This window comes from Pandoraea sp. 64-18, from assembly GCF_001899225.1.
GTDB lineage: Bacteria > Pseudomonadota > Gammaproteobacteria > Burkholderiales > Burkholderiaceae > Pandoraea > Pandoraea cepalis.
Genome location: NZ_MKVU01000012.1, coordinates 230,687 through 288,357, shown reverse-complemented (window position 1 = coordinate 288,357; position 57,671 = coordinate 230,687). Strand labels below are relative to the sequence as shown.

General features: G+C 64.0%; 49 protein-coding genes, 1 pseudogene and 1 riboswitch (2 of these 51 running past the window's edge). Of the genes and pseudogenes, 20 read left to right on the top strand and 30 right to left on the bottom strand.

Annotated features, from left to right (window positions below):
* On the bottom strand, nt 1–680 hold the 5' portion of the coding sequence (locus BGP02_RS09805) for a voltage-gated chloride channel family protein (protein ID WP_286798412.1). 658 nt of this gene lie to the left of the window's left edge; the window shows 680 of its 1,338 coding nt (coding positions 1–680); the start codon lies at nt 678–680; its stop codon lies off the left edge, out of view.
* Nucleotides 681–786: 106 nt separating this feature from the next.
* A riboswitch (Fluoride riboswitch) is annotated at nt 787–865 on the bottom strand.
* Between the two features lie 155 nt (nt 866–1,020).
* On the opposite strand from BGP02_RS09805, the gene BGP02_RS09800 reads away from it, so the two are divergent.
* Complete coding sequence (locus tag BGP02_RS09800; protein ID WP_017235725.1) at nt 1,021–2,187, top strand: hypothetical protein; 1,167 nt, start codon at nt 1,021–1,023, stop codon at nt 2,185–2,187.
* Nucleotides 2,188–2,237: 50 nt separating this feature from the next.
* On the opposite strand, the pseudogene BGP02_RS09795 reads toward BGP02_RS09800, so the two are convergent.
* The 3 genes and pseudogenes from BGP02_RS09795 to BGP02_RS09785 all read right to left on the bottom strand — a co-directional run.
* Nucleotides 2,238–3,395, bottom strand: a pseudogene (locus tag BGP02_RS09795) (cysteine desulfurase family protein); the annotation flags it as partial.
* A 115-nt stretch (nt 3,396–3,510) separates the two neighbouring features.
* A complete protein-coding gene (locus tag BGP02_RS09790) occupies nt 3,511–4,953 on the bottom strand; it encodes a sensor histidine kinase (protein WP_017235727.1) in 1,443 nt (480 codons plus the stop codon).
* Between the two features lie 24 nt (nt 4,954–4,977).
* Nucleotides 4,978–5,667, bottom strand: a complete 690-nt coding sequence (locus tag BGP02_RS09785) for a response regulator (RefSeq protein ID WP_017235728.1) — start codon at nt 5,665–5,667, stop codon at nt 4,978–4,980.
* A 170-nt stretch (nt 5,668–5,837) separates the two neighbouring features.
* On the opposite strand from BGP02_RS09785, the gene BGP02_RS09780 reads away from it, so the two are divergent.
* The 4 genes from BGP02_RS09780 (at nt 5,838) to BGP02_RS09765 (ending at nt 11,086) form a co-directional block, all read left to right on the top strand.
* Nucleotides 5,838–6,914 (top strand): ABC transporter substrate-binding protein, encoded by a 1,077-nt coding sequence (locus BGP02_RS09780; RefSeq protein ID WP_369751624.1) that lies wholly within the window; start codon nt 5,838–5,840, stop codon nt 6,912–6,914.
* A 169-nt stretch (nt 6,915–7,083) separates the two neighbouring features.
* Nucleotides 7,084–8,847, top strand: coding sequence for an ABC transporter permease (locus BGP02_RS09775; protein ID WP_286798410.1), 1,764 nt, complete (start codon nt 7,084–7,086; stop codon nt 8,845–8,847).
* Nucleotides 8,840–9,910 carry an ABC transporter ATP-binding protein gene (locus BGP02_RS09770; protein WP_017235731.1) on the top strand — a complete coding sequence of 357 codons (1,071 nt, stop codon included), beginning with the start codon at nt 8,840–8,842 and terminating at the stop codon, nt 9,908–9,910. The genes BGP02_RS09775 and BGP02_RS09770 overlap by 8 nt, the downstream gene beginning before the upstream one ends.
* 99 nt (nt 9,911–10,009) lie before the next feature.
* Entirely contained in the window at nt 10,010–11,086 is a 1,077-nt protein-coding gene (locus tag BGP02_RS09765) for a porin (RefSeq protein WP_017235732.1), read from the top strand.
* Nucleotides 11,087–11,175: 89 nt separating this feature from the next.
* Here the strand turns inward: BGP02_RS09765 and BGP02_RS09760 are convergent, their stop codons facing one another.
* From BGP02_RS09760 to BGP02_RS09750, 3 genes are all read right to left on the bottom strand, one after another.
* Nucleotides 11,176–12,273 carry a saccharopine dehydrogenase family protein gene (locus tag BGP02_RS09760; protein WP_286798408.1) on the bottom strand — a complete coding sequence of 366 codons (1,098 nt, stop codon included), beginning with the start codon at nt 12,271–12,273 and terminating at the stop codon, nt 11,176–11,178.
* A 312-nt stretch (nt 12,274–12,585) separates the two neighbouring features.
* Nucleotides 12,586–13,704: a nickel/cobalt efflux protein RcnA gene (locus tag BGP02_RS09755; protein WP_017235735.1), complete on the bottom strand. Its 1,119-nt coding sequence runs from the start codon at nt 13,702–13,704 to the stop codon at nt 12,586–12,588.
* Nucleotides 13,705–13,825: 121 nt separating this feature from the next.
* The gene (locus BGP02_RS09750) at nt 13,826–15,856 is read right to left on the bottom strand and encodes an aconitase family protein (protein ID WP_286798406.1); all 2,031 of its coding nucleotides are present in this window, start codon (nt 15,854–15,856) and stop codon (nt 13,826–13,828) included.
* A 310-nt stretch (nt 15,857–16,166) separates the two neighbouring features.
* Here BGP02_RS09750 and BGP02_RS09745 point away from each other — a divergent pair, with 310 nt between their 5' ends.
* Both BGP02_RS09745 and BGP02_RS09740 read left to right on the top strand, forming a co-directional pair.
* Nucleotides 16,167–17,153, top strand: coding sequence for an SLAC1 anion channel family protein (locus tag BGP02_RS09745; RefSeq protein WP_083902414.1), 987 nt, complete (start codon nt 16,167–16,169; stop codon nt 17,151–17,153).
* A gap of 81 nt (nt 17,154–17,234) precedes the next feature.
* Nucleotides 17,235–17,561, top strand: a complete 327-nt coding sequence (locus BGP02_RS09740; protein ID WP_017235738.1) for a DMT family transporter — start codon at nt 17,235–17,237, stop codon at nt 17,559–17,561.
* A gap of 79 nt (nt 17,562–17,640) precedes the next feature.
* Here BGP02_RS09740 and BGP02_RS09735 read toward each other — a convergent pair whose 3' ends face one another.
* From BGP02_RS09735 to BGP02_RS09710, 6 genes are all read right to left on the bottom strand, one after another.
* Nucleotides 17,641–18,600 (bottom strand): GlxA family transcriptional regulator, encoded by a 960-nt coding sequence (locus BGP02_RS09735; protein ID WP_286798405.1) that lies wholly within the window; start codon nt 18,598–18,600, stop codon nt 17,641–17,643.
* A 213-nt stretch (nt 18,601–18,813) separates the two neighbouring features.
* Complete coding sequence (glmS, locus tag BGP02_RS09730; RefSeq protein ID WP_150562137.1) at nt 18,814–20,643, bottom strand: glutamine--fructose-6-phosphate transaminase (isomerizing); 1,830 nt, start codon at nt 20,641–20,643, stop codon at nt 18,814–18,816.
* A 118-nt stretch (nt 20,644–20,761) separates the two neighbouring features.
* The gene (gene glmU, locus BGP02_RS09725) at nt 20,762–22,123 is read right to left on the bottom strand and encodes a bifunctional UDP-N-acetylglucosamine diphosphorylase/glucosamine-1-phosphate N-acetyltransferase GlmU (protein WP_017235741.1); all 1,362 of its coding nucleotides are present in this window, start codon (nt 22,121–22,123) and stop codon (nt 20,762–20,764) included.
* A gap of 111 nt (nt 22,124–22,234) precedes the next feature.
* Nucleotides 22,235–23,179: a tRNA 2-thiocytidine(32) synthetase TtcA gene (gene ttcA / locus BGP02_RS09720; RefSeq protein ID WP_051060353.1), complete on the bottom strand. Its 945-nt coding sequence runs from the start codon at nt 23,177–23,179 to the stop codon at nt 22,235–22,237.
* Between the two features lie 13 nt (nt 23,180–23,192).
* Complete coding sequence (locus BGP02_RS09715; RefSeq protein ID WP_026132324.1) at nt 23,193–23,588, bottom strand: dihydroneopterin aldolase; 396 nt, start codon at nt 23,586–23,588, stop codon at nt 23,193–23,195.
* Nucleotides 23,589–23,608: 20 nt separating this feature from the next.
* Complete coding sequence (locus BGP02_RS09710) at nt 23,609–24,460, bottom strand: SDR family oxidoreductase (protein ID WP_017235744.1); 852 nt, start codon at nt 24,458–24,460, stop codon at nt 23,609–23,611.
* A 258-nt stretch (nt 24,461–24,718) separates the two neighbouring features.
* Here BGP02_RS09710 and BGP02_RS09705 point away from each other — a divergent pair, with 258 nt between their 5' ends.
* The 3 genes from BGP02_RS09705 (at nt 24,719) to BGP02_RS09695 (ending at nt 27,343) form a co-directional block, all read left to right on the top strand.
* Nucleotides 24,719–25,933 (top strand): class I SAM-dependent methyltransferase, encoded by a 1,215-nt coding sequence (locus BGP02_RS09705; protein ID WP_017235746.1) that lies wholly within the window; start codon nt 24,719–24,721, stop codon nt 25,931–25,933.
* A 28-nt stretch (nt 25,934–25,961) separates the two neighbouring features.
* The gene (locus BGP02_RS09700) at nt 25,962–26,156 is read left to right on the top strand and encodes a DUF2905 domain-containing protein (protein WP_017235747.1); all 195 of its coding nucleotides are present in this window, start codon (nt 25,962–25,964) and stop codon (nt 26,154–26,156) included.
* Nucleotides 26,157–26,449: 293 nt separating this feature from the next.
* Nucleotides 26,450–27,343, top strand: a complete 894-nt coding sequence (locus BGP02_RS09695) for a glutamate/aspartate ABC transporter substrate-binding protein (protein WP_026131969.1) — start codon at nt 26,450–26,452, stop codon at nt 27,341–27,343.
* 59 nt (nt 27,344–27,402) lie between these two features.
* Here the strand turns inward: BGP02_RS09695 and BGP02_RS09690 are convergent, their stop codons facing one another.
* The 4 genes from BGP02_RS09690 to BGP02_RS09675 all read right to left on the bottom strand — a co-directional run bounded on the left by BGP02_RS09690 (nt 27,403) and on the right by BGP02_RS09675 (nt 32,367).
* A complete protein-coding gene (locus BGP02_RS09690; protein ID WP_286798404.1) occupies nt 27,403–28,653 on the bottom strand; it encodes a multifunctional CCA addition/repair protein in 1,251 nt (416 codons plus the stop codon).
* Nucleotides 28,650–29,294 (bottom strand): glutathione S-transferase family protein, encoded by a 645-nt coding sequence (locus BGP02_RS09685; protein ID WP_286798403.1) that lies wholly within the window; start codon nt 29,292–29,294, stop codon nt 28,650–28,652. The genes BGP02_RS09690 and BGP02_RS09685 overlap by 4 nt, the downstream gene beginning before the upstream one ends.
* A 64-nt stretch (nt 29,295–29,358) precedes the next feature.
* Nucleotides 29,359–30,309, bottom strand: coding sequence for a complex I NDUFA9 subunit family protein (locus BGP02_RS09680; RefSeq protein ID WP_017234045.1), 951 nt, complete (start codon nt 30,307–30,309; stop codon nt 29,359–29,361).
* Between the two features lie 51 nt (nt 30,310–30,360).
* A complete protein-coding gene (locus BGP02_RS09675; protein WP_017234044.1) occupies nt 30,361–32,367 on the bottom strand; it encodes a lytic transglycosylase domain-containing protein in 2,007 nt (668 codons plus the stop codon).
* Between the two features lie 111 nt (nt 32,368–32,478).
* Between BGP02_RS09675 and BGP02_RS09670 the strand changes: the two genes are divergently transcribed.
* The 4 genes from BGP02_RS09670 to pxpA are packed head-to-tail and all read left to right on the top strand — an operon-like array spanning nt 32,479 to nt 35,509.
* Entirely contained in the window at nt 32,479–33,063 is a 585-nt protein-coding gene (locus BGP02_RS09670) for a 5-formyltetrahydrofolate cyclo-ligase (protein WP_261939369.1), read from the top strand.
* Nucleotides 33,060–33,713, top strand: coding sequence for a 5-oxoprolinase subunit PxpB (pxpB, locus tag BGP02_RS09665; protein WP_017234042.1), 654 nt, complete (start codon nt 33,060–33,062; stop codon nt 33,711–33,713). The genes BGP02_RS09670 and pxpB overlap by 4 nt, the downstream gene beginning before the upstream one ends.
* Nucleotides 33,710–34,720: a 5-oxoprolinase subunit C family protein gene (locus BGP02_RS09660; RefSeq protein ID WP_017234041.1), complete on the top strand. Its 1,011-nt coding sequence runs from the start codon at nt 33,710–33,712 to the stop codon at nt 34,718–34,720. The genes pxpB and BGP02_RS09660 overlap by 4 nt, the downstream gene beginning before the upstream one ends.
* A gap of 42 nt (nt 34,721–34,762) precedes the next feature.
* Nucleotides 34,763–35,509, top strand: coding sequence for a 5-oxoprolinase subunit PxpA (gene pxpA, locus BGP02_RS09655; protein ID WP_017234040.1), 747 nt, complete (start codon nt 34,763–34,765; stop codon nt 35,507–35,509).
* Nucleotides 35,510–35,662: 153 nt separating this feature from the next.
* On the opposite strand, the gene BGP02_RS09650 is transcribed toward pxpA, so the two are convergent.
* Both BGP02_RS09650 and aptA read right to left on the bottom strand, forming a co-directional pair.
* Nucleotides 35,663–37,189, bottom strand: coding sequence for a CoA-acylating methylmalonate-semialdehyde dehydrogenase (locus BGP02_RS09650; protein ID WP_286798402.1), 1,527 nt, complete (start codon nt 37,187–37,189; stop codon nt 35,663–35,665).
* Nucleotides 37,190–37,311: 122 nt separating this feature from the next.
* Nucleotides 37,312–38,640, bottom strand: a complete 1,329-nt coding sequence (aptA, locus tag BGP02_RS09645; protein WP_017234038.1) for an omega-aminotransferase AptA — start codon at nt 38,638–38,640, stop codon at nt 37,312–37,314.
* A gap of 188 nt (nt 38,641–38,828) precedes the next feature.
* On the opposite strand from aptA, the gene BGP02_RS09640 reads away from it, so the two are divergent.
* Entirely contained in the window at nt 38,829–40,277 is a 1,449-nt protein-coding gene (locus BGP02_RS09640; RefSeq protein ID WP_286798401.1) for an aminotransferase-like domain-containing protein, read from the top strand.
* A gap of 96 nt (nt 40,278–40,373) precedes the next feature.
* Here the strand turns inward: BGP02_RS09640 and BGP02_RS09635 are convergent, their stop codons facing one another.
* The 11 genes from BGP02_RS09635 to BGP02_RS09585 all read right to left on the bottom strand — a co-directional run bounded on the left by BGP02_RS09635 (nt 40,374) and on the right by BGP02_RS09585 (nt 51,881).
* On the bottom strand, nt 40,374–41,393 hold the full coding sequence (locus tag BGP02_RS09635) for an ABC transporter substrate-binding protein (RefSeq protein ID WP_286798400.1): 1,020 nt from the start codon (nt 41,391–41,393) through the stop codon (nt 40,374–40,376).
* A 73-nt stretch (nt 41,394–41,466) separates the two neighbouring features.
* Nucleotides 41,467–42,843, bottom strand: a complete 1,377-nt coding sequence (locus BGP02_RS09630; RefSeq protein WP_261939374.1) for a sensor histidine kinase — start codon at nt 42,841–42,843, stop codon at nt 41,467–41,469.
* Nucleotides 42,840–43,517, bottom strand: coding sequence for a response regulator (locus tag BGP02_RS09625; RefSeq protein WP_130024602.1), 678 nt, complete (start codon nt 43,515–43,517; stop codon nt 42,840–42,842). The genes BGP02_RS09630 and BGP02_RS09625 overlap by 4 nt, the downstream gene beginning before the upstream one ends.
* Nucleotides 43,518–43,932: 415 nt before the next feature.
* Nucleotides 43,933–44,943, bottom strand: coding sequence for an ABC transporter substrate-binding protein (locus BGP02_RS09620; protein WP_286798497.1), 1,011 nt, complete (start codon nt 44,941–44,943; stop codon nt 43,933–43,935).
* A 124-nt stretch (nt 44,944–45,067) separates the two neighbouring features.
* Nucleotides 45,068–45,901 carry an ABC transporter permease gene (locus BGP02_RS09615; RefSeq protein WP_268567158.1) on the bottom strand — a complete coding sequence of 278 codons (834 nt, stop codon included), beginning with the start codon at nt 45,899–45,901 and terminating at the stop codon, nt 45,068–45,070.
* A gap of 53 nt (nt 45,902–45,954) precedes the next feature.
* Nucleotides 45,955–46,797, bottom strand: coding sequence for an ABC transporter ATP-binding protein (locus BGP02_RS09610; RefSeq protein ID WP_150562123.1), 843 nt, complete (start codon nt 46,795–46,797; stop codon nt 45,955–45,957).
* A 368-nt stretch (nt 46,798–47,165) separates the two neighbouring features.
* A complete protein-coding gene (locus BGP02_RS09605; RefSeq protein ID WP_261939377.1) occupies nt 47,166–48,527 on the bottom strand; it encodes a DcaP family trimeric outer membrane transporter in 1,362 nt (453 codons plus the stop codon).
* A gap of 299 nt (nt 48,528–48,826) precedes the next feature.
* Nucleotides 48,827–49,249, bottom strand: coding sequence for a hypothetical protein (locus BGP02_RS09600; RefSeq protein WP_261939378.1), 423 nt, complete (start codon nt 49,247–49,249; stop codon nt 48,827–48,829).
* Between the two features lie 51 nt (nt 49,250–49,300).
* Entirely contained in the window at nt 49,301–50,287 is a 987-nt protein-coding gene (locus tag BGP02_RS09595; RefSeq protein WP_017234036.1) for a GlxA family transcriptional regulator, read from the bottom strand.
* Between the two features lie 21 nt (nt 50,288–50,308).
* Entirely contained in the window at nt 50,309–51,514 is a 1,206-nt protein-coding gene (locus BGP02_RS09590) for an MFS transporter (RefSeq protein ID WP_157211469.1), read from the bottom strand.
* Between the two features lie 166 nt (nt 51,515–51,680).
* On the bottom strand, nt 51,681–51,881 hold the full coding sequence (locus BGP02_RS09585; protein WP_017234034.1) for a hypothetical protein: 201 nt from the start codon (nt 51,879–51,881) through the stop codon (nt 51,681–51,683).
* Between the two features lie 255 nt (nt 51,882–52,136).
* Here BGP02_RS09585 and urtA point away from each other — a divergent pair, with 255 nt between their 5' ends.
* The 5 genes from urtA to urtE form a co-directional block, all read left to right on the top strand.
* Nucleotides 52,137–53,333: an urea ABC transporter substrate-binding protein gene (gene urtA, locus BGP02_RS09580; protein WP_369751579.1), complete on the top strand. Its 1,197-nt coding sequence runs from the start codon at nt 52,137–52,139 to the stop codon at nt 53,331–53,333.
* A gap of 62 nt (nt 53,334–53,395) precedes the next feature.
* Nucleotides 53,396–55,018 (top strand): urea ABC transporter permease subunit UrtB, encoded by a 1,623-nt coding sequence (gene urtB / locus BGP02_RS09575; RefSeq protein ID WP_017234032.1) that lies wholly within the window; start codon nt 53,396–53,398, stop codon nt 55,016–55,018.
* Nucleotides 55,019–56,221, top strand: a complete 1,203-nt coding sequence (gene urtC / locus BGP02_RS09570) for an urea ABC transporter permease subunit UrtC (protein WP_017234031.1) — start codon at nt 55,019–55,021, stop codon at nt 56,219–56,221. It begins immediately after the preceding gene.
* Between the two features lie 77 nt (nt 56,222–56,298).
* Nucleotides 56,299–57,084, top strand: coding sequence for an urea ABC transporter ATP-binding protein UrtD (gene urtD / locus BGP02_RS09565; RefSeq protein ID WP_232424620.1), 786 nt, complete (start codon nt 56,299–56,301; stop codon nt 57,082–57,084).
* Between the two features lie 2 nt (nt 57,085–57,086).
* Nucleotides 57,087–57,671, top strand: partial view of an urea ABC transporter ATP-binding subunit UrtE gene (gene urtE, locus BGP02_RS09560; RefSeq protein ID WP_017234029.1) — the 5' portion only. It continues 117 nt past the right edge of the window; the window shows 585 of its 702 coding nt (coding positions 1–585); its start codon is at nt 57,087–57,089; its stop codon lies off the right edge, out of view.

Sequence of the window (57,671 nt, the reverse complement as noted above, 5' to 3'; positions counted from 1 at the left end):
GCCCCGGTGATCGACAGCGACGCGGCGAACGCGCCAGGCGCAATCGTGTACACGGTGTGATGCACGCCCCAGGCGCGCGTAACCGCGTCGCCCACGAGCGCCGCGACGAGGCACGGCAACAGGGCGTCGTAGCGCAGGCGTCCGATGGCGAGCACCTCCAGGCCGAACACGGCGCCAGCGAGCGGCGTGCCGAAAACCGAGGCGAAGCCTGCGGCGATGCCCGACATCAGCAGCACACGACGCTGCTCACCGGACAGACGGAAGACATGCGTGAGCTGATCGGCCAGTGCGCCGCCCATCTGCACGGCCGTGCCCTCGCGCCCGGCGGACCCACCGACCAGATGCGTGACAACCGTGCCGAACAGCACCAGCGGCGCCATGCGCAACGGCACGACACGCCGCGGATCGTGAATCTCGTCGATCAGCAGATTGTTGCCGGCTTCGACGCTCGCGCCGAGCCGCAGATAGAGCCAGCCCACCGCGAAGCCGGCGATGGGCAGCAGCCCGAGCAGCCACGGGTGAGCCAGACGCGTCTCGGTCGCGAGATCCAGCGCGACAAGAAACAGGGCCGATGCACTTCCGGCCATGATGCCGACGAGCGCCGCGAGCGAACTGGCGCGTGCCGCGCGCGGCAGCACGCCGAACAAGTCGCGCACGGGGGAGTCTTGAAACATCTTCATGATGTCCAACAGGGGGGACGAGCGACGCCGTCGACAAATTGCCTGAACACTACCGAGAATGAAAGAAACGCTCGCGCGCATAGCCCGCAACCTCCCGGCACGCCAGGATCTTGCAGGCATCATCAGCCCCGGGGAGGGGCGGTTTGCGCAACGAACGCCGGAGGTATGCCATCTCCGTGAAGCAGCCGACATGCTATCAGGAAGCACGAGCCCTCACAATGCGTGACATTCGCTGCGCCGAAATGCCGAACCGGATCGGCGCATTCCGATAAATCGGCGCATTGACGTTTCGCCGCCGCTCGCATCGCTAGAATCGGTGTCCGGTTCACGGAGAGCGGGTATGGCAGCGGACAGCGAATACATCGAACGCGTCAGGGGGTACGACTGGGACGACGTCACCGGGTTGTGGCGCGACATCCAGCGCTGCGCCACGCCTGGATGGGACGCGGGCAAGGCGCTGGAATATCTCGTACTGAAGGGGTTCGAGCTGGGCGGCGCGACGGTGAGGTGGCCGTATACGGTCAAGTTCGTCGATGAGAAGATCCTCGAGCAGATCGACGGCGTGATCTACGCCGCGGGCATCGCGGCCATGGTCGAATGCAAGGACTATTCGGCCCCCTCCAGTCGAACCAAACGGCGCATCGGCGCCGACCCGATTGCAACGCTCCAGGCGAAGCTGACGCGCCGTCCCGCCGCGCTGATCGGGTGCCTGTTCGCCAGCGGCGAATGCACCGAAGCGGCGGAACAACGGGTCAATTTCACCAAACCGGCGACCATCCTTTGCTGGACCGGCGACGATATCGATCGCTGTGTCCATCGACGAAACTTCACGCAGACCCTGCAGCGCAAATTCCGAATCTGCGTCGAGGAAGGCAAGCACCTCACGAAATGTTCGACCCAAGGAGACAGTCAGATGGAAATGCGGAACATCATTTGTCCCTCACAGGACAGCGTGAACTTTCTGAACGCGTGGCTGCCCCCCGAAATTTCCGCGTCGTCGCACTTCTTTTTCCCGTCGCCGCTCAGTGATGCGCCGGCAACCGCCAGGAACGTCCTCGCTACACACCCCCTTCAGGCGCTGCTCATCCGCGACGCCCACACGACGAATCCCGTGCTGATCAGCGATCTGGAGGTGTATGCGGAGGAAAGGTTGATGTTGTCGGCACCGAAGCAGCAGTTCGAAATCGAGGTCGTCTCACCGACACTGTTGGTGATGCTGTTCGAAACGCCGGAAATCTTCACCGCAGTCTTTGGCGAGCGAGCGACCGATTTCCTGCACTTGATGGGCAGCTACGATCCCGAGCGGGCGATCGGCGAAGCCGGCGCCACGGTGGCGAACATCATCGCCCATCTCGACGACACCACCCGTGCTTTGCTGCGCGCGACGCCGACGGCGCGTCGGATCCTTTCGCGCATCGCCAAACTCGACGCCAAGCCTTACCTGCGCGATGACGACTGGGACGCTGCCTGGTATCGCGACCGGCCGCAGCCGACACGGTCGTATTGAATCGCCGACGGGTTCGGCCGCGCCAACGCGTGTTCGATACCCCGCCCTCAGGCCGCCAACGCCCGGCACTGACCGACGACACGCTCGAAGCACGCTGTCACGAAATCGACCGACGCTTCGGTCGTAAAGCGCCCGAGGCTCACACGCACCGTGCGGCTCGCGGCGTCGTTGTCGAGACCAATAGCACTCAGCACGTGAGACGGCTGCCCCGACGCCGAGTTGCAGGCCGACGTCGACGACACGGCCAGCTTGCCGTTGAGCATGAACGTAGCAAAACCCGGATGTCGCACCGTCAAGCTCAACGTATGAGGGATACGCTGCGCCGTCGCGGCGTTGTGCACAATGTCACCGAGTCCCAGCACACCATCGAGCAGGCGGCGACTCAGTTGCGCGATGCGCGCGTTGTCGGTCGTCATGGCCTGCATGGCGAGTTCGCATGCGGTGCCCATGCCGACGATCTGATGCGTCGCCAGCGTGCCGGAGCGCAGGCCTCGCTCGTGACCGCCGCCATGCATCTGCGGGGCGATGCGCGTCATGACATCCTGGCGCACGTATAGGGCACCGATGCCCTTGGGGCCGTAGACCTTGTGCGCCGACATCGACATCAGGTCGATGCCCATCGTCTTGACGTCGATGGGGGTCTTGCCAAGCGCCTGCGCCGCATCGACATGCAGCAACGCCCCAGCCGCATGCACCACCTTCGCGACGGCCGCCACGTCGGTCAGCGTGCCGAGTTCGTTATTGACGAGCATGACCGACACCAGTCCGGTGTCGGGCCGCAGTGCCGCCGCCACGGCATCGGCGGTGATCTCGCCGGTGGCCGACGGCGTCAGATACGTGACGGATGCGCCGCGCGATGCCAGACACGCCATCGTGTCGAGAATCGCCTTGTGTTCGAGCGCGCTCGTCACGAAATGTGCGCGCGACTGCCCGCGTTCCGCATAGCCTTTGAGTGCGAGATTGTTCGATTCGGTCGCGCCGGACGTCCACACGATCTCGGCCGCCTCGGCACCAATGAGTGCCGCCACCTGGGCCCGCGAGCGCTCCACCAGACGGCGCGCACTCACGCCCGCCGCATGCGAACTGGAGGCTGGGTTACCGAAGACACCGTCCACGCCGAGACAATCGGCCATTGCGGCAATTACGGCGGCATCCGCCGGCGTCGTGGCCGCGTAATCGAAGTAATGGAGCGGTTCTCTCTCGCGCATGATCGGCCTCGGATAAAAAGTGCATCGATCGTACGCGCCACAAACGAGAAAAGGCTTGCGAAATCCCCCGTTGACCGGACGTTTCAGGCAAATCTCTTCCCAAAATATGACGAAATCAGGAATTTCCTTCCAGGCGGGAGTGAGCGCCGTCACTGGCTGGGAATCGCACCGTCACCTCGAGTCCGCCACCGGGCGCATCGCCGAGCGACACATCGGCACGATGCATTCGAACGATTTCCCTGACGATGGCAAGTCCCAGCCCGGAACCATCCGCCGTCTGGACCGCTTGCGGGGCCGACCCATCGTGCTCGCGGCGATAGAAACGCTCGAACACCGCCTCACGCTCGCACTCGGGAATGCCGGGGCCGTTGTCGATGACTTGCAGCACCGGCACATCGCCATCACACCAGGTGCGCACCGTAATGACAGCACCGTCGCCGGCATAACGAATGGCGTTATCGATGAGATTGCCGCACAACTCGGACAGCAACTCGCGCTGCGCCACCACGGGCACCGGCCCGTCATGCTCAAAACCCAGATCGATCCCGCGCGAGCGCGCCACCGGCGACCAGTCGAGGGCCACGCTGCGCGCCAAATCGTCCAGCCGTAGCGACACCATCGCCACCGGAGGGCCGCCTTCCGCCTCCAGACGCGACAGCGACAGCAGTTGCCGAACGCTCTTCGCGGCCTGCTTCACCGCATGGTTGAGTCGCTCCACACGCTCACGCGCCCCGGCACTGAGCGATTCCCTGAGCGTGAGTTCGGACTCTGCCTGAATGATGGCGAGCGGGGTTTTCAACTGGTGCGCCGCGTCGGCGAAGAACCGTTGCCGCGAGGCCTGCATGCGGCCCACGCGGCCCACATACTGATTGATGGATTCGACGAGCGGCTTGACCTCGGTCGGCAGATCGACATTGTCGAGCGGCGTCGTGTCGTCTTCATCGCGCGCCGCCACCTTGGCGGACAGCCGATTCAGCGGCCGCAGCCCACGCGTCACGCCCAGCCAGACGATGGCAAGCGCCAACACAACGAGCAGCACCTCCTGCTGCAGCGCGCCCGTAAGAATCTGACGCGCCAGTTCGTGGCGAGACTCCGTCGTCTCACCCACGACGATCCACACAACACGCGTCTGCGCGTTCGGCACGTCATGCACGGGCAGTTGCAGTGCCCCCATGCGCAGCGTCTCGCCGCGATACGTGGCGTCGTAGAACACGGCGTGATATGGCCCGGGCACGAGTCGTCCGGGAGGCATCGGCAGATCGTGATAGCCCGTCACCGCGCGGCCGCCCGCTTCACGAATCACGTAATAAATCTTGCCGCCGCGATCCGATTCGAACATCTCCAGCGCGAGATACGGCAGATTGACCTGCACTTCTCCGTCGATCAGTTGTGTGCCCTCGCGAATCGACTTGATCGAAAACTCCAGCGACCGGTCGAACGCCGAATTGGCCGCGCTCATCGCGCGCTGATAGGTCAGCCAGGTATCGAGCGCGAGCAACCCAAGCAGCGGGAATAATAGCCAGAGCGCCAGTTGACGGCGAAGGTTAGGTTGCGACATGGAGGGCGACGTCAGACGTGCGGATCATGCGGCAGGCGGTGCCGCGTCCGACTTCACTTCGAGCAGATAGCCCAGTCCGCGCAGCGTGACGATCGCCACGCCGCTGCCTTCGAGCTTCTTTCTCAAGCGGTAGACGTAGATTTCGATGGCGTCTGGATTCACGGATTCATCGATGCCGAAGAGCTTCTCCGAGAGCGCTTCCTTGTTGATCGCACGTCCGCCACGCACGATCAGCACTTCGAGCACGGCCCGCTCGCGCTTGGTGAGCGCCAGCAGTTCGCCGCCGAGACGGAAGCTGCGCTCAACGCCATCGAATACCAGCGGCCCGCACGCCACATCGGCGCTTTCGTGATGCTGGGCACGACGGATCAGCGCACGAGCGCGTGCTTCCAGCTCATCGAGTTCGAACGGTTTTGAAAGATAATCGTCGGCCCCAAGGTTGAGGCCCTTCACGCGATCTTCGAGCGAGCCATGCGCCGTAAGAATCAGCACGGGCACGCGGTTACGGCGCGCGCGCAGTCGTCGCAGAATTTCCAGGCCGTCCAGACGCGGCAGCCCCAGATCGAGAATCACGAGCGAATACTCCTGCGTGCGCAACACGTGGTCGGCAGCCTCGCCGTCGTGCATGCAATCGACGGCGAAGTGCGCCTGCGTCAACGCCTCGGAGAGCGATTTGGCCAGACTCGGATTGTCTTCGACAAGCAGGATGCGCATGAGACCTAGGGAAATCCATGACCCAAAAAAGGGGGCTTGGGCCCGCTTCGATACGAAATCGAAAGCGAATTGAAAGTTTCGGCAAATTACCATGCGCCACACGAAAACGACAAACCCATTCAAGGGGTCTTCCGGAGGATGACATGAAGCAACAGCAATCGCTTGGCGCGATGGTCGCGACCGCAGCGCTCTTCGCAGCCGCTATGCCCGCAGCCCATGCGCAGGTGCCCGCCGGCTATCCGGCGAACTATCAGGCCACGGTCGACGCGGCCAGGAAGGAAGGCAAGCTCATCGTGTACTCGGTGACGGATACGGCGCTCGTGCGTCCGCTCATCAAGGACTTCGAGTCGCTGTACGGTGTGAAGGTCGAATACAACGACATGAACAGCACCGAGCTGTACAACCGCTACATCAGCGAGAGCGCGGCCGACAGTACCAGCGCCGACGTGCTCTGGAGTTCCGCGATGGACCTTCAGGTCAAGCTCGTGAACGACGGCATGACGGCGAGCTACGAATCGCCCGAATCCACTCACATTCCACAATGGGCGCAGTATCAGAAGCAGGCCTACGGCACAACGTACGAGCCGCTCGCCATCGTCTACAACAAGCGTTTGTTGCCGGCGAACGAGGTACCGCAGACGCGCATGGAACTGATCAAGCTGCTGCACGCGAACCCGGCCAAGTTCAAGGGCAAGGTCACCACCTACGATATCGAAAAGTCGGGCGTGGGCTTCAACTACCTGACGCAGGACGCCCGCGTGAACCCGGAGGTGACATGGGAACTCGTGGCCGCTTTCGGCGCGCTCAACCCGAAGCTGCAATCGAGCACCGGCGCGATGATGGAGCGCATCTCGTCGGGCGAGAACCTGATCGGCTACAACATCCTCGGCTCCTACGCGTTTGCCAAGGCGAAGAAGGACCCGTCCATCGGCTACGTTTATCCGCGCGACTACACGCAGGTGGTGAGCCGTCTCGTCATGATTTCGAAGAAGGCCAGGCATTCGAACGCGGCCAGGCTCTGGGTCGACTATCTGCTCTCGAAGCGTGGCCAGACCCTGCTCGCCAATCAGGCCAACCTGTTCTCGATTCGAGCGGACGTCGACGGCGAGACGTCGATGGCGAACCTCACGCAACAACTCGGCTCGGCGCTCAAGCCGATCCCGATCGGTGCGGGCCTGCTGGTCTACCTCGATCAGTCCAAGCGTCTTGAATTCCTCAAGCGCTGGCAGCAGTCCATCAAGCGCTGAGCGGCATGCGTGTCGCACGCGCTTCATGGCTGACGTGACACGACGGGTCGCCCCCGCCCCGCGATCATCGCGTCACCGGCAACACCCTTAAGTCCGGCGGCTGCATCGGCGGCCTGCCTCTCCCCAAGCCTTTCTCGATATGCGCCCCGCGGGGTGCAGGGAGACCCTCATGCTGTCATCTTCTACCGCTGACCGCTCTGCGGTGCCCGCCGGTCGTCCCCCTGCCGGGGCGACACCTCACGGCACTACACCCTGGCGTGCACTCGCGGCCACGTCGCGCTGGCTGGTCATCGCCGTGCTCACCGTTGCCGTGATGCTGCCGCTGTCGTTCATCGTCGTGCAGAGCCTGCTCTCGGCCCCGTTCTTCGATGCCAACCGCACGTTCGGTATCGACGGCTATCGCTTCGTCTTTGCCGACCCCGACTTCTGGTCGGCGGTGAAGAACTCGTTCACCATCGCGTTCGGGATGCTGTTCATTTCGATCCCGCTCGGCGGCATTCTCGCCTTCCTCATGGTGCGCACCGATTTGCCGGGGCGTCGCTGGCTCGAACCGCTGCTGCTCACGCCGGTGTTCGTCTCGCCGATGGTGCTCGCCTTCGGCTACGTCGTGGCCGCCGGCCCCGTCGGCTTCTACGCCGTGTGGTTCCGCGAACTCACCGGTCTCGACGCGCCCTGGTCGATCTACTCGATCTTCGCGATCACCGTGATCGTCGGCCTCACGCATGTGCCGCACGTCTACCTCTATTCGTCGGCCGCACTCCGCAATCTCGGCTCCGACGTGGAAGAGGCGGCCCGCGTGGCAGGTGCACGCCCGTTCCGGGTGGCGCTCGACGTCAGCCTGCCGATGACCCTGCCCGCCCTGCTCTTCGCTGGCGTGCTCGTGTTCTTCCTCGGCTTCGAGGTCTTCGGTCTGCCGCTCGTCCTGGGCGATCCTGAAGGTCACCTCGTGCTGGCGACATACCTGTACAAGCTCACCAACAAGCTCGGTGTGCCGTCATATCACCTGATGGCGGCGGTGGCGATGTGCATCGTCGCGATCACCTTTCCGCTCGTGCTGCTGCAACGTCGCCTGCTCAAGCGCGCGAACAAGTACGTGACCGTCAAGGGCAAGGCGGGGCGTCAGACCGCGCTGCCGCTGGGCGTGTGGCGTTGGGTCGCGCTGGCGATCGTCGGTGCCTGGCTGCTGGTGACGGTCTTCGTGCCGATCTCGGGCATCGTGCTGCGCTCGTTCGTCACGCATTGGGGTGAAGGCGTGGTCCTGAGCGACGTGCTCACGCTCGCAAACTTCACCGAGCTCTTCGAGCAAGACAATCTCGTGCGCGCCATTCTCAACACGCTGGGCATCGGCGTGATCGGCGGCGCCATCGCGGTGGGCTTCTACTCGCTCGTGGCATTCGCCGGCCACCGGCGCAACGACTGGGCCACGAAGCTGCTCGACTATCTCGTGCTGCTGCCTCGCGCCGTGCCTGGCCTGCTCGCCGGTCTGGCCTTCCTGTGGATCTTTCTGTTCGTGCCCGGACTGCGCGAACTCAAGAATTCGATGTGGAGCATCTGGGTAGCCTATACGGTCGTGTGGCTCGCGTACGGCATGCGCCTCATCCAGAGCGCGCTGCTCCAGGTCGGCCCGGAGCTGGAAGAGGCCGGACGAAGTGTCGGCGCCACGCGCAGCCGCGTGAGCCTCGACGTCACCCTGCCGCTCGTGCGCTTCGGTCTGCTCGCCGCGTGGCTGCTCATCTTCATGATCTTCGAGCGCGAGTATTCGACCGCCGTCTATTTGCTCTCGCCTGGCACGGAAGTCATCGGCTCGCTGCTCGTGTCGCTGTGGGCGACCGGCGCGGTCGATCAGGTCGCCGCGCTCTCTGTCATCAACATTGCGATGGTCGGCGCCGGTCTGGGCGTGGCGTTGCGCTTCGGAGTCAAATTGCATGGATAAGCTCATCGTTGACAACCTCTTTCTGAGCTACGGCGCCAACCCGATCCTCAAGGGCGTGTCGTTCGAACTCAAAGCGGGTGAAGTCGTGTGTCTGCTCGGCGCGTCGGGTAGCGGCAAGACCACGTTGCTGCGCGCGGTGGCGGGGCTCGAACAGCCGTCGCAAGGCCGCATCGCGCTCGACGATCAGGTCTTCTTCGACGGCGCACAGGGCATCGACTGCCCTGTCGAGCAACGCTCGCTCGGCCTGGTGTTCCAGTCGTACGCGCTGTGGCCGCATCGCACCGTCGCGGACAACGTTGGCTATGGTCTGAAGCTGCGTAAGGTCGGTGCGGCGGAGCGGCGCGAGCGCGTGCAGAACGCACTCGACCAGCTTGGCCTCGGTCATCTGGCGGCGCGCTTTCCGTTCCAGCTCTCGGGCGGACAGCAGCAGCGCGTGGCCATTGCGCGTGCGCTGGTCTACAACCCGCCCGTCATTCTGCTCGACGAACCGCTCTCGAACCTCGACGCCAAGTTGCGCGAAGAAGCGCGTGCGTGGCTGCGCGAGCTGATCGTCTCGCTCGGCTTGTCGGCGCTGTGCGTTACGCACGATCAGACAGAGGCCATGGCGATGTCGGATCGGATCCTGCTGCTGCGCAACGGACGCATCGAGCAGGAAGGCTCGCCCGCCGAACTCTACGGCGCGCCGCGCTCGCTGTACACGGCCGAATTCATGGGCAGCAACAACCGGATCGATGCGACGGTGAGCGCCGTCGACGGCGATCTCGTCACGCTCGCGGGCGATGGCTTCGCCCTGCAAGCCCGGGCGCGCGACACGCTCGCACCGGGACAGGACGCGCAGGCTGTCATTCGCCTGGAGCGCGTGCAGGTGGCCGACGGCCCGGGCCAAAACCGCATGAGCGCACAGCTCGTCACGTCGATGTATCTCGGCGACCGCTGGGAGTACCTGTTCCATTGCGGATCGCTGCGCTTCCGGGCGTTCGGCCAGATGGCACGCGAGCCAGGCCATCACTGGGTGGAATTTCCGGCGAACGATTGTTGGGCCTTCGCGCAGGCGCAAGCCTGACACGGGCGCGCCGCCGCGTCAGCGCGCCCCCTGCTTTTCACGCGACGCGCGGGCGCTCTCCCGCGCAACACCACGAGAAACAGAAGAGAGGAGACACCCATGAAAATAAGCAGTATCGGTCTGGCCGCATTGAGCGCTGTCGGCATGCTCAATGCCGGCCTGACGCACGCGGCATCGAACGTGACGATCTACGGGATCATGGACGCCGGGGTGGAATATGTGAATCACGCCAGCGACGCCGGTGGCGCGGCACGCGCCGTTTCCGGCGGCAAGAATACGTCGCGCTTCGGTTTCAAGGGCAGCGAAGACCTTGGCGGCGACCTCAAGGCCATCTTCCAGCTCGAGAGCGGCATCAGCATCGTCAACGGCCAGTTCGACGACGGCCCCGGCGCGATCTTCGATCGTCGTGCGGTGGTTGGGCTCAAGCACAAACAATGGGGCCAGGTCACGCTCGGTCGTACATTCACGACGACGTACGACTACATGCTTCAGTTCGATCCGATGGGCTACGCGCCGAACTACTCGTGGGCGACCAGCGCCACGGCCACCGGCGCACGCAAGGATGGACTGTTCTCACGCTCGGCCAACGCCGTGCGTTACGACGGTGAGTTCAACGGGTTCAAGCTCGGCGCGTTGTATGGCTTCGGCAATGTGGCAGGCAGTACGAAGACCTCATCGAAGTACGACTTCGCTGTCGGCTACGAGAACGGCCCGCTTGCGCTCGTCGCCACGTACGACCGGCAGAACGGCGCGGGCAGCAGCGTCGCGCCGGCCGACACGACCGACTACATCCAGGGAATTCATGCCGGGGCGAGCTATCGCTTTGGCCATGCGAAAGTGATGGCGGGCTACCGGAACTACAAGAAGACGTTTGTGACGGCGGGCACTGCGTCGCTGCGCAGCGACATGTACTGGCTGGGCGGGTCCTATGACTTCACGCCGGCATTCACGTTGTACGGCGCGATCTATCATCAGAACATCAAGGACGCGAGCGACGCAGATCCGACGCTGATCTCGCTGCGCGCGCAGTACGCGATGTCCAAGCGCACGGCGCTGTACCTGTCTGGCGGTTACGCGTTCGCCAAACATGGTCAGAACGTGAGCCTGTCGCGTGACCTGACCGGTGCGGCCGACACGCAGGTCGGCGTCACGGCCGGCATCCAGCATCGCTTCTAACGCTTTTCCTCGACGACGGCCCGGCGCCAGTGGTGGGTAAGCCGCTTGCCGGGTCGTCGTGCTTTTTTTGAGGCGATCCCTCTCTGGCGTCAGGAGAGGGATTCGATATGCGTCGAGTGTGCGTAGACCTGGCCGAACCGGTTCGCCAGGAAATTTGCCAGGGCAATCTGTTCCTGACGCACGAAACCGCGCTGAGGCAACTGCCCGCCGAAGAACATATCGACCGCCGCGCAGATGGCCGACGCCGTCGTGATCTGGATCGCGCTGGCGCTGTGGCCGTTGTTGCGCTCGGCGAAGATTTTCCGCGCGAAGACTTCCTGCGTCAGCACGCCGCGGCGAAGGCCGCTCACGACCACGAAGATCAGCACCACGTCCTGCAGGGTGCTGGGCACCGCACGCTTGAGGATCGTCTTGATCGTTTCCTGATCGTCCTTGAGGCGCAGTTCGTTGAGCAGTACCTTCATCAACGCGCCGTGGCCCGGATAGCGCACGGACTTGTAATCGAGATCGCGCACGCGTCCGCTGAGCGTCTCGCATAGCGTGCCCAATCCGCCCGACGTGTTGAACGCTTCGTACTCCACGCCATCCAGCGAAAAGTGCTCCAGATCCTCCAGCGGCTGAACGCTCAGTCTGACCCCGTCGCGAATCGCTTCGCACGGCTGGCAGTACTCGTTGATGAGCCCGTCGACGCTCCACGTCAGGTTGTACTTGAGCGAGTTGGTAGGAAATGCCGGTAACGCCCCGACACGCATCTTCACGGAGTCGACCTGTTCGAAGGTGGCCGCGAGATGATGGGCCGCGATGGCGATGAATCCGGGGGCCAGGCCGCATTGCGGCATCAGCACGGTCGACGCGCCCTCGGCCAATTGCTGGACCGCGTGCGTCGCGGCCACGTCCTCGGTCAGATCGAAGTAGTGGCACCCTGCTGCGACGGCGGCCGTAGCGGCGCTCGTGGCCATTGTGTAGGGCAGCGCATTGACGACGGCATCATGGCCCGAGATGGCCCGTTGCAGCGAGCCGGTATCGCATCCCGTCAGTTCGACGAACGTGTGGGCATGGTTGCGCACCACGGCAGCCGCCTGCGCGTTGCGGTCGAAAACCGTGACCCGGTAGTCGCCGCTATCGTGCAACAAGCGCGCAATGGTCTGGCCGATGTGTCCCGCGCCAAGCAAGGCGATCTTCTTCATGGTCTTCCCCTCGAATGGAAACGTCGAACGGCAGGGCTGGCCAGCATCGCGCCGAATCGACGGCTTCGACGTTTGTGCAAGCACCGCCACATCCATTCTAGGGAGAGTGCCGGATGAAATGTAGCGTCATTTCGTCGAAATTCATGATTTAACTGCCGAAATGACGAACATCATGACGAACTACGATGCTGTGGGCCGCGGCCATAAGAAACGTCGACCGGCTCGGCATTCGCGCAATGTGCTGCTCGGAGGAATGGGGAAGAAGGGGATTCGGGCGGGCACGGTGTCCGCCGATCGCCGATACACGGTGTGTCAGTGAGTCGCTGTCGCCAAGCCGAGATACCCCTGGTAGCCCACATACAAGCCGACCATTACGATCAGGGCGCTGGAGAAATAGGGCGCCTTGCGTGCGAACTCGCCGAAGCCGCTCCACCGTCTGGACACGTGTTTGACGCTAAGCGCGGCGAGCGTGCCGGAGGCCACCATGGTGAGCGCCAGTCCAATGCTGAAGCACAGCACCAGTCCCGCCCCCAGGGCGAACTTTTTGAGTTGAAGGCAAAGCAGCAGCACCGTAATCGACGCCGGGCATGGCACCAGTCCACCCGTCAGACCGAACATCACGATCTGCCCGGTCGTGACGTCCCGATTCGCGAAGCGGCGTTTGATATCGTCGGCGTGCGCCCGCTCGTGGGCGTCCTGGTAGTCATCCGAAGCCACGTCCAGGCCGCCATGCGAATGATCGTGCTCCGTGAACTCGACATCGTAGCCATGACGATGGAAGCCATGCTCCAGCAGCAGGCGCGCCGTGAACGCGTGAGGCTCCGGAATCTCTTCGACAGATTCGAGATACCCGTCACGCGGCACAAACGTGAACGTCTGCTTGGCACCTCCCGGACGCTCGGTCTCGAGTCGTACGTTCTCCGCCGCCCAATCCTGGCCGTGATGTCCTTGGCGGGATAAACGAAAGCGCGGAGGCACGCCCTCCTCGAAGATCGCCAGACGGACCAGACCGTGCCCCGTATCGATGACGCGCGTCTCATCATGTTCGTGGTCGTGGCTGTGGTCATGACCGTGGTGGTGGTCGTGGTGATGTTGGTCGCGCCAGGTGCGCCAGACCATCCAGCAGGCGACGGCGACGATCAGCACCGCCGAGGCGATCTGAAAGTACGGCTCGGTCGCTTGCGCGTCCCAATTCCGGCCGAGATACAAGCCGCCTAACGCCACGCCCCAAACGACCGCCGTGTGCGACACCGTCGCGGACAGGCCGAGCAACACCGCTTGTCCAATCGTGCCGCGAATCGCCACGATGAACGCGGCCATCATCGTCTTGGAATGTCCAGGCTCCAGTCCGTGGAGCGCCCCGAGCAAGATTGCGCTGGGGATGAAAAGCCACGCGTTACCCTGCTGAAGTAGGTTGGCGAAGTCGGCCATGTCGGAGAAGGTGCATAGTGTGGGTGCGCCAATATACTCCACCCCAGTATATTGGCGCCACTTTTTTCTACACGTTTCTCGCGTCGCTCCCCCTCAAGCCTTCGCAAGGGGCGGGGATTGCTCAGGCACACGGGGACGACGGGAGCGCTCTCGGCGACGTCGATGGGGACTGCGCGTCCGGCAAGCGATCACCGAACCGTCGCTGCAATTCCTCAAACGACACCAACTCACCGGCGATGGCGCTCGCGGCGACCGTCGGCGGACTGGCCAGCCAAACCTTGCCGGGTCCGGAGCGCCCTGGGAAGTTCCGATTGATGGCACTGATCGTCACCTGCTCGGCGTGCGTCGACGACCCCGGGCCACAGTTCGCACACGCGCCGCATGCGGGCTGCAACAATTCCGCCCCCACCTGCTCGAACGCTTTCAGGTAGCGACGATGCTCGCAGTAGTCCCGAACGGCAACGGTCCCGAACTGCAGATACAACTTCACATGCGAGGGCACCTTCAGTCCGCGCTCCGCCGCCCATGACAGGACCGCATGGTAATAGTCGAAGTCTTCACGCTTGCCGGCGGTGCAGGATCCCCCATAGGCAATATCGAAGCGAATCGGCCCTTCGGTGACATCGGTGATCGGCACGCCGTTTCCGGGATCGCCCGGCCGCGCCACCATCGGGACGACCGCGCTGCAATCGATGCGAATGACGTCCGCATAGACCGCGCCCTCATCACTGTGCATCCAGTCTTCGATGACGAACGTCACGCCTCGGCGTTCGCGCAGGAATCGAACCGTTTCCTCGTCTGGCGCAACGATGCCGGTGAATCCGCCCAGTTCGGCGGTCATGTTCGTCAACGTAGCACGCTCGTCCGTCGACAACTGCTTGATCGCCTCTCCCGTGAACTCGAAGATCCTGCCCACGCCCGCGCCTGCCTTGATGCGGGGCGCCGCGAGCAGTTCGAGCACGATGTCCTTTGCCGTCACGCCCGCGGGAATCCGACCCACGAGATCGATGCGCAGCGACTCGGGCGCCGTCAAGCGCACCGCACCGGTGACCATGCTGTTGGCCATGTCAGTCGTTCCCACGCCGAACGCCACGCAACCCACCGCACCGCTATGCGGCGTATGGGAGTCCGTGCCGACGACGACCTGACCCGGCAATGCGTAACGCTCGGCCATAACGGCGTGCGAGATACCTTCGGACCCTTTCCCATGGCCCACGTCGGCGTCGCCGAGATAGCCATGATGGCGAATGCCGTACTCGCGGACGAAGTCGCGATGCGCGCTGGACAAGTGGTACACGCCGGTCATCAACCCGTTCTGGCTATGCACCGGGCTACGATTCGAATACGAGAGATGATCTTCGAAGGCGATGATCGACTGCGGCTCGTGGAGCACGGTCGGTCGTCCGAATGCCGCATGCAGCATGTGCATGCACATGCCCGTGTAGTACTCGTGGATAAAGCGCCAGTCCGCCTTCACGAAGCCGCCGGCGCCCGGTTGCAGACCGCCATCGACATCGTCGGTCACGACGCGATGACGTAACAGGATCTTCTCCGCGAGGGTCTGCGGCCGGGGCGACGCATTCGCCATGGCATAAGGACGAACGTCGCGCATGCGTGACTGACCGTACTTGAGCAAGCCACCGTGCCTCAGAATCGCGGCAGCGAGTGTGTCACGCGGCGCCACCAGTTCCTCGATGTCGATCGCCTCACCCCGCTGGATTCGGTCAATCAGTCCGAAGTCCGTCGACGTGAACAAGCCGACGTTGTCGGCGTTCTGTCGATAGATGCGCTCGAAGCTCTCCGCGATGACCAGGACGATGCCCGCACGACGTTCCGCGACCGGACTGTGCTCGCGCGATGAGCCTTTCCCGTAGCGTTTGCCAGCCACGGTCACGCTGAACCCGCCGTGCTTCACGCTGTCCGTGCCGATCGGTGTCCGCTCGCCGGCCTTCAGGCCAACGTAGGGATAGCGTCCCAGACGGTCGTCGTAATACGTCAGCACCGGAATCGGCGTGATCTCGTCGGTCGACACATCGTTGCGCAGCGACCCCGCCTGTGCAAGATTCAATGCACGCCCTTGAAGCTGGGCATCGATCGCGTCGGGGTCTTCGCCGAGGAAGAGAATGCGGCCTGGAATGTGAAGTTCGGTCATGCAGCGCTCCTGGTCCCGGCAATGTACCGAACGCTCACGCGATCCTGAAGTGCCGATTCATGCAGGTCGCCATCCCGATTTGCGAAGGCCCCGGCTTGCGCGCGCGACGCGCCTCTGACACATAGCTGGCGCGCCTTTCCCCGCAGGTGGCAATGTTTGCCACAACGTTGGCAGGAATTGCCGCATTACGTCACTTTCGGTCTTGCGCACCGCATCCCATAATTTCCTCACGGCGCGAGCGACGCTTCGCTCCAGCGAGCCGGGTTGCCATTGCGGCGCCGGCGCACGACCGAAAGTCAGTGAGGAAATCATGAGTCATGCCACCACCACTACGCAATATGTTCAGCCGCGTAGTTCGGTAAAGCACCTTCCCGTCAATTTGTTTGCGTCAGTCATGGGTATTTCCGGACTGTCGCTTGCGTGGCGTGGCGCCCATCAGCTCTTCGGCGCCGATGTGGAGATCGCGGAGGGGATTGGCCTCATCGCCATCCTCACGTTCCTGGTCCTGGCAATCGGTTACGCCGTCAAGTGGGCGCGGTATCCCGCGGTCGTCAAAGCGGAATTCAATCATCCCGTCGCGGGCAACTTCTTCGGCACCATCACGATTGCTGTGCTGCTGCTCTCGTCCGTCGTCGGCTTCTACAGCGCAGTGCTCGGCGAAGTCGTCTGGACCCTCGGATCCATTCTGACGATCGGTCTGGCCTTCGTTATCGCGGGTCGGCTGTTCCGCGGCCAGGAGGATCCGGCCCACGCGGCGCCGGCCTGGTTGATTCCCGGCGTTGCCACACTCGATATCGCCGTGGCCGGGGGCACGATGCCGATGGCGTGGGCGCACGAGCTCAACATGTTCGCGATTGCCATCGGCACGATGATGGCGCTCGTGTTCTTCACGATGATCTTCTCGCGCGTGGTGCATCATGAACCGCTGCCGGCCGGCATGGTGCCGTCGCTGATCATCATGATTGCACCGTTCGAGGTGGGCTTCCTGGCGTACGTGAACGTCACCCACCATGTGGACATGTTTGCCGGCCTGCTCTTTTACTTCGGCCTGTTCCTGTTCATCTCGCTCTCGTTCAAGGTCTTCCGCCGGTCGATTCCCTTCGCTGCCTCGTGGTGGGCCATCAGCTTCCCGATCGCCGCGCTGTCCAATGCGGCCATCAAGTACGCGGCCTACTCGGATACCTGGGTGCTCAAGGGGCTGGCCGGCCTTATTTTGGCCTTCCTGAGCGCTGCCATTCTCGTGCTCTTCCTGCGCACGTTGCACCGCTTGTTCACGCATCGACTTCTGGTCGGCTGAAATTGCCGGCTCTGCTATGGCGCCCTCTGCCCGGAGGGCGTTTTCATTATTATCGCCCCTACGCTACATCGGTAATTCGGTATGTCTTGGATCGTGCTCAGTGTCGCTGGACTTCTGGAAATTGCTTTCGCCTTCGGGATGAAATGGTCGGCGGGGTTCAGCCGGCTCTGGCCAAGCGTTTATGCCGCCATCACAGGACTTGGCAGCATCTGGTTGTTGAACACGTCGCTCAGATCGCTTCCGGTCGGCACGGCCTATGCAGTTTGGACAGGGATTGGCGCAGCCGGCACGGCCGTCATCGGCATGATCTTCCTCGGCGAATCGGCGTCGGTGGCGCGCGTGGTATGCATCGCACTCATTCTGTCCGGCGTCGTCGGCTTGCGCATTACGGCCGGCGCGATTGCTTAGCGTCGCGCCAAGCGATATCGGTAGGCCGTGCCGACTGGCACGGCACCAAGAGGCGGGGCGGCGCGTCAGTCGTGTGCCGCTAAGCGGCCATGCGAAAGCGTCGCCGATAGTCCACCGGGGAGACACTGAGCTTGCGCAGGAAAGCGCGCCGCAGTCCATTAGGATCGGCAAAACCCGTCAGACTCGCTACTTTCTTCAAGGGGTGTTGGGTTTCCTCGAGCAGTCTGCGTGCCGCATCGATGCGGGCGTCCTCGACGAACGATGCGGGGGTCGTGCCACATTCCTGTTTGAAGATGCGCGCGAAATTTCGCGCACTCATTCCGGCACGCTCCGCAAGCGCTTCCACCGATAGCGACTGCGACAGATTCTGAAGCACCCATTCCTGCACATCCCGGATGGCGCTCTTCTCCGACGCCTGTGCGGTCAGATACGCGCTGAACTGAGATTGTCCACCTGGGCGCTTGAGAAACATGACGAACTGACGCGCGACCTTCATGGCGACCGCTCGCCCCAGGTCTTCTTCCACGAGCGCCAATGCGAGGTCCAGACCCGCCGTTACGCCCGCCGACGTGTAGATGCCGTTGTCCCTGACGAAGATTTGGTCCGGCTGAACATCCACGTTCGGATAAAGGCGGCTCAGGCGTGCCGTGTAGTTCCAGTGTGTGGTGGCCTTACGACCGTCGAGCAAGCCTGCGCGCGCAAGCAAGAGAGCACCCGAACATACCGATCCGATACGACGCGCCGTCTTTGCGTAACGCAATATCCATTGACGGATCGCTGCATCGTCCTCCAGCAGTTGCATCGATGGGCTACCCGCAATCAACAGCGTATCGATATCCGCGCTGCTCGTGTCCAGCGTCGTATCGGGGGTGATCGTCATTCCGTTCGACGCCAGCAAAACGCCCGACGTCGTGGAGACAATTTCGAACTGATAGGTCGAAGGCGCGCCGGCCTGCCGCGCCGCTTCGTGAAAGACTTCCACCGGCCCGACAAGGTCGAGCATCTGCACGTTTGGAAAGGTGAGCACTGCAACTTTCATGGCCGCGACCTGTAGTCCCGATGACATTACAGTGTAGTTGCCGTGAACCGCGCTTGCCAGTCGATGGCCGAGAATTTACGTATTCTGGCCGAGATGAATCCATCGCGCCGCGCTATGGGCGGATTGATGCCAGGACTACCTGGCCCGGAACGACGCTCCCTCCGCATGGAGGAAGCGTGTCAGGACCGGGCGACTGTACGCCAGCCCCCGGCCTCACTCCACCGTCACCGACTTGGCCAGATTCCGCGGCTTGTCGACATCGGTGCCGCGTGCGCAGGCGGTGTGATACGCGAGCAATTGCAGCGGCACGACGTGCAGAATCGGCGACAGCTGGCCGTAGTGCTCCGGCATGCGAATCACGTGGATGCCGTCGGCGTTCGCGATCTGCGTGTCCGCGTCGGCGAAAACATACAACTGGCCGCCACGCGCACGCACTTCCTGCATGTTCGACTTCAGCTTCTCGACCAGCGCATCGCGCGGCGCGACCGTTACCACCGGCATCTCTTCCGTCACCAGCGCCAGCGGACCATGTTTGAGTTCGCCCGCCGGATACGCCTCGGCGTGAATGTACGAGATTTCCTTGAGCTTGAGCGCGCCTTCCAACGCGATCGGGTAATGCAGCCCGCGCCCGAGGAACAGCGCATTCTCGCGACGCGCAAAGTCCTCCGCCCACGCGATGATCTGCGGCTCCAACGCCAGCACGCTATGTAGCGCCGCCGGCAAGTGTCGCAACTGCGTCAGATAGTCCGCTTCCTGAGCCGCCGTCAACCGCCCGCGCAGCTTCGCGATCGTCAGCGTCAGCAGGAACAGTGCCGTCAACTGCGTGGTGAACGCCTTCGTCGACGCCACGCCGATCTCGGTCCCCGCGCGCGTCAGGTAGTGCAGCGCCGTCTGACGCACCATCGCACTCGTGCCCACATTGCAGATCGCCAGCGTGTTCGTCATGCCCAGCGACTGCGCATGTTGCAGCGCCGCCATCGTGTCGGCCGTCTCGCCCGACTGCGAAATCGTCACCACCAGCGTCTTCGGATTCGGCACGCTGTCGCGATAGCGATACTCGCTCGCCACTTCCACTTGCGTCGGAATCTGCGCCAGCGATTCGAGCCAGTACTTGGCCGTCAGGCCCGAGTAATAGCTCGTGCCACACGCCAGAATCAGGATCGAGTCGACACTGCTCAGCACCGCTTCGGCCTTCTCGCCGAAGAGCGTCGGCGAAATGCCTTCCACGCCCTCCATCGTGTCGCCGATCGCACGCGGCTGCTCGAAGATTTCCTTCTGCATGTAGTGACGATACGGCCCCAGCTCCACCGCGCCCGTGTACGCCTGCACCGTGCGCACTTCGCGCTCGACGGCCGCATCGTTACGGTCCACGATCGTCACGCCCTCGAGCGTGAGTTCGACGACATCGCCCTCTTCCAGGTAGATGAACTGATCGGTCGTGCCGGCCAGCGCCAGCGCATCCGAGGCGAGGAAGTTCTCGCCCTCACCCACGCCCACGACCAGCGGCGACCCCGCGCGCGCGCCCACCACGCGGTGCGGCTCCTGCTTGCGGAACACCGCGATGGCGTAAGCGCCGTGCAGACGGCGCGTCGCCAGACGCACCGCGTGATACAGATCGCCCGCGGCGCCGTTCGACAGCAGGTGATGCACCAGGTGCGCGATGACCTCGGTGTCGGTCTGCGACACGAATTCGTAGCCAAGGCCGCGCAGCTCGTCACGCAGGCTCTCATGGTTTTCGATGATGCCGTTGTGCACCAGCGCCACGTCGTCGCGCGAGAAGATCGGATGCGCATTGTCCGTGATCGGCGCGCCATGCGTCGCCCAGCGGGTGTGGGCAATGCCCGTCTCGCCGCCCAGGTGCGTCTGCGCCAGTTGCTCATCGAGATCCGCCACGCGCGATACGCTGCGCGCACGCTGCGGCACACCATCCTTCAATACCGCCACGCCGCACGAGTCGTAGCCGCGGTACTCCAGACGACGCAGCCCTTCGACCAACACCGGTACTACATTACGTCGCGCCACCGCGCCGACAATGCCGCACATATTCGCTTCCCTTCGTGCCAGAGATCCTGGCGCATTCGATCGGATTCAATCCGTTTTGACTCGCCGGCGCCCGCTTTGGCTTGCGTGCGTGTCGCGCGCCGGTCCATAACCGCCGATTTTACTGCTTCTGCTTGCGCGGACGGATGTAACCCGTCTTCGCTTCCTGCGTCTTGCCGTTGAGCACCAGCGAATCTTCCGGCGTATCCTTCCACACCGTGGTGCCGGCAGCAATCGTCGTGCCGCGCCGCACCGTCACCGGCGCCACGAGCTGCGTGTCCGAGCCGATGAAGACGTCGTCCTCGATCACCGTGCGATGCTTGTTGGCGCCATCGTAATTGCAAGTGATGGTGCCCGCGCCGATGTTGACCCGCGCGCCCACCGTCGAGTCGCCGACATAGGCCAGATGGTTGGCCTTCGAGCCCTTCGCGAGCGACGCATTCTTCACTTCCACGAAGTTGCCGATGTGCACTTCGTCGGCCAGATCTGCGCCCGGTCGCAGACGTGCATACGGCCCCACGTGCGCGTCGGCGCCCACCACGGCGCCGTCCAGATGACTGAACGCCTCGATGTGCGTGCCCGCGCCGATGGTGCTGTTGCGAATCACGCAGTTCGGACCGATGGTCGCGCCATCGCCAATCGTCACTCTGCCTTCGAACACGCAATTCACATCGATCGAGACGTCGGTGCCGCACGCGATCTCGCCGCGCAGGTCGAAGCGCGCCGGATCGATCAGGGTCACGCCCGCCGCCAGCAGCGCGCCCGCCGCATTGCGCTGGTAGTCACGCTCCAGCTCGGCAAGCTGCGCCTTGTCGTTCACGCCGTTGGGCTCCCACGCGAAGGCCGGCTGCGTGGTGACGACCGGCACGCCGTCCGCGACCGCACACGCGATCACGTCAGTAAGGTAGTACTCGCCTTGCGCGTTCTGATTCTTCAAACCGGCCAGCCAGCCCTTGAGTGCGCGCGTCGGCGCCACGATGATGCCGGTGTTGATTTCGCGAATGGCCAGTTCAGCCTCGTTGGCATCTTTCTGTTCGACGATGCGCAGCACGTTGCCCGCCGCGTCGCGCACGATCCGGCCATACCCGGTCGGGTTGTCCAGATCGACGGTGAGCACGCCCAGCTTCTCGCTGCCCGCAGCGTCGAGCAGCCCCTGCAAGGTCTCGGGGCGCGTGAGCGGCACGTCGCCGTAAAGCACCAGCGTCGGCACCGACTCGTCGAGCAGCGACGCCGCTTGCTGCACGGCGTGTCCGGTGCCCAGCTGCTGCGCCTGCTCGGCGAAATGCACACCGTCGCCGGCCACCGCGTCGCGCACGGCCTCGCCACCGTGACCTATCACCACGATGAGCTTGCCCGGCGTGAGCTTGCGTGCGGTCGCAATCACGTGCGACAGAAGCGGCCGGCCGGCCAGCGGCTGCAACACCTTGGGCAGCTTCGAGCGCATGCGCTTACCCATGCCGGCGGCGAGAATCACAATATTCATGGCGTCGTGACGATTCGAGAGTGGAAATCCGTGTGTCGGGGTCGGGCGGCCGCGCCGGTTCGTCCGGCAGGCTGCGTCAGGTTTCAATGCAGCGAGTGGGGTCGCTCGCGATCAGTCGTCGAATTGCGTAATACGGATGATGCCCGCGTCGTTCTCGTCGCCGCACGGCGCTTCGTCGAACGCAATATCGCCGAGCGGATCGGGCTGCCCCGTCGCACGCAGATTCTTGAAGTCATGAAGGTTCGTATCCATCAGATGCGACGGCACCACATTCGACAGCGCACTGAAAATCGATTTGATGCGCCCGGGATGCTGCTTCTCCCACAGGCGAATCAGCGACTTCATCTCGGCACGCTTCAGGTTCGGCTGGCTACCGCACAGCGTGCACGGAATGATCGGGAACTGCTTGTACTCGGCGTAGCGTTCGAGATCCGATTCGCGCACGTAGGCAAGCGGGCGGATCACCACATTCTTGCCGTCGTCCGACTGCAGCTTCGGCGGCATGCCCTTGAGCTTGCCACCGTAGAACAAATTCAGGAAGACGGTCTCGATGATGTCGTCGCGGTGGTGGCCCAGCGCAACCTTGGTCGCGCCGAGCTCGCCCGCCACGCGATAGAGAATGCCGCGACGCAGGCGCGAGCACAGCGAGCACGTGGTCTTGCCCTCCGGCACCACGCGCTTGACGATCGAGTACGTGTCCTGGTTCTCGATGTGGAAATCCACGCCGATGGAACGGAAGTAGTCGGGCAGCACATGCTCCGGGAAACCCGGCTGCTTCTGGTCGAGGTTGACGGCCACGATCGAGAAGTCGATCGGCGCACGCTCGCGAAGCTTGAGCAGGATGTCGAGCATGGCATAGCTGTCCTTGCCGCCGGACATGCACACCATTACACGATCGCCCTGCTCGATCATGTTGTAGTCGCCAATGGCCTGTCCCGTCAGACGGAACAGCCGCTTCTCGAGCTTGTTGTTCTCGAACGCGAGCTTCTGCGCTTTCTTCACGCTATCGGGGGCGACGGTTCCGGTCGCGACCAGCGGCGCGCTGGTCTCGGGCATGACGGCACTCATGTCAGGCATCCTTCATCTTGAACACTTCGATGCCGACCGAGTGGCAATCGGGATAGACGTCGGGTTTCTCGGTCGACACGCCCACGGCACGCACGCGCGGATGCGCAAGCAGCGCACTCGCGACGTCGTCGCACAGCGTTTCCTGCAGGTGGATATGGCCCAGCCCCACGCGTTTGGCAATGGTCTCGCGCATGAAGTCATAATCGACCACTTCGTCGAGCTTGTCCGCCAAGGGCGTGCTCTCGGCGAGCGGCACGAACAGTTGCACATTGATCAGCACGCGCTGCTCGCCACGCTTCTCGTAATCGTGCACGCCGATGTTGATGAACACTTCATAGTCGCGCAGGAACATGCGGCGGCAGTCCATCAGGCGAGGGTGAGAAAGAGCGCTATGCATTTTGAAAACCTTAATGACAATCAACGAGACCGGTCGGCATCGGCCGGTTCGGTCAGAAATTTCACGTCACGCGACGAACTCGCGAGATGTTGCCCACCATCGACATACAACACGGTGCCGGTCACCGCAGGCGCGTCGGCCAGATACGCCACCGCCTGCGCGATGTCCTCCGGCGTCGACGATGCGCCCAACGGCGTGGCCGCATGCGCCGCCGCAAAGCCCGTCGGGGTCTGGTCGACAGACAGCAGCGTCACGCCCGGTGCCACGCCGACCACGCGCAAGCGGGGCGCGAACGCCTGGGCAAGCAACGTCGTCGCCACCGCCAGCGCGGCCTTCGACAACGTGTACGACAGGTAATCAGGGTTCGGATTCGCCAGCTTCTGATCCAGCAGATTGACGACGACGCCTCGCCCCGACTCGCCCAATGCGGCATGCATCTCGCGCGCGAGCACGAGCGGTGCGCCCGCATTCACGCGCATGTGGCGCTCCAGCGCCTGGTAGCCGAAATCGCCCGCGCTATCGTACTCGAAGCGCGAGGCATTGTTGACAAGGCAGGTGGGCACGCCCAGCGCCTCGCTACACCGGCCGATGAGCCCTGCCGTGGCGGCTTCGTCCGCGAGCGATGCCTGCAACGCGACCGCCCGGCGCCCCAGCGCCTCGATGGCCGCGACGGTCTCGAGCGCCTCGTCGTGCGAACGCTCGTAGTGAACGGCGATGTCCCACCCCACACCGGCGAGGCGCAGCGCGATCGCGCGGCCGATCCGGCGCGCGCCGCCCGTCACGAGCGCAACACGCGGCACCGGCGGTACAGCCGGCGGGCAGGCGGCATCACCTGCGGCGGACGTAGGGCGTGGCGTCGATGCAACGGTCATGCGGCGAATTCCTGTCAGAGGGCGGTTGGGTCGATGCACTTCGGACGGCGATGGGCTTGAATCAATGCTCGGTGCCGTCGCGCGCGACGCCCTCGCGCAGCATCCATGCAACGGACATGCATCGCAAACACTGGCGAAAACCGCGAAAAAACGACTGAAAATTGACGAAAACCGGCAAAAATTACCCAGAAATCGTCCGCAGACGCGTCAATGCCAACCAAAGCAGCCAGCCGACACTGTCTCCGCTACAATGCCCGCATGAATCAGGCCGCACCGAAACCCCATAGTTTACCCGTTCCCGAGCCAGACGCGCTCGAACACTCGCGCCGCCTCACGGCCTATCTTGCCGACGCCATCGACGCGGCCGGCGGCTGGCTGCCGTTCGATCGCTTCATGGAACTGGCGCTATATGCGCCCGGCCTCGGTTATTACGCTGCCGGTGCCGCGAAATTCGGGCGCCTGGCCGCCGACGGAAGTGACTTCGTCACCGCGCCGGAGCTCACGCCGTTCTTCGCGCGCACGCTGGCCCGCCAGATCGGTGAGATCTTCGAACAAACGGGCGACGCGCAAGTGCTGGAATTCGGCGCGGGGTCCGGACGTCTTGCGGCCGACCTGCTGCTCGCGCTCGACGCCGAAGGCACGCCCTGCGAGCGCTACTCGATCATGGAACTCTCCGGCGAGCTGCGAGCGCGCCAGCGCGAGACCATCGCCAACGCCGCGCCACATCTGCTCGATCGCGTCACGTGGCTTGATAGGTTGCCCGACGCCTTCCACGGCGTGATGCTCGGCAACGAAGTGCTCGACGCCATGCCGGTGCGCCTATGGACACGCCGCCCGGACGACGCCGGGCAGCCGGTCTGGTTCGAACGCGGCGTAGTGCGTACGCAAGACGGTTTCGCCTGGGAAGCCCGTCGCCATACCGGCCCATTGCCGCAGGCCCTCGACGCGCTGGCCGATCTGCCGCCGACGCAGGAATATCGGACGGAGACCCACGAAGCCGCCTCGGCTTTCGTGCGCAGCGTGGCCCCCCTGCTCGCGCGCGGCGTCTTGCTGCTCGTCGACTACGGCTTCCCCGCGCGCGAGTACTATCATCCGCAGCGCGCAGACGGCACCCTGATGTGCCACTACCGCCACCACGCGCACGACGATCCGTTCTATTACCCCGGCTTGCAGGACATCACGGCTCACGTGGAGTTTTCAGGGATTGCCGATGCCGGCGTCGAAGCCGGTCTCGATCTGCTGGGCTTCACCTCGCAAGCCCGATTCCTGATGAACGCCGGCATCATCGAGCTGATGAGCGCGCTCGATCCGTCCGATCCGAAGGTGTTCCTGCCGGCGGCCGCCGCCGCGCAGAAGCTGCTCTCGGAAGCCGAGATGGGCGAACTCTTCAAGGTCATCGCGTTCGGTCGCGGCATGGACGAGTGGGCGGGCCTGCTCGGCTTCGCCACCGGCGACCGCAGCCACGCCCTCTGACCCCCCTTCACCGCGAGGCCACCCCGATATGTTTCGCTGGATGTTCACGATCTTCATCGCGATCTGCATCCTCTCGGCGGCCTCGCCGTGGCTCACCAAGCTCGGCATCGGCCGATTGCCCGGGGATCTGCGCCTTCGCTGGCGCGGCCGCGAGATGGTGTTCCCGTTCGCCTCGACCGTCGTGCTCTCGCTCGTCTTCAATCTGCTGATTCGCCTGCTGTAGCCAGCGGCGGCGACGCAACACCTGTTGCAACGTCCGTCAGCCCCACACGCGCCTCGCGGTTCCCCCCGGCGCCGCCAGCCCCCGCTCCGCGCGTCCCCCCCGCGGCCCCGATTCGCGGCCGATCGCCGGCCCGACGCATGTCCGCGTGCGTCGCCGTCACAGCGGCGCGCCGGACGGCAGCCATCGCTAGGGTTAACTACGATTTGATCATTTGTTGCAAAAAATTTACCATGCAACAAATGATTCAATCATGAATCAAAGTGAGGCCATTTCAGGAGCAGGACATGATCAAGATGCGATTGACCGGGATGATGTTGGGCGTAGCGATGGGTGTCGCCACGGGAGCGGCGCTGGCGCAGCCCGCTTCGGCGACGCTGCAGAAGATCGAGAGCAGCGGCGTGATCTCGATTGGGCATCGCGAGTCGTCGATTCCGTTTTCGTACTACGACAACAATCACAACGTCATCGGTTATTCGCAGGACCTGTGCAACAAGGTCGTCGATGCGGTCAAGACGCGCCTGAAGAAACCTGACCTGCAAGTGCGCTTCATCCCCGTCACTTCGCAAAACCGCATCGCCCTCGTGCAGAACGGCACCGTCGATATTGAGTGCGGCGTGACGACGAACCTGAAGGCGCGTCAGGCGCAGGTCGATTTTTCGAACACCTTCTTCGTCGCGGGCACGCGGTTGCTCGTGAACAAGCACTCGGGCATCAAGGACTTCCCGGATCTGGCGGGCAAGCCGGTCGTGACCAATGCGGGCACGACGTCGGAGCGCATCCTGAACAGGATGAACAACGAGAAGAAGATGAACATGAGCGTGATCTCGGGCAAGGACTATGGGGAATCCTTCACCATGCTCCAGGGCGGTCGCGTGCAGGCGTTCATGATGGACGACGTGCTGCTCGCCGGCGCGCGCACGATGGGCCGCAACCCCGACGACTGGGTCGTCACGGGCACACCGCAATCGTTCGAGGCTTACGGTTTCATGACGAGACACGGCGATACCGAGTTCAAGAAACTCGTCGACGACACGCTCGCCGGCGTGATGAAGAGCGGCGAGATCAACGCGATGTACAAGAAGTGGTTCGAATCGCCGGTGCCGCCGAAGCAGATCAACTTCAACTTCGCGATGAGCGAACAGCTCAAGCAGCTCTACGCGAATCCGAACGACAAGGCGTTCGAGTAAGCGACCTTCGTAGGTCGCGGGCATGCGCAGACGCGAACGTCTCGCATGCCCCCAGCGACTCAGTTCCCCTCGCCCCCCAGCCCCGCCGCCTCGACCGCATCGATTCTTGCGGCCTGCACGGCGTCGCGAATCTTCACAGGATTGTCGGCATACCGTCGCGCCACCGCGCCCGCATCGATGCTGCGCGCCGCGCCAAGCGCCGCCATCAACCGATCGCGTTGCGGATAGGGTGCCGTGGCGAAATCCCCGCCGCGACCACGCGCATCGGCTTCGCAGGCCTGAAGTATCTCCACGAACCGGTCGGGCTTGCGCAGGGCGTCGCACCGCTCAAGCAGACGCACGAGCGCCGCCGCGCCAAACTTCGGACTTGCGTGGATGTTGCCATGCTCGCGTGCCACGACCTGCGCCAGCTCACGGCAATCGACCGGCACGCGCAAACGCGCGCACAACGGCTTGAGCAAGTCGACACTGCGCCCCTCATGGCCGATGTGACGCGGCAACACGTCGTCAGGCGTGGTGCCTTTGCCGAGATCGTGCGTGAGGGCGGCGAAGCGTACCGGCAGCGAATAGCCCTGCGTCGCGGCGTAGTCGAGCACCATCATCACATGCACGCCGGTGTCCACTTCGGGATGGAAGTCGGCGCGCTGCGGCACCCCCCATAGCCGGGCCACCTCGGGCAGAACGCGATCGATCGCGCCACACGCGCGCAAGACATCGAACATGCGCGACGGCCGATGCTCCATCAGCCCGCGTGAAACTTCCTGCCAGACGCGCTCGGCCACCAGCGCATCAACCTCGCCGTTGGCCGTCATCTCGCGCATGAGCATGAGCGTCTCGTCGGCCACCGAAAAATCCGTGAAGCGCGCGGCAAAACGGGCGCACCGAAGAATCCGCACGGGATCTTCCGCGAAGGCCTCGCCGACATGGCGAAACAGCCTCGCTTCCAGATCGCGCCGGCCGCCATAGGGATCGACCAGTTGATCCGACAGACTGCCGTCGGGCATGACCTCGCGCGCCATCGCATTGATGGTGAAATCGCGTCGCACGAGGTCTTCTTCGAGAGTGACTTCGGGGGCGAAGTAGAACGAAAATCCGTGATAGCCGCGCGCCGTCTTGCGCTCGGTGCGGGCGAGCGCGTACTCGGCCTGCGTCTTGGGATGCAGAAACACCGGGAAGTCGCGGCCCACCGGTTTGAAGCCCTGCCGCACCATCTCCTCGGGCGTCGCACCCACCACCACGTAGTCCCGATCCTTGACCGGCAAACCCAGCATGGCGTCGCGAATCGCGCCGCCAACCGCGTAAATCTTCATGGACGCGCTTCGTAGTAAGCCACACGCTGCGTCTCGCCGCGTCCCGCAGCCACCCACGCCTGCACGGCCGCCAATTCGCGAATGCGATCGACATACGCCTGCGCGCGCGCCGACAACGCCGGCTCGAACGTTGCGAAACGCATCACCACAGGGGCGTAGAACGCATCGGCAATGGTGAAGTCGCCAAACAGGAACGGGCCGTCGTAGCGCGCGAGGCAATCCTCCCAGATCGCTTCGATACGACGGACATCGGCAAGCACTTCATCCGTCGCGGCTGCCCCCGGCCAATGCACGCCGACGTTCATCCACATATGCGTGCGCAGGGCGGTGAATCCGCTGTGCATTTCGGCACAAACGCTGCGCGCATGGGCTCGCGCTTCACGCGACATCGGCCATAGCGGCAGATGCGGATAGCTCTCTGCCAGGTACTCGCAGATGGCCAACGAGTCCCAGACGGTAATGCCGTTGTCGATCAGGCACGGGACTTTACCGGTGGGCGAATAACGCAGAATCTGTTCACGCGAGTCGGGCTGCGCGAGCCAGACGTTGCATTCTTCGAAGGCGATGCCGAAGTGCTTGAGCACGACCCACGGACGCATCGACCACGACGAGTACCTCTTGTTGGCAATGATCAGTTGCATGAAGACGTTCCTTGCGCGCATGACGCATCGGGGAGTGACGCGCCGGATTGAAAAGAGTGAGGTGTCAGCGCCCCGCGTAACGCCGGTAGTCAGACAGACGACGCTCCTCGCTATCGCCGTCGAGATAATCGACGGCAATCTCGAGCCCATTCGGCACAAGCCCGAGTTCGGGCGCCAGCGGGCCGCTCATGACGTTATCGACACGCATCGAATCGAGGTTGTCGCGCGTGATGATCGGCTCGCCCGGTAGCCGCTCGAAAAAGGCGGCCTGCAGGCGCGCGGCGCCCTCGGGCAATCGCAGGATCGGCCGCTCGCAGCCGCACGCGGCGCCCGCAAAGCGAACGAGCGCTTCAAGCGTGTAGACCTCCGGTCCGCCCAGTTCGTACGTCTTGCCAAGCGTCGCGTCGTTGTCGATCGCACTCGCGAAGGCCTGCGCCACATCCATCACGTAAATGGGCTGAAAGCGCGCCGTGGCGCACGCGAGCGGCACAACGGGCAAACGCCGCTGCAGCGCCGCGAAGGTATTCAGAAAGTGGTCGCCCGGACCGAATACCACCGACGGACGAAAGATCGTGACGGGAATGCCCGTCGCTCGAATTGCGACTTCGCCGTCGCCCTTCGAGCGCTGGTACATGCTCGGGCCATTCGAATCGGCGCCCAGGGCGCTCATGTGGATGAGCCGCGCGATGCCCCGGTCGCTGCACGCTTGTGCGATCTTGCGCGGCAGCTCGACGTGCGCGCGCGCGAACGCGCGGCCATAGGGCGTGCCACGGTCGCTGTGCAGAATGCCCACGAGATTGATGACCGCGTCGCTGCCCGCGATCACGCGCTCCAGCGCGCGCGGATCGTGCACGTCGCATTCGACGAGTTCCACACCCGGCAGCACGCCGAGCGCCTTGGCGGCGTCGACGCGCCGCGTTGGCAGGCGCACGGCGTATCCCATCGACACCAGCCGGGCCACCAGATGGCTGCCGACGAAGCCGGTGCCACCCACGACACAAACGTTATGGCGCATGCGTCACCTCCGCGACATGACGGTGGGTTCGCGGCTCCGACCGCTGCCGGGTCACTGGGGCAGAATGATGCCGAGCCGCTCCTTGAGCGATTGCGGACGACCCGTGATCAGGGCCGAGTAGTACGTGGTGTTCGACAACACGTTCTCGACATAGGTGCGCGTCTCGTTGAACGGGATCGTCTCGGCGAAGATGGCCCCCTCGACCGGACGATCCAGCGTGGAGCGCCACGTGCGCGGACGTCCCGGGCCGGCGTTGTAACCGGCCGACGCCAGCACCGCCGAGCCGTCGAACTTGTTGTAGATATCCGCCAGATAGCTCGTGCCCAGACGGATATTCGTGTCGATGTCGTGCATCATGCCCGGCTGGTAGTCCATGCCGATCTGCCGCGCGACCATCTTCGCGGTGGCCGGCATGATCTGCATCAGACCGCCTGCCCCGACCGACGAGCGGGCATTGATGATGAAGCGCGACTCCTGCCGGATCAGACCGTAGGCCCACGCTTCGTCAAGATCGACGGCCGCGGCCAGCGGCTCCACCTTGTCGCGGAACGGCATCAGGTAGCGCAACGTGAAGTCGTGCTCGACCTTCGTGCGATCGGCCGTGTTGACCGTGCGGTCGAACAGTTCGATCTGGTTGGCGTACTGTGCGGCGGCGAGCAACTGGCGGTCGGTCATGTTGCGCAGTTCCCAATTCCACTCGCGATTGCCTTCGAAACGCAAACCGAGATCGTAGAACTTCGCGGCGCGCCGGAATCCGGCGTTCGCCTGGTTCGCATCGACCTCGGCCTGGGTGACGGTCGTGCGCGGTGGCAGCGACGTCTTGTTGCCCAGTTCCTCGTTCGCCAGTTGTCCGTAGAAGTTGGGCTGCATGGCGATCTTCTGGAATTGCGCGCGCGCGGCATCGCCCTTCCCGGCTTCGCGCAGCGCACGGCCGTACCAGTAAGTCCAGACACCGTCGTCGCGCAACGCCGCCGGCATCGCTTCAATGCCGGTGCGCACGAGATTCCAGTCGCCCGCGCGCAGCGCCGCACGAATCTTCCACTCCTGCGCCGTCACCGAGAGCTTGGCGTTTCCGGCCTGACGGTACCAGGTGATCGCCATCGGATTCTGCGACAACGCCCCGCGCATGCCGATGCTGCCCCAGCCGATGGCGCGCTCGTCCGGCGACAGACTGCCCGCGACGCTGGAGAAACTGCTCGCCGCCAGCATGGCGTCGCTGCGGGCCATGCGCACGACGGCGAGCAGCGTGAGCTGGCGCGACGCTTCCGAGCCGTCCACCCCACGCGCGAGAATCTGCGCCGGACGCGTGGCGGCCATGTCGAGCAGGCTGTCGTCCGGGCGCGTGGCGCCCAGCGCATCGGCGATCTGCTTGCCGAGCGAGGTGTAGTTTTCCTCGTAAGCCAGGCGAATCTGGTGCCAGACCTCCTTGCGCGGCAACTGGCCGCTTGCGGCCAGCGTATTGATCATGTCGACGCAACCCTCGCCGTAGTATTTCGGCGTGGTCAGCAGGTCGGTAGCGGCCTGCGTGACATTTTCGCCACGCGCGGCACGCGACATCAGCGCGTAGCATTTGACCTGCGTGTCATCGTCGAGCACGAACTTCGGATATTCGGCATCGAACGTCTGCCAGTCGTGACGCTTGCCCAGCACCAGCAACCAGTCGTTGCGCAGACGGTCGGCGATCGCCTGACCGTCATACGTGCGCAAGAAGGCGCGGATATCATCGTCCGGCGCATCGATGAGCGCCTTGCCCGAGCGGTCGAACATGCGCGGCTTGATCTGGAAGTACTGGACGTAAGACGGCACGTCGTAGCCGGAGAGCATGGCTGCGAGCGCCGTGGCGCGCGGCGCGTCGTTGGCGCGAGCCGCTTCGCGCAGTTGCACGAAGATGTCGTCGGGCGAGCGCTGCGAGAGCAGGTCGGCAGATGCCGTTGAACGGCTTGCCGCCGAATGCGCCTTGGCGCGACCGGTTGCCTGGGTCGTGCTGCAGGCAACGAGCGTGGCAGCGGTCAGGGCCAGCGCAACGGCGCGATATACTCGGGTCAAACGATCTGACATCTTCGGGGGAGCGTCGGGTAAAAAGTGAATCCAAGCATAGCACGGGACCCCGCCCAACCGGCGGCCCAAACGTCCGGAAATGGGACCGAATCGGTCGCCGGAAAGGCACGTTTGCGCAAGGCCTTGCTCGACACGCGCACCACGCTCGCCGGACGCGCCGCACGCGACGCCGCACTCGCCGCCCGGCTGGCCGACGAGCTGACGCGTCGCGCGCCGCGCTGTGTCGGCTTCTACTGGCCGATTCAGGGCGAATTCGACGCCCGCGAAGTCATCTCGGCATGGCTCACGCAGGCGTCGCCCAAGGGGTTGCGCCTGGCCGCACTGCCGGTCGTGACCGCCCCGGCCGCGCCGCTCGTCTTTCACCGCTGGACCCCCGATACCCGCATGACGGAAGGCCGCTACCGCATTCCCGTCCCGCTCGAGGCCGACGTGCTCGTGCCCGACCTGCTGTTGATTCCCTGCGTGGGCTTTACGCGCGACGGCCTGCGACTCGGTTACGGCGGGGGTTTCTACGACCGCACCCTGCATTCGATGTCCCCGGCGCCGCAAACGCTCGGCATCGCTTACGACGCACTCGAAATCGACGGTCTCACGGCCGAAGCCCACGATCTGGCGCTCGACGTCATCGTGACCGAATCGACCACCTTCGCGCGCGCCGACACCCCCGCTCGCGAATCCAGCCCCCCCTCGCCATGACAACGCTCAAGATCCTGCCGCTCGGCGACAGCGCGCTCGTGTGCGAAGCGGGCACCTCGCCCACGCTCGCGTCCCAACGCCGCGTCTGGCACGCGGCGGCCCTCGCGAAGGATTGGCCTCACGTGCGCGACGTCGTGCCCGGCATGAACAACCTCACGCTGGTGTTCGACCCGTTGGCCACAGATATCGACGTGCTGAGCGAGCGCCTGCGTGACGCCTGGCAGACGCAGCCCGTCGCCGGGGAAGTCGGACGCGACATCGAGATCCCCGTGCACTACGGCGGCAAGCACGGCCCAGACCTTGCCGACGTGGCGAAGCACGCACGTCTGCAACCGAAGACGGTCGTGCAACGTCATACCGCACCGGAATACATCGTCTACTTCCTGGGTTTCCAGCCGGGCTTCGCCTATCTGGGCGGGCTCGATGAGTCGATTGCCACGCCACGCCGCGCCGAGCCTCGCCTGTCGGTACCGGCGGGGTCGGTCGGCATTGGCGGCAACCAGACCGGCATCTATCCGCTCGCCTCCCCCGGCGGCTGGCAAATCATCGGCCACACGTCCAGCGCGCTGTTCGACCCCACCGCGACACCGCCCGCCTTGCTGGCGCCGGGCGACCGTGTGCGCTTCACCATCGCGAGTCTCGACCTGTGATCGATATCCTGCGTGCCGGCCTGCTCACCACGGTCCAGGATCTGGGCCGCGCCCGTCTGCGTGAATTCGGCATTGCCAGCGGCGGCGCCGTCGATGCGCTGGCGTGCGCCGTCGCCAACCGTCTTGCGGGCAACGACCCCAACGCCGCCACGCTGGAAATCACGATGGGGGCGTGCGTGCTGCGCTTTGCGAGCGCGACCCTCGTGGCGCTGGCCGGTGCCGATTGCCATGCCGATCTCGACGGCGTCCCCGTGTGGTCATGGTGGCGCTTCCCCGTCGCGCGCGGTCAGACATTGACGTTGCGCCCGGCACGCTTCGGCATGCGCACTTATCTGGCCGTGGCGGGCGGCGTCGATGTCCCCGAGACACTCGGCTCGCGCAGCACCGATCTGGCGGCCGGCTTCGGCGGCTTCGAGGGCCGTGCCCTGCGCGACGGCGACCGCATCGCCATCGGGCAACCCAGCGCCGCCGCGCGCAAGGCCGCGCCGTTGGGGGTACGTCCGCCGGTGTGGTTGTCCGATCCGCTGGCGCACCGCGTGCGGGTGCTGCCCGGTCCGGAATACGACGACTTCATGGCCGCCTCGCACAAGGGCTTCTGGGAGAATCCCTGGCACGTCACGCCCAACAGCAACCGCATGGGCTACCGGCTGTCGGGCCCGGAGCCGCTCGCGCGCAAGAAGAATCGCAGCCACGATCTGCTCTCGCACGGTGTGGTGCCGGGGGTGATTCAGGTGCCGCCGTCGGGGCAGCCGATCATTCTGATGGCCGACGCCCAGACCACCGGCGGCTACCCGAAGATCGGCGTCGTGATCAGCGCCGATCTGTGGCGGCTCGGACAGGCGCGGCTCGGCAGCACATTGTATTTTTCGGAATGCAGCGGCGCCGAGGCGCGCGAAGCGCTGCACGAACAGCGGCGCTATCTGGCCCAGATCGAGCGCGCGCTCGCGTGGCACGATCACGGCATTCTGACGACATCGCGGCGGCCGGCCATCTCGCGCAAGGCCTGACGCCACGCCCGCCCATCGTCGTCCCCCGCAGGAGAATCCCGGATGAAAATCGATCTTAACGTCGACCTCGGAGAAGGTTGCAACTACGACGAAGCACTCCTCGCCCAGGTCAGCTCGGCCAATGTGGCGTGTGGCTGGCACGCGGGCGACGCGGGCACGATGCAGCAGGTGGTGCGCTGGGCGCTGGCGTGCGGCGTGGCCATCGGCGCGCACCCGAGCTTTCCCGACCGCGAAAATTTCGGCCGCACGGAAATGCAGCTTCCGCTCGACGACATCCGCGCGGGCATGCTGTATCAGATCGGCGCCCTCGCCGCGATCGTGCGCGCCCAAGGCGGCTGGCTCTCGCACGTCAAGCCGCACGGCGCGCTCTACAATCAGGCGGCGCGTGACCCGGCACTGGCCGAGACGATCGTCGAAGCCATTCGCGCGTTCGACACCGACCTGGCGATTTTCGGGCTGGCGGGCGGCGAGTTGGTGAAGGCGGCGCGGGCTGCCGGCATGCAGGCCGTCGATGAAGTCTTCGCCGACCGGGGCTATAACCCGGACGGCTCGCTGGTCAAACGTGGCACGCCTGGCGCGTTGATCGAGCGCGAGGAAGATGCGCTCGCCCAAACGCTGATGATGGTGCGCGAGCAACGCGTGCGCGCCATCGACGGCACGCTCGTGCCGATTCGGGCGCAAACCGTCTGTCTGCACGGTGACGGCGAACACGCACTCGATTTCGCACGGCGCATTCGCGGCTTCCTGCTCGACGAGGGCATCGACGTCGCGCCAGTTCATCTGATCTGACTTCGCCGCCATCCCAAGTCAAAAAACGCCGTCCGAGGGTAGTTCAGATCCCCCGGACGGCGTTTTCATGTCGATGCCGGCAAGCATCGGCACCTGCGCGGCACAGCGTTAGCGCCAATTGCGTCGATTTTGCTGATCGCCGCTTGATCGCCGTTATTGGCCGAGCGTCGGCATGACGAGCGACGACGCGGCATTCGCCGGGCGTCCCTCCGACCAGCGACGCGTGACCACCTTCGAGCGCGTGTAGAAGCGCACCGACTCGGGTCCGTAGATGTGCTGGTCGCCGAACAGTGAATTGCGCCATCCGCCGAACGAGAAGTACGACACCGGCACCGGAATTGGCACGTTCACGCCGACCATGCCGACTTCGATCTCGTCTTCGAAGCGCCGCGCGGCACCGCCCGACGTCGTGAACACCGCCGTGCCGTTGGCGTACGGATTACGGTTGATGAGCGCGATCGCTTCTTCCAGCGTCTTCACACGCACCACGGCCAGCACTGGCCCGAAAATCTCGTGGCGATAAATCGACATCTCCGGCGTCACGTTGTCGAACAGGCACGGGCCGATGAAGAAGCCGTCGTCGCGCTGCGCGACCTTGAGGCCACGGCCGTCCACCACGAGCTTCGCACCTTCGCCGACACCGGCATCGACATAGCCGCGCACCTTGTCGCAATGCGCGCGGGTAATCAGCGGCCCCATCTGCGCGACGGGGTCGGCACCGTCGCCGACCGGCAGCGACGTCGCGGCTTGCGCCAGACGTGCCACCAACGCATCCGCCACGTCGCCGACGGCCACGGCCACCGAGATGGCCATGCAACGCTCCCCCGCCGAACCGTACGCGGCGCCGATCAGCGCATCGACGGTGAAATCGAGGTCGGCGTCCGGCATCACCACGCCATGGTTCTTCGCGCCGCCGAGCGCCTGCACGCGCTTGCCGTGCGCCGACGCCGTGCTGTAGATGTATTGCGCGATCGGCGTCGAGCCGACGAACGACACGGCGTTCACGTCCGGATGCGTGAGCAGCGCATCGACCGCCGCCTTGTCGCCGTTCACGACGTTGAGAACACCGTCGGGCAGCCCGGCGTCCTTGGCCAGGCGCGCGAGCAACAGCGCCGCCGAGGGCACCTTCTCCGACGGCTTGAGCACGAAGGTGTTGCCGCAGGCCACGGCCATCGGGAACATCCACAACGGCACCATCGCGGGGAAGTTGAACGGCGTGATGCCTGCGCAGACGCCGACCGGCTGGTGAATCGAATACGTGTCCACGCCCGTGCCCACCTGTGGCGCGATCTCGCCCTTGAGCAACTGCGGAATGCCCATGGCGAACTCGACCACTTCGATACCGCGCGTGACTTCGCCGCGGGCGTCGTCGAGCGTCTTGCCATGTTCCTGCGTGATCAGTTGCACAAGTGCTTCGCGATGCGTTTCGAGCAGCTCGCGGTACTTCATCATCACGCGGGCGCGCTTCATCGGCGGCGTGGCACGCCAGCCGGGCAAGGCGGCGCGTGCGGCCGTCACGGCGCCCGCGACATCCGTCGCGCCGCCCAGGGCTACCTGGCGGATAACTTCGCCGGTGGCCGGGTTCGTCACTTCGCCGAAGCGGCGATCGGCATCTCCAGACGCGACGCTTGCGCCGCCAATCCAATGCTCGATACGTTCGGTGCTCACTCGTTGATTCATGTCGATGTCCGTGAAATCGCTGTCGGTGGGCGAGCGTCCGCCCGAGGCGGGCGTTCGCCCTGACTGTCTGAAGGATGGCGGGGCGTCGCGCGGCGGCCGCCCAGCCTTGCTGTGGATGTCGCTTACGCCGTCTCGCGAATGGCTTCCGACACGATGCCGAACAACTCGTCGATCTGCGCTTCGCTGATGATGAGCGGCGGCGAGAACGCCAGGATGTCGCCCGTGTAACGCACCAGTGCTCCCTTCTCGAAGCACTTGACGAAGATTTCATGCGCGCGTGCGCCCGGCTTGCCGTCGCGGTTGGACAGCTCGATGCCGCCGACCATGCCGAGGTTCCGGATGTCGATGACGTTCGGCAGATCGCGCAGACCGTGAATGACCTTCTCGAAATGCGGCGCAAGCGTTGCGGCGCGTTCGAACAGGCCTTCACTCTTGTACAGATCGAGCGCGGCGCACGCCGCGGCCGCGGCCAGCGGATGACCCGAGTAGGTATAGCCGTGGAAGAACTCGATCGCGCCCGAGTTACCGGCGTCGACGATGGTGTCGTGCACGCCCGTCTTCACCGCGACGGCGCCCATCGGAACGGCGGCATTGTTCACGCCCTTGGCCATCGTCATGATGTCCGGCGTCACGCCGAAATACTGAGCGGCGAACGGCTTGCCCAGGCGGCCAAGTCCGGTGATGACTTCGTCGAAAATCAGCAGAATGCCGTGCTTGTCGCAGATCTCGCGCAGCTTTTGCAGATAGCCGTGAGGCGGCACCAGCACCCCGGTCGAACCGGCGAGCGGCTCGACGATCACGGCGGCGATGGTCGACGCGTCGTGCAGCGTCACCAAACGTTCGAGTTCGTCGGCCAGATGGGCGCCCCAGGCCGGCTGCCCCTTCGTGAAGGCCGCCTCCTTGATGTTGAGCGTGTGCGGCAGATGGTCGACCGCCGGCAGCAGTTGCCCCGAATAGGCCTTGCGGTTCGGCGAGATGCCGCCGACCGAAATCCCGCCGAAGCCCACACCGTGATAACCGCGCTCGCGACCGATGAGCCGTGTGCGCTGGCCTTCGCCGCGCGCACGATGGTAGGCCAGGGCGATCTTCAGGGCGGTGTCGACCGACTCCGAGCCCGAGTTCGTGAAGAAAATGCGATCGAGCCCCTGCGGCGTGATCGCGGCGATCTTGCTCGCGGCCTCGAACGCCTTCGGGTGTCCCATCTGGAACGTCGGTGCAAAGTCCATCTCACCGGCCTGCTGGCGGATCGCCTCGACAATCTCGGTGCGACAGTGGCCGGCGTTCACACACCACAGACCGGCGGTGCCGTCGAGAATCTTGCGATTGTCCGACGACGTGTAATACATGCCCTCGGCCTTCACCAACAGGCGCGGCGAGCTTTTGAACTGACGGTTGTTGGTGAACGGCATCCAGAACGCCGTCATGTCGAGATTCAGGTCTTTCATGTTCATCGCGGGGTCTCCCCAGAGCTTGGCTCGATCAGAATGTCCCGCGCTCGGCACGACGGCGCGCCACGGGTGGATGGGATCGATCCTACGAGAGACGAACCGATACAGACATGTACAGTCACTCGCAAAATGTATATTCTGTATTGGTCAATCGCCTAAACTGTATTGGCAACAGCCGATGCCCCGATACCATGGTCCAACCGCTTGCCTTTTCCCTGAACCGCGCCCAACCGGAAGCACTCGTCGATCAGATCGTGCGGGAGGTCGAGCGAGCGTTACAGCGTCAGACGCTGCACGGCGGCATGCGCATGCCGTCGATCCGGTCACTGGCCAAGGCGCACGGCATCAGCACGTTCACGGTGGTCGAGGCGTATGACCGGCTCGTCGCGCGCGGCACGCTCGTGGCCCGGCGCGGCGCGGGCTTCTTCGTCGCGGGGGCGGCCGACGCGCGAGACACGGGGCTGACCAGCCCCGGCGGGGCGCTGGCGGTGAGCACCACGGCCAGCGAAGTCACCAATGCGTGGCTGCTTTCCGAGATCTTCGCGGACGACGCGATCGCGGTGAAGAGCGGCTGCGGATGGTTGCCTGACAGCTGGCTCGACGAAGACGGGCTGCATGGCGCGCTGCGTTCGCTCTCGAAGGGGCCGGGCGCGCATTTCGCGCACTACGGACATCCGCGGGGGTATGGGCCGTTGCGTCAGTGGCTGGCGCGGCGCCTCGGCGAGTTGTCCATCGACGTGCCGCCCGAGCACATCGTGCTCACGCATGGCGCGACGCAGGCGCTCGATCTGGTGGTGCGCACGCTGCTCAAGCCGGGCGATACGGTATTGGTCGAGGCACCGGCGTACTGCAATCTGCTGGCGGTGTTGCGTCTGGCGGGCCTCAACGTCGTGGGCATTCCACGCACGGAGGCCGGTCTGGATCTCGCCGCGTTGGAGCAGGCGGCGCAGACGCACCGTCCGCGCGCGCTGTTCGTGAATCCGGCGTTGCAGAATCCGTTGGGCACCTCGCTCACCCCGGCGGCGGCGCATCGCATCTTGCAGTGTGCCGAGCAGCATGGTTTCTGGATCGTCGAAGACGACATCTATCGGGAACTGGCGCCGGCGGGCACACCGTCACTGGCGGCGATGGATGGTCTGTCGCGCGTGATCTACGTGTCGAGCTTTTCGAAGACAATTTCGCCGTCCGTGCGCGTGGGCTATCTGGCGTGTTCGCGCGATCTCGCGCATGAGATCGCGCGCAGCAAGATGGTCGCGGGCCTCACGTCCTCGGAGATCAACGAGCGCATCGTGCATGCGATTCTCACCGAGGGACGTCACCGAAAGCATATCGAAAGACTGTCGGACCGGCTGACGCGTTCGCGCGCGCGTCTCATCACGCAGTTGCAGTCGCACGGGGTGACACTGCTGGCGCAGCCGGAAGGCGGGATGTTTGTGTGCGGCAGCTTGCCGGAGACGGCACAACCGGCGCGCGAACTGGCCGAAGCGGCGCTGTCTGAGAGCATCATGTTGGCACCGGGCGAGTTCTTCCTGGCGCACAACGAGCCCTGCCGCTGGTTCCGCTTCAACGTCGCCTATTCGGACGACGCACGCCTGTTCCGCTTTCTCGATCGGGTAGCGACGGGGAAGTTGGCGGCTTGACGCCATGTGTCGGCCGATGCGATCTGCTTGGCGAGACCGCCGACATGCCGTCGACATCCAACCGACCAAGGTTCGCCAGCAACGTCAGCTTCGCCGTTACTTGGCAGACTTGGCAGCGCTCTCGACGAAGGCGGCAGTGTACGTCTTCGACAAGTCGATGTCGGCCGCTTTCACCGCTGGCATAATCGCGGACAGCACCTTCAGCACAGCTTGCGGTCCGCCCGCAGGCATACGCCCGTCGCTCGTGAACATAGGCAAAAATGACTTCATGGCAGCGACATACAGTGTCCTTTTGCCGTTGTAGTAATTACGCGGCAACAGATCGACGATTTGCTCGGCACTGTGAGCATGCAGGTATCGCAGTGCGCCGACAATCGCTTTGACCAGCCGCCCCGTCTCGTCCCGATGTGCATCGACCCAAGCCGTGGGCATGTAAATACATGCCGCAGGATAGATGTCGCCGAGGGCATCACGCGTGCCCGCTTCGGTGCGCAGATCCACCAGCACCTTGGCCTCGCCCGTCGATAGCAGTTCAACCGCGGTGGGATCGGTCGTCATACCGGCGACGATCAGATGTTGTCGCATGGCAGAAATGAAAGTCTTGCCGGCATCGACCGGCACCAGACGATAATCATCTCTATCAAGACCCACTTTGCTTGCCAGATATTGGGTCAGGAAATCGGTCGACGAACCGAGCCCGGTCACGCCTAGCGACTTTCCCTGAAAGTCGATCAGCGAGCCAATCGTTTCCTGCTGGGTGGTTGAAACCAGCTCTACCTCGCCAGGCACGCTTGAGAACTGCACCACGGATTCGACTTCGGTCCCCTTGCTTTGCAGATCGATGGTGTGGTCGTAGAAACCCGCCACGCCCTGCACCGAGCCGGCAATCATCTCGTTCTCGGCATTGACCCCGGCCGGCTCCGTGACGACGGCGACATCCAGCCCCTGCTTTGCGAAGTAGCCAAGTCGCGTCGCCAACAACACCGGCAAATAGATGATCTTGTCCTCGCCGCCGACCATGATCGTGATCTTCTCGGCGGCGTGGACGACGCTCGCGAGCGAACAGAATCCGGCCATCATGACCGTCGTGACGGCAATACGCCTCAAAGTGCTCATGCTTGTTCCCGTGTACGCTGTATAAAGTCAGGCGGCATTGCTGCGAGGCATGCCGTCTATATCCTGAGGCGCGCTACGTTACGTTTGCCGGCAATCGGACAACGGCACTGAGTCCGACGCCGCCCGGCCGGCTCGACAACTCGACGACACCGCCGCAAGCCTTTGCCGCCTCGTTGACAATGGCGAGGCCGAGCCCGAACCCATTGTTGTCGGAAACGTTACCGCGGCTGAAGCGCTCGAAGACGTGCGGCTTGAGTGCGTCCGATATGCCCGGCCCCGTGTCGTCGACCTGCAGAATGGCGTCCGCACCCGCAAGCCCTGCATGGACGGTCACATTGCCTCCGCGCGGCGTATAGCGCACCGCGTTATCCACCAGATTGAAAAGTAGCGCGTGGACCAGCGCTGGATAAGACTTCACGCAAACGTCTGTACTGCTCGAACTCAAGCCGAGATCGATACCCCTGTCATCCGCCAGCAGCGACAGGTCAACCAGTACCTGCTGCGTCAATTCGAGCAGATTCACGTTCTGACGCGGCAGATGGGTGCCGCGAGCGGCTTCCGCGTGAGAGAGGCTCAGCAACTGGTTGATGAGATCCTTGAGACGCCGGGTGCATGCACGCACGGCGCGAAGGGTTTCCTTCAACTCGGGATCGACGGCAAGGTGGGTGGCGTAGTCGAGTTGGGTGCTGACAAGCGCGACCGGCGTGCGCAGCTGGTGCGCCGCGTCTGCGACAAACCTTTTCTGTATGTTGACCTGTGCGGTCAGACGCGTTGCGTATTGGTTGATCGTCTCGACGATGGGTTGCAGCTCGCCTTGCAACTGCACTGTTTCCAGCGGCGTCAGATCGTCCGTTTCGCGCGCTTCCAAATCTCTGCGAAGCAACAAAAGCGGCCTCAGTTCGAGCGTCAATCCGACGATCATGAGCGCCAGCGCCACCGCGAGCAGCACCGACTCCTGGATAAGGACAGGCCGCCATAGCGTGGCGATCAGACGATGGAAGGCGTTGTGGCTCTCGGCTACGCTCACCGACACGGATGTCGTGTGTCCGTTCCGGTACACGCGGCGCATCAGCGTCACCATGCGCAGGTCATTGCCGCGATACTGAATATCGCTATAAGAAGGGGCGCCATTATCCGGCGCAGCGCCTTGGGGCAGATCCGGCCAGCCGGCGAGCAGTTCGCCGGGGGTTGCGCGCACCTGGAAATAGACGCGATCCTGCGCCCGTGAAGCGAACATTCGGAGTGCTGCCGGCGGTGTTTCTGCGCTCAATCGTTCGTCCTGCCAGCGCACCTGCCCGGCCATCACCTCGGCGGACGCCAGCAGCCGGCGGTCCTGAACCAGGCGCGCGGTACTGCGCGCATTCTCCAACGACAGCCCCGCCATCAACGCCAATACCAGTGTCATGGGCACCAGGACCCACAGCAGCAGGCGAACGCGCAACTGGTTCATGTCGTTGCGCCGGCATCGCGCAACAAGTAGCCCAAGCCGCGCAGGGTGAGGATACGTGCCTGGGAGCCCGCAAGCTTGCGGCGCAGACGGTGCACGTAGGTCTCGATGGCGTTTTCGCTCGCCTCGCTGCCTAGATCGAATACCTTGACCATCAACTGCGCCTTCGTGACCGTCTTGCCCTGGCGCAGCATCAGCGTTTCAAGCACATCGTGCTCGCGCAGTGTCAGCTCGAGCGGCAGGCCCGCTGCCCGGAACTCGTGGGTATCCAGATCGAACTGCAAATCGGCGCATTGCACGATCGATTGGCTGCTACGCCCCCGCCTCCGAATCAGCGCCTTGATGCGCGCAACGAGTTCCCTCAGTTCGAACGGCTTGTCCACATAGTCATCCGCACCGTGATCCAGACAGTCGACCTTGGCGTCAACCGATGCGTTGGCCGTCACGACCAGCACCGGCATATCGTTGCGCCGTCGACGGATGTTGCGCAACACGCTGCGCCCATCCATGCCCGGCAGACGAAGGTCGAGCAACAACAAATCGTACTGCGACTGCTCGATGTGATGAATCGCTGTCGAGCCGTCATGCACGCACTCGACAGTAAAGCGCTCTGCCTGCAATGCCTTGCTGAGCCAGAGCGCAAATTCCAGGTTGTCTTCTACAAGTAGTAGTTTCATCGAGCTATTAAACAGTCCACGCAGAAACTGTGTCGGCAATCCGCCTCCGGTTGCGCAAAACAAGCGACAGGACAGCGGCGGGTCGCACGTAGCGGGACGAAACGTCGCCTGCAGAGATCACGAATCTCGCAAAGGACGGTGATCGATGATCCCGGGTTTCTCGGCTCAGGGATATTCGACTGGCCAAGCGACGTCGGACTTCAAGTCGTCTTGGCGAAGCCGCGGCTTGGGCGCGTTTCACCCGAGTGCCGCACTTGCGCCGAATGTTCGTCTCGCACCGTTTCCTCGCGGTCGCTCACGCTGCGCCGATCAGGAGGTATCCGCGCAAGCGCAGACAGCTCCTGTCAGACGTCATTTTTTGCGGAAAGGGGCATTTGGCAGCAAATTACGTGCCCCTTCCGATTCAGGCAATCGGTTATTTCCCTCCCTTGGCTTCGCTCGCCAGCAGCGTATTGGCTTTGATCGCGAAGTCATTTGTGTACGTCGCGTCGAGATTGATCGGCTTAACGATCTTGCCGGCCAGCTTTTCCACGGCGAGGACGGTTTCGGGGCCGCCCTTCGGCATCAGGCCATCCGGCAGAAACTGGCCCTTGTCCTGCTCGAGCGCTTTGATGTATTCCTCCTTGCTCGACAGCTGATTGCTGACGAAATCCTTTGGCAGATGATCTGCGATCTCCGCGGCGCTATGCGTATGGATCCAGTGCATGGTGGCGACCATCGCGTTGACAACGGCCTGCGTTTCAACCGGGTGTGCCTGTACCCACTCGCCTCGCGCAAGCACGCTGGCCGTCGGCCAGTAGCCGCCCAGCCACTTGTTGACGCCCGGGCCGGTGGCAAGATCGATCGCGGAGTAGCCGAGACGCATTTTCTCGACGGCGTTGACGGTCGGTTGAGTCGTCATTCCGCAGACAATTCGGTTGTGCTTGAGCGCACCGATCAGGGTCGGCCCCGCACCAACGCCTACGCGGGTGAAGTCTTTTGACGTCAGGTGGTAGCGGGCGGCAAGGTAGAGCGTCAGGTCGTCGGTTCCCGACCCGACGTCGGTCACGCCCACCACCTTGCCTTTCCAGTCGGCCGGCGTCTTGACGCCAGCGTCAGTCGCACACATTTCTCGCTCGCCTGGCGCGCCGCTGAGCTGGACGATGCCGATCACGTTCTTGCCATGCTGCTGGAAATCGATGGTATGCAGGTACCAGGCCCCCGCCATCTCGACCTGCCCGGACACCACGGCCTCTTCCGCGCCAACACCGCCGGCCGTTTCCGTGCTCAACTGCATGTCAACGCCGTACTTCTTGAAGAAGCCGAGATTCTGCGCGAGTTGGTACGGTAGATAGATCTGCTTGTCGATCCCGCCGATCATCATGCTCACTTTGGGTAGCGTGGCCGCCATGGCGTGGCCGCTGAACAGGCCCACGGCGCACAGCACGCCCGCCAAAACCTTTACTGCGTGTGATTTCTGTTTCATGACTCTCATCTCCTTGGATATTCGGGATTGCGCGAGGCGATCCCTAGTCGGTGGTTTCCACTCGTGTTGCATAAGTTGGGCGGGGTCAAACGCCCGGCATGTTGCTATCGGCACCCGTTGGCGGCTGCCAGGAAAGCAGTCGCTTTTCCAGCATGGCCATCAACACTTCCGCGCTGAGCGCGACGACACCGATGATCAGCATCGCGCCGAAGACACCATTGGCGTCGAACGTGTTCTGGGCCGTCGCGATCACCAGGCCCAGGCCTTGCTGCGCGCCCAGAAATTCACCGACGATGGCCCCGATGATCGAGAAACCCAAGGCGACGTGCAGGCTCGCGATAATCCACGTCATCGCGGACGGGAAGACGACGTTCGCGATGACATCGAAGCGCGATCCGCCCAGAATGCGCACGTTGGCGATCAGGTTGCGATCGACGCTGCGCACGCCCTGGAACGCGTTGAAGAACACGACAAAGAACACGAGGACGGCGGCCAGCACCACCTTCGACGGCATGCCGAGCCCCAGCCACATGACGAGCACCGAGCCCAACACGATCCGCGGCAGCGCGTTGACGATCTTGATGAATGGGCCGACCACGTCTGCCAGATACGGGATCTCGCCCAACAGCACGCCGAACAGGATGCCGGACGTCACGCCTGCAATAAAGCCGAGGAGCGACTCTTCGATCGTGACCCAGATCTGCAGCCAAATAGAGCCGTAAGCTGTCCCGCTGCGCGCCCATTCAATGAGTCGAGCGACGATCCCGCTCGGCGATCCGAAGAAGAATGGGTCGATGACTCCCCAGGATGAAAACAGCTGCCAGCCGCCGACCAACAGTACGAACAGGGTTGCGCGCCCCAACCAAACCAGGTTCTTGCGGCGCTGTGCCTTGCGTCGCGCGGCGGCCGCCACCGTCACCGAATCGCTTCCTGCCAACGCGCCGTTAAGCTTTGCACTTGAGTTCGAGCTGGTCATGCCGAGGCCCCCCTGACCTTCGCTGCGGAGGTCGTTCGGGAATAGGCTTGCTCGACTTCCTCGCGCAGCGAATCCCAGATTTGTTGATAAAGATCGAGAAACCGCGGATGGAAGCGGATCTCCTGCACTTCGCCGCGCGGCCTCGGCAGGTCGATGTCGAACACCGCCTTGACGGTGGCAGGCCCTGCGGTCATCACCACGACGCGATCGGCGAGGGCGATCGCCTCCTCAAGGTCGTGCGTCACGAACAGGACCGAAGGTCGGGTGCGCTCCCACAGCGTCAGCAATTCGTTGGACATGATGGCCCGCGTTTGCACATCAAGCGCAGAGAACGGCTCATCCATGAGAAGCATGGAGGGTTTGTTGATGAGTGCGGCGGCAAGGCTGACGCGCTTGCGCATGCCCCCGGACAGCTGATACGGGAAGTAGTCTTCGAAGCCCGACAGACCGACGATCCGCAGCCACTCACGCGCCTCGTCCATCGCGGCCGCTTTCGGGACGCCACGAAACGACGGCCCGAGCGCCACATTCTTCAGGATCGACTTCCAGGGAAGGAGTGCGTCGTTCTGGAAGACGAAGCCGGCACCGCCGGAAATTCCGTCGACGGCCTGGCCAGATACCTTGACAACGCCGGCGCTGGGTCGATACAACCCTGCCGCCAGCGTCAAGGTTGTGGACTTTCCGCATCCGGTCGGCCCCACCACCGCGCAGAACATGCCCGGCTCGATGACGAGGCTGACATCGCGCAACACCGTCTTTTCCGTGCCGTCTCGCGTGGGAAATCGCTTCGTCACCCCGGAGAACTGAATACCTCCTTGCCCTGCTGAATTCTCTACCATCGCAAACCTTATATCGTGTACCCATCGACATCCGACCGCATGGTGGACGCCGATGAGTGAATTGCAAAAATCACACACTGCCCACATCGAGTTCTCTTCGAACCCGTATCGGGCTACCCCGTCAGTGACCCATTACCGATAAGCAGGAAAGGGCTCGTGAATAAAGCTTCACTGAAACTTCCGAGTAAATGGTCACCTCCACAAAAAATAGGAGTCCTATATACGTTCGACTACACAACACTCGAAAGAGAAATCCCCTTGCGTCATGCGGCTTTCGGGACAGCGCGAAGCGTAGCAAGTACGGGAAGCGATAGCGGCAAGCCGCATTTGCTTCGATATTTCATGCCAATCCGCTCGCCAACGTCGGATCAGAAATGCCAGATGCCGCCGGCCTCGATACGTTTTGCCGTCGCGGCAGACAGTCCCGTCGAGTTCTGGAACGTCTTTTGCCCCCACATCACCTCGATGCCCACGTCGACGGTGCGGAATGGTCGATAAATCAGGTTGAGGTGAACGGTCTTGGTAGTGACGGCGTTCTGCGGATCGGCGGGCAGGAACGACGCCAATCGCTGGTGGTTGTATCCGAATCCAATGTTCGAACGCAGCTTGTCGGTCCACCAATGCTGGAAGAACAGGCCTCCCCCAAGCTCGGGCTGAATCTGGACATCCGTGGCCCCTGTGGGGTTGGCGGCCGTTCCGTTGTTGATCGCGAGCACGGAAGCCGTGTTGGCACCGAAATCGTCCGGAATGTATCGGCCCAATGCGCCGTACCAGACCTGGCCGCCGAAATTGTCACGACCATATCCGCCGCCCGCCTTGGGCAGATTGAATGTCGCACCCATCAGCATCGCGCCCGCAAGCTTTGTCGTGCGCGATCCATTCTGGTCGGTAAAGCCGAGCTCACGGGCAATCCCTGAAACCTGAAAGTGGCCCCAGGCGGCTTCGCGCTCGTACTTCACGCTCAGATCCGGGAACGGGTTCGATTTCGTCACGGCCTCGATGTTGCCGCGCGTATCCTGGTAGCCGGTCTGCGGGTTTTCCAGTGCGAACGACACGGCACTGCCTTTGCCGAGCGGCAGCGTGTAACGGACTTGCGGCGTGCGCGCGGCCGGGAGGCCTGCCTGTCCGGCGTTGTCGAATGTCTCCACCGCGTCCGGGTCGTCGATGAAGTTCGAATTCGCCATACCGACGAGGAACCCGCCAATCGTGCCGTAAGCGGTGACCACGCGGGCACCCCAGCTATTGTTCTGCAATGCCTGGTTGTTGTCGCCACCCGAGACGAAGCCGTAGAAGTCGAGTCCGAAATTGGTGGTGATGTTGCCGTACGGGCTTGGCGTGCTGCTCCCCACGACCAGTCGTGAAACCTTGTCCTGGAAATGGAAGGTACGTGCCGATTGCGCTCGGGCGTTGCTGCCGGCAGGATCCAGATTGCCTATCGCAAACTTTGGCCCGAGATTTTCGGTGGGATCGTAAATGCCCTGAAAATTGATGAAGCCGCCAATACTGAGCGAGGTGTCGGTGCCCGGGACGATGAACGACCCCGGCATGGCCCCGCGACGGATGTACTGGTCCGAAATGCTCATCTGCTCGGCCTTCGTCGGCGGCAGACTCTCGGTCGGCGCTTGCGCCACGGACACCGCGACGGGATTCTTGGCTGTCTGGCTCTGCGCCATTTTCAACTGATCGAGCCGTACCGACAGATCGTGAATCTCCGCCTGAAGCTTGCTCATGTCATCGGCATGTGCTGCCGGCATCGCGCCGAGACCTGCAATTGCGCAGCACAGGACTTTCGCCGACAACGACTTGTCCAATTTCGAACGACGTTCTCGCCTCTTAGGTAACTTCGCCCACCGTTTCATCCGCTGTCTCCTGCATCTGATTGTTGTTCATGCAAACCCGCTCAAGGAAGCATCGTGAGCAGTGAACGAATCTTAGGGAGGACTAGCTGTCAACTGGCTGACGCTGGCGGGACTGAATTGACGGTGTTTACCCGGGGCGGCGGGGAAGTGGGCGGTGTAGGGTCTGCGGTCTAAGTCCCCTGCAGGAATTGCCTCGGAGGAGACGCGTCGGTCCGTTCGAGCAAGGCGAACCGGAGGCGCGCGTTGAGCAGGGCCGCCGGAAGTGTGCTGGCACCCGCGCCCGAGTCCACCACCACGGGAATCCGCGTCGCGTTGAAACCCACGGCAATGGCCATCACGCCATGAACGTTGGGCAATGACGTGCCATCGGCGATTCGAAATCGCTCGTTGGCCGCCGGATCGAACTGCTCGCTGACGAAGAAGCAGTCGTCATTTAAATTAAGGACCGAGACCTTGCTATCGGCCAGATCAAGATGACGGACACAGTGAGGTCTCGGTGTGGTGACGATAGGTGCGATCCGTGAAGTATCGATGGAACGCGAACCGTTCGAAATCGGCAGATTCCGAAATGTCGTTTGCCTGATCGTCACCACTGCAGCGTCATTTGACGCCGACCATCCCTGGCCGCCGCAAACGTCTCACGCCTACGCCACGCCCATCACCCCAAACCGCTCCCGATACGCCACCGGCGTCACGCCGTACTGGCGTTGAAACGCGCGGCGCAGGTTTTGTTCGTCGCCGAAGCCCACGCGCGCGGCGATGCGCTTGAGCGGCGCATCCGAATCGAGCAAGGCAAACCGGGCCGCCTCCAAGCGCATGCGCTCGACCGCCTTGGCCGGCGTCGACCCCGTCCGCGCGAGATAACTCCGCGCAAACGTGCGCGCGCTCATGTTCGCCTGCTCGGCCAGCCGCACCACCGACAGATCGCCATCGAGCCGTTCGGACATCCACGCATGCAAATCGCCAAACGGCGCTCCCGCCGCGACCTGCGCCTGCAATGGCGGGCTGAACTGCGATTGCCCCCCAGCACGCTTGAGGAACACCACCAGCCGACGCGCCGCCTGCAACGCGATATCCGCCCCCAAATCGTCCTCGACCAACGCCAACCCCAGGTCGATCCCCGCCGTAATGCCCGCCGAGGTCCAGACCGGATCCTCACGCACATAAATCGGATCCGACTCGACCCGCGCCTTCGGATAACACGCCTGCAACATCGCCGTGTCGAGCCAGTGCGTCGTCGCGCGACGTCCATCCAACAACCCCGCCGCCCCCAGAATGAACGCCCCCACACACACCGAACACACACGCCGCACACGCGGCGCGTAGGCGCGCAACCACTCGCCCACCTCACCCGGCACCGCCGGACGATGCGCCACCGCGCCGCCCACCGCGATCAATGTGTCGACGGACATCGTTTCGAGCGCGCGCATCGGCTCGGTGTGCAGCGTGATACCCGAGCCCGTCTCCACCGGCCCACCATGCTCGGACACCACCACGGTGCGATACGGTGTCGCTTGCCCCAACGCCGCGAAGTTGCGAATGACGGCGTGAAACGCGTCGAGCGGTCCGGCCAGATCCAGCAACACGAACGGCGGCACGATGAGAAAGGCAACGAGACGAGGTGGGTTCATGATCGCGAGAATGTCGGAGCGTCAGGCCGTCGCGGGCACCGCACGGCGCTTCGCGTCGACGGCATACCACACCGTCGCCAGCGCCGCGAGCGCCAGCAACGGGAAGGTCGCCTGGTTGATGGTGGCCCAGCCGAAGCGAGCGAGCAGTTGCCCCGCGAACAGACTCGCGAGCGCCGTCCCGGCGAAGGTGATGAATTCGTTGGCGGCCTGCGCGCGCGCACGCTCCGCCGGACGATACGACATCGTGAGCAACGTCGTGCCGCCCACGAACATGAAGTTCCATCCCACGCCGAGCAACGCCAACGCCGCATAGAAGTACGGCAGGCTCGTCGACGCGAGCGCCACGACACCGCACAGGGCGCTCATCGCAATGCCCGCCAGCAACACCGGCACCACGCCCCAGCGCTTGACGAGATGCCCCGAGAAGAACGACGGCGCATACATCCCCACCAAGTGCCACTCGATGATGTGCGCGCCGTCGTCGATGCTGTGCCCACACGTCACCGCCGCGATGGGCGTCGCCGTCATGACGAACATCATCACCATGAAGCCGATCAGGTTGTTCGCCAGCGCCGCCACATAAATCGGCTGACGCATGATCTCGCCGAGCGGCCTGGCCGGTAATGCATCCGCGTCGCCGGTGGCACTGGCAGCCGCATGCACCGGTAAATCGCGCAGCAATCCGACGAGCAACACCAACGATATCGCCGAGAGAATCGCCACGACGAGATACGATCCCGCGAACGTCACCGGCGCGAGCCAGTTTTTACTGCCTGCCGCGAGCGCCGGTCCGATCACCGCCGCCAGCACGCCGCCGGTGAGCACGATGGAAATCGCGCGTGGCTTGTCGTCGAGCGGCACGACGTCGGCCGCTGCCAGCCGGTAATAGCGCGCGAACGCCTGAAACACCCCCACACACGCCGTACCCGCGCAGAACATCGCAAAGTGACGCTCGTAGATCGCCATGACCGACACCAGCCCGCCGACCGTGCCGAACAATGCGCCCAGCGCGAAGCCGAGACGCTGACCGATACGCTGGATCAACATCGACGCAAAGATCGTGGTGATGGCGGACGCCACGGTAATCAGCGAAAACGGCAGCGTCGCATAACCTTTGTCGGACGCCAGCATGTAACCGACAAGCCCCGTCAACGTCAGGTCGACGGACATCGCCGCCGTGAATAACGCCTGGCACGCGGCCAGCACCGCGGCATAGCGGCGGCCCATCGAACGATCGGGGCGCCCGGAACGCTTCGGGCGCCCGCTGGGTTCGGAATCCGTGGGGCGCGCGGCGCGCCCGGCAATGGCATCGGTCATGAGCGTGTTGTCGAACAAGTCGGAGAGTCGTCGGGAGCCCTCATCTTGCCGTCGACCGGTTTGGCACGAATGCCAATCATGCATCAAAAAATGCCACCTCGTCGTCAGGCGTCTCGGGCGCCAAGCAGTCGTCCTGGCCGGCGACCTTCCTGGTGGTCATGCCACCGAATCGCGCCAACTCGGTGCGCACCAACTCAGCGCGCAGCCGCACCACACTGCTTCGTTCGGAAGACGACACGCCGATGAACCCCTGCGCAGAGTCCCATGCGTACGACATGATCGACCCTGACGATTCGACGCGCAGACGCCGCCCTCGCGGGCCTGCGCGCGCTTAGCGACGTTCGACGCTTTTGCTTGCGCGACCGTGCACCGTTACCTCGCATGCCCAATCCCGCCCATCGCTGGCACGGCCCTTGCGTTACTCCTCCGGTACCGGATCGACCGGTCTAACCAGGAAAGGGGAAGACGTACCATGAAACGACGCACGCTACTCCAGATGGCGGCCCTCTCGGGCGCCGCATCGCTGACGGGCATGGCGCCCAACTTGTTCGCGCAGAGCAAGTCGCCCATCAAGGTCGGCATCCTGCACTCGCTCTCGGGCACGATGGCCATCTCGGAGACGTCGCTCAAGGATGTCGCGCTCATGACGATCGCCGACATCAACGCCAAGGGTGGCGTGATGGGCCGCCCGCTCGAAGCCGTGGTGGTCGACCCGGCGTCGAACTGGCCGCTCTTCGCGGAAAAGGCGCGTCAGTTGCTCACCAAGGACAAGGTCGCCGCCGTGTTCGGCTGCTGGACGTCGGTGTCGCGCAAGTCGGTGCTGCCCGTCTTCGAAGAACTCAACGGCCTGCTCTATTACCCGGTGCAGTACGAAGGCGAAGAGATGTCGAAGAACGTCTTCTACACGGGCGCGGCGCCGAACCAGCAGGCGATCCCGGCCGTGGAATACGTGATGAGCAAGGAAGGCGGCGGCGCCAAGCGCTTCTTCCTGCTCGGCACCGACTACGTCTATCCGCGCACGACCAACAAGATCCTGCGCGCCTTCCTGCATTCGAAGGGCGTCGCCGACAAGGACATTCAGGAGGTCTACACGCCGTTCGGCCACAGTGATTACCAGACCATCGTCGCCAACATCAAGCAGTTCGCCCAGGGCGGCAAGACCACGGTCATCTCGACCATCAACGGCGACTCGAACGTACCGTTCTACAAGGAGCTCGGCAACCAGGGCCTGAAAGCCACCGACGTGCCGGTGGTGGCCTTCTCCGTCGGTGAAGAGGAACTGCGCGGCATCGACACGAAGCCGCTCGTCGGGCACCTCGCGGCATGGAACTACTTCATGTCGGTGAAGAACCCGACCAACGACGCGTTCAAGAAGGAGTGGTTCGCCTACGTCAAGGCCAAGGGCCTGCCCGGCGGCGACAAGCGCGTCACGAACGATCCGATGGAAGCCACGTTCGTCGGCATGCATATGTGGAAGCAGGCCGTCGAGAAAGCGGGCAGCGTCGACGTCGACAAGGTACGCACCGCGATGATCGGCCAGTCCTTCAAGTCGCCGGACGGCTTCGACATGGTCATGGACGGCAATCACCACCTGCACAAGCCGGTGATGATCGGCGAGATTCGCCCGGACGGGCAGTTCAACGTCGTGTGGAAAACCAAGACCACGGTGCGTGCGCAGCCGTGGAGCCCGTACATCGCGGGTAATGAAGGCAAGCCCGACAAGGTCTGACCCTCCTTCCATTCCCTGCGCCGGCGCCGGATCGATGGCCGCCGGCGCGCGCAGAGGTTTTGATGATAACGATAAGACGCTGGACCGCTGCCGCCCTTGTCCTGCTCTCGCTGGGCGCCGCGCTGACCACTCCCTCCCTGGCCCATGCCGCCGTCTCGAGCGCCGACCTCACGGCGCTGGCCGGCGACGACTTCGACGCCAAGTCGCAGGCCATCGATCATCTTGCGTCCGACGACTCGCCGCAGGCCGCCGCACTCCTCAAGGCGCTGGCCGACGACACGGTCGTGACCGTGGGCGATCGCCTCGCCATCCAGGACGGCGAGAAGACCCTCGATCCGATCACGGGCGCCCCGATCAAGGGCGACAACGCGGGATCGATCACGCTCAACAACGTGCTGCGCGCCAAGGTCGCTACGGCCGCCGCCGCCGGCGCCTTGCGCTCGCCCGATCACGACGCCCGGGCGCAAGCCATCGACACGATGCTGCAAAACCCGTCGCCCGCATTCAAGACGCTCATCGAACAGGCGCGCCAGAAGGAGACCGATCCGACGCTGCGCAAACGGCTCGACCAGCTCTGGGCACAGACGGCATTGCACGACACCGACGCGAAGAAGCGTCGTGAAGCCATCGATCTGATCGCCGCGGCGGGCGACCCTCAGATGCGCGATCTGCTGCTGCCCATCGTCGCGAAGCAAGCGGACGGCACCTATGCCGAACCCGACGCCAGCGTGCGCAGCGCCGCCGACATCGCCCTGACGAAACTGGCCGCAGCCCAGCGCCGCAGCGAGTTCTTCGGCACGCTTTTCGCCGGTCTGTCGCTCGGCAGTGTGCTGCTGCTCGCCGCGCTCGGCCTGGCCATCACCTATGGCCTGATCGGCGTCATCAACATGGCGCACGGCGAATTCCTGATGGTCGGCGCGTACGCCACGTATGTGGTGCAGACACTCTTTCAGCGCTTCCTGCCGGGGGCGTTCGACGCCTACCTGGTCGCCGCCGTACCCGCCGCCTTCCTTGTGGCGGCCTTCCTCGGCTTCGTGCTGGAGCGCACCGTCATCAAGCATCTGTACGGCCGCCCGCTCGAAACGCTGCTCACGACGTTCGGTATCAGCCTGCTCATGATCCAGGGCGTGCGCACGCTGTTCGGCGCGCAGAACGTGGAAGTGATCAATCCCTCGTGGATGAGCGGCGGCGTCGCCGTACTGCCCAACCTGATGTTGCCGTATAACCGCATCGCGATCCTGATATTCGCGCTGGTGGTCGTGGCGCTCACCTGGTCGGTGCTCAACCTCACGCGCCTGGGGCTGTTCATTCGCGCCGTCACGCAGAACCGGTCGATGGCCGCCTGCGTCGGCGTGAAGACGGGACGCGTCGACAGCTATGCCTTCGCGTTTGGCGCGGGCATTGCCGGACTGGGCGGATGCGCGCTCTCGCAGATCGGCAACGTCGGCCCGGACCTCGGGCAGAGTTACATCATCGACTCGTTCATGGCCGTGGTGCTGGGCGGCGTGGGACAACTGGCCGGGACCATCGTCGGTGCGTTCGGCCTGGGCATCGCCAACAAGCTGCTCGAACCGGTGTGGGGTGCCGTGCTCGCCAAGATCGCCGTGCTGATCCTGATCGTGCTGTTCATCCAGAAACGCCCGCAGGGCATGTTTGCGCTCAAAGGGCGCAGCGCGGAGGCCTGAATGCAGACGTCGAACTTCCTGCCCGAAGGGATCGCCCCTTCGATCTCGCTGGACGTGCCGCCGCGCGCCCGGCTCCTGCCGAAGCATGTCGCGCCCTTGCTGTTCGCGTTCGTGCTGGCGGTGACGATTCTCGTGCCGGTTTGCGCCCTGGTGCTGCCGGCCACGCACCCGTTGCATCTGTCGGCCTACGCGATGACGCTCGTGGGCAAGATCATGTGCTACGCAATTGCGGCGCTCGCGCTCGATCTGGTGTGGGGCTATTGCGGCATCCTGAGCCTGGGCCACGGCCTGTTCTTCGCGCTCGGCGGGTATGCCATGGGGATGTACCTGATGCGCGGCATCGGGCGCGACGGCGTGTATCACAGCAACTTGCCCGACTTCATGGTGTTTCTCGACTGGAAGTCGCTCCCCTGGTACTGGACCGGCACCGAGCATTTCGCCTGGGCGATGTTTCTCGTCGTGGCACTGCCCGGCGTGGTCGCGTGGCTCTTCGGGTATCTGGCCTTCCGCTCACGCGTGAAGGGGGTGTACCTGTCGATCATCACGCAGGCGCTCACGTTCGCCGCCATGCTGCTTTTCTATCGCAACGAAACCGGCTTCGGCGGCAACAACGGCTTCACCGACTTCAAGCGCATTCTCGGCTACTCGATCACGTCGGCAACCACGCGCACGGTGTTGTTCCTCGTGACGTTCGTCGTACTGATCGGTGCCTTCGTGCTGTGCCGCGCGCTGGTCGTCTCGAAGTTCGGCCGTGTGGTCACGGCCATTCGCGACGGCGAATCGCGCGCCATGTTCCTCGGCTACCGGCCGCTGAGCTACAAGCTGTTCGTGTGGACGTTGTCCGCCATGCTGTGCGGCATTGCGGGCGCGCTTTACGTGCCGCAGGTCGGCATCATCAACCCGAGCGAGATGGCGCCGGTCAACTCCATCGAGATGGCCATCTGGGTCGCCATCGGCGGACGCGGCTCGCTCGTGGGCGCGATTGCCGGTGCGTTCCTCGTCAACGGTGCGAAGAGCTTCTTCACGGCGTACTTCGCCGAGTACTGGCTGTTCTTCCTCGGCGCGATGTTCGTGCTCGTGCCCCTGCTGCTGCCGCAGGGCGTGATCGGCCTCGTCGCACAACTGTCCCGCAAGCGCACGCCACACGCGCCGGCCGCCGCCGAAGGCGATGCGCCGCACCCCGCCACCGGAGACCGCGCATGAGACCCGACATCGACATCAGTTGGCAAATCGCCGACGCCCCCGATGCATCCGTCACCGTCAGCGGCGACCCTACCGGGATGTCGCATCTCGTGGTGCCGGGCGAGATCGACACGTCGCACGGTCTTATCCTCTACCTCGAGAACATCTCCGTATCGTTCGACGGCTTTCGCGCCCTCAACGACCTGTCGCTGGCGATCAAGACCGACGAGCTGCGCTGCATCATTGGCCCGAACGGCGCGGGCAAGACAACGATGATGGACGTCGTGACGGGCAAGACCCGCCCCGACGCCGGCCGCGCCTTCCTCGGCCAGACGCTCGACCTCACCCGGCTCGACGAGCCGGCCATCGCGCAGGCGGGCGTGGGCCGCAAGTTCCAGAAACCGACGGTGTTCGAACATCACAGCGTGTGGGAGAACCTCGAACTCGCGTGTGCGGGCGACAAACGCTGGTTCCGCGCCCTATGGGACATGCTCACGCCGACCATGCGACGCCGCATCGAGGAAGTGCTCACGCTCACGCACCTGGAGCATCAGGCCCATGTGCGTGCGGGACAGTTGTCGCACGGCCAGAAGCAGCGCCTGGAGATCGGCATGTTGCTCATGCAGCAACCGCAACTCCTGCTGCTCGACGAACCCGCCGCCGGCATGACCGACGAAGAGACCGCGCAGCTCGCCGAGTTGCTCAACCGGCTGCGCGGGCATTGTTCGATGATGGTGGTCGAGCACGACATGGCGTTCGTCGCCGCGCTCGCCGGCGAGACGGGACTCGTGACCGTGATGGCCGAAGGGCGGGTGCTGGCGGAAGGCACGCTCGATGTCGTGCAACGCGACGAGCGCGTGATCGAATCGTATCTGGGACGCTGACCATGTTGGAAATTCACGCACTCAATCAGTACTACAGTGGCAGCCACATTCTGCGCAACGTGGAGTTCACCGTGCCCGACGGCCAGCTCACCGTGCTGCTCGGGCGCAACGGCGTGGGCAAGACCACACTGCTCAAGTGCCTCATGGGCGTGGTGCCGGTGAAGTCGGGCAGCATCGCGTGGCGCGGCACTGCCCTGACGTCAGCCCCCCCGTATGCGCGCGTGGCGCATGGGCTGGCGTACGTGCCGCAAGGACGCGAGATCTTCCCGCGTCTCACTGTCGAAGAGAATCTGTTGATCGGTGCGGCGAGCCGTCCCGCGCGCGAGGCCAAGCGCGGCGTGCCCGAGCACATCTACGAACTGTTCCCCGTATTGCGCGATATGAAGCAGCGGCGCGGCGGCGATCTGTCCGGCGGGCAACAACAGCAACTTGCCATTGGACGCGCGCTCATGAGCGACCCGCAACTGCTGATCCTCGACGAGCCGACCGAAGGCATTCAACCGTCGATCATCAAGGACATCGGGACAACATTGCGGCGTCTGGTCGACGAACGCGGCATGACGGTATTGCTGGTCGAGCAGTATTAC

Excerpts from the sequence above, each read along its gene's own strand:
- urtA (WP_369751579.1), top strand. The coding sequence starts at position 52,137 with ATGGCGCCCAACTTGTTCGCGCAGAGCAAGTCGCCCATCAAGGTCGGC.
- BGP02_RS09735 (WP_286798405.1), bottom strand. The coding sequence starts at position 18,600 with ATGAAAGTTGCAGTGCTCACCTTTCCAAACGTGCAGATGCTCGACCTT.
- BGP02_RS09610 (WP_150562123.1), bottom strand. The coding sequence starts at position 46,797 with ATGGTAGAGAATTCAGCAGGGCAAGGAGGTATTCAGTTCTCCGGGGTG.
- BGP02_RS09585 (WP_017234034.1), bottom strand. The coding sequence starts at position 51,881 with ATGTCGTACGCATGGGACTCTGCGCAGGGGTTCATCGGCGTGTCGTCT.
- BGP02_RS09700 (WP_017235747.1), top strand. The coding sequence starts at position 25,962 with ATGTTTCGCTGGATGTTCACGATCTTCATCGCGATCTGCATCCTCTCG.
- BGP02_RS09705 (WP_017235746.1), top strand. The coding sequence starts at position 24,719 with ATGAATCAGGCCGCACCGAAACCCCATAGTTTACCCGTTCCCGAGCCA.
- urtC (WP_017234031.1), top strand. The coding sequence starts at position 55,019 with ATGCAGACGTCGAACTTCCTGCCCGAAGGGATCGCCCCTTCGATCTCG.
- BGP02_RS09595 (WP_017234036.1), bottom strand. The coding sequence starts at position 50,287 with ATGAACCCACCTCGTCTCGTTGCCTTTCTCATCGTGCCGCCGTTCGTG.
- BGP02_RS09785 (WP_017235728.1), bottom strand. The coding sequence starts at position 5,667 with ATGCGCATCCTGCTTGTCGAAGACAATCCGAGTCTGGCCAAATCGCTC.
- BGP02_RS09590 (WP_157211469.1), bottom strand. The coding sequence starts at position 51,514 with ATGGGCCGCCGCTATGCCGCGGTGCTGGCCGCGTGCCAGGCGTTATTC.
- urtB (WP_017234032.1), top strand. The coding sequence starts at position 53,396 with ATGATAACGATAAGACGCTGGACCGCTGCCGCCCTTGTCCTGCTCTCG.
- BGP02_RS09750 (WP_286798406.1), bottom strand. The coding sequence starts at position 15,856 with ATGACCGAACTTCACATTCCAGGCCGCATTCTCTTCCTCGGCGAAGAC.
- BGP02_RS09780 (WP_369751624.1), top strand. The coding sequence starts at position 5,838 with ATGGTCGCGACCGCAGCGCTCTTCGCAGCCGCTATGCCCGCAGCCCAT.
- BGP02_RS09775 (WP_286798410.1), top strand. The coding sequence starts at position 7,084 with ATGCTGTCATCTTCTACCGCTGACCGCTCTGCGGTGCCCGCCGGTCGT.
- BGP02_RS09770 (WP_017235731.1), top strand. The coding sequence starts at position 8,840 with ATGGATAAGCTCATCGTTGACAACCTCTTTCTGAGCTACGGCGCCAAC.
- BGP02_RS09650 (WP_286798402.1), bottom strand. The coding sequence starts at position 37,189 with ATGAATCAACGAGTGAGCACCGAACGTATCGAGCATTGGATTGGCGGC.
- BGP02_RS09640 (WP_286798401.1), top strand. The coding sequence starts at position 38,829 with ATGGTCCAACCGCTTGCCTTTTCCCTGAACCGCGCCCAACCGGAAGCA.
- BGP02_RS09790 (WP_017235727.1), bottom strand. The coding sequence starts at position 4,953 with ATGTCGCAACCTAACCTTCGCCGTCAACTGGCGCTCTGGCTATTATTC.
- BGP02_RS09710 (WP_017235744.1), bottom strand. The coding sequence starts at position 24,460 with ATGACCGTTGCATCGACGCCACGCCCTACGTCCGCCGCAGGTGATGCC.
- pxpB (WP_017234042.1), top strand. The coding sequence starts at position 33,060 with ATGACAACGCTCAAGATCCTGCCGCTCGGCGACAGCGCGCTCGTGTGC.
- BGP02_RS09695 (WP_026131969.1), top strand. The coding sequence starts at position 26,450 with ATGCGATTGACCGGGATGATGTTGGGCGTAGCGATGGGTGTCGCCACG.
- BGP02_RS09625 (WP_130024602.1), bottom strand. The coding sequence starts at position 43,517 with ATGAAACTACTACTTGTAGAAGACAACCTGGAATTTGCGCTCTGGCTC.
- urtD (WP_232424620.1), top strand. The coding sequence starts at position 56,299 with ATGTCGCATCTCGTGGTGCCGGGCGAGATCGACACGTCGCACGGTCTT.
- BGP02_RS09690 (WP_286798404.1), bottom strand. The coding sequence starts at position 28,653 with ATGAAGATTTACGCGGTTGGCGGCGCGATTCGCGACGCCATGCTGGGT.
- ttcA (WP_051060353.1), bottom strand. The coding sequence starts at position 23,179 with ATGCCCGAGACCAGCGCGCCGCTGGTCGCGACCGGAACCGTCGCCCCC.
- BGP02_RS09800 (WP_017235725.1), top strand. The coding sequence starts at position 1,021 with ATGGCAGCGGACAGCGAATACATCGAACGCGTCAGGGGGTACGACTGG.
- BGP02_RS09715 (WP_026132324.1), bottom strand. The coding sequence starts at position 23,588 with ATGCATAGCGCTCTTTCTCACCCTCGCCTGATGGACTGCCGCCGCATG.
- glmS (WP_150562137.1), bottom strand. The coding sequence starts at position 20,643 with ATGTGCGGCATTGTCGGCGCGGTGGCGCGACGTAATGTAGTACCGGTG.
- BGP02_RS09760 (WP_286798408.1), bottom strand. The coding sequence starts at position 12,273 with ATGAAGAAGATCGCCTTGCTTGGCGCGGGACACATCGGCCAGACCATT.
- BGP02_RS09740 (WP_017235738.1), top strand. The coding sequence starts at position 17,235 with ATGTCTTGGATCGTGCTCAGTGTCGCTGGACTTCTGGAAATTGCTTTC.
- BGP02_RS09765 (WP_017235732.1), top strand. The coding sequence starts at position 10,010 with ATGAAAATAAGCAGTATCGGTCTGGCCGCATTGAGCGCTGTCGGCATG.
- aptA (WP_017234038.1), bottom strand. The coding sequence starts at position 38,640 with ATGAACATGAAAGACCTGAATCTCGACATGACGGCGTTCTGGATGCCG.
- glmU (WP_017235741.1), bottom strand. The coding sequence starts at position 22,123 with ATGAATATTGTGATTCTCGCCGCCGGCATGGGTAAGCGCATGCGCTCG.
- BGP02_RS09675 (WP_017234044.1), bottom strand. The coding sequence starts at position 32,367 with ATGTCAGATCGTTTGACCCGAGTATATCGCGCCGTTGCGCTGGCCCTG.
- BGP02_RS09635 (WP_286798400.1), bottom strand. The coding sequence starts at position 41,393 with ATGAGCACTTTGAGGCGTATTGCCGTCACGACGGTCATGATGGCCGGA.
- BGP02_RS09685 (WP_286798403.1), bottom strand. The coding sequence starts at position 29,294 with ATGCAACTGATCATTGCCAACAAGAGGTACTCGTCGTGGTCGATGCGT.
- pxpA (WP_017234040.1), top strand. The coding sequence starts at position 34,763 with ATGAAAATCGATCTTAACGTCGACCTCGGAGAAGGTTGCAACTACGAC.
- BGP02_RS09745 (WP_083902414.1), top strand. The coding sequence starts at position 16,167 with ATGAGTCATGCCACCACCACTACGCAATATGTTCAGCCGCGTAGTTCG.
- BGP02_RS09605 (WP_261939377.1), bottom strand. The coding sequence starts at position 48,527 with ATGAGCAAGCTTCAGGCGGAGATTCACGATCTGTCGGTACGGCTCGAT.
- BGP02_RS09680 (WP_017234045.1), bottom strand. The coding sequence starts at position 30,309 with ATGCGCCATAACGTTTGTGTCGTGGGTGGCACCGGCTTCGTCGGCAGC.
- BGP02_RS09755 (WP_017235735.1), bottom strand. The coding sequence starts at position 13,704 with ATGGCCGACTTCGCCAACCTACTTCAGCAGGGTAACGCGTGGCTTTTC.
- BGP02_RS09630 (WP_261939374.1), bottom strand. The coding sequence starts at position 42,843 with ATGAACCAGTTGCGCGTTCGCCTGCTGCTGTGGGTCCTGGTGCCCATG.